General features: G+C 73.4%; 47 protein-coding genes and 1 pseudogene (1 of these 48 only partly in view). 10 read left to right on the top strand and 38 right to left on the bottom strand.

Annotated elements, in window-relative coordinates:
- Positions 1-1215, top strand: the 3' portion of a protein-coding gene (locus AMK13_RS00235) for an amino acid permease (RefSeq protein WP_074000682.1). Its footprint begins 213 nt before the window's first position; only the last 1215 of its 1428 coding nucleotides appear in the window; the start codon falls outside the window, past its left edge; the stop codon is at positions 1213-1215.
- A 56-nt stretch (positions 1216-1271) separates the two neighbouring features.
- Here AMK13_RS00235 and AMK13_RS00230 read toward each other — a convergent pair whose 3' ends face one another.
- The gene (locus AMK13_RS00230; RefSeq protein WP_074000681.1) at positions 1272-1904 is read right to left on the bottom strand and encodes a mycothiol-dependent nitroreductase Rv2466c family protein; all 633 of its coding nucleotides are present in this window, start codon (positions 1902-1904) and stop codon (positions 1272-1274) included.
- A gap of 226 nt (positions 1905-2130) precedes the next feature.
- Between AMK13_RS00230 and pepN the strand changes: the two genes are divergently transcribed.
- Positions 2131-4695 carry an aminopeptidase N gene (gene pepN, locus AMK13_RS00225; RefSeq protein ID WP_074000680.1) on the top strand — a complete coding sequence of 855 codons (2565 nt, stop codon included), beginning with the start codon at positions 2131-2133 and terminating at the stop codon, positions 4693-4695.
- A gap of 151 nt (positions 4696-4846) precedes the next feature.
- Here the strand turns inward: pepN and AMK13_RS00220 are convergent, their stop codons facing one another.
- The 14 genes from AMK13_RS00220 to AMK13_RS43265 all read right to left on the bottom strand — a co-directional run bounded on the left by AMK13_RS00220 (position 4847) and on the right by AMK13_RS43265 (position 18060).
- Positions 4847-5146 carry a putative quinol monooxygenase gene (locus AMK13_RS00220; RefSeq protein ID WP_049648963.1) on the bottom strand — a complete coding sequence of 100 codons (300 nt, stop codon included), beginning with the start codon at positions 5144-5146 and terminating at the stop codon, positions 4847-4849.
- On the bottom strand, positions 5146-6111 hold the full coding sequence (locus AMK13_RS00215) for an NAD-dependent epimerase/dehydratase family protein (RefSeq protein ID WP_049648964.1): 966 nt from the start codon (positions 6109-6111) through the stop codon (positions 5146-5148). Before AMK13_RS00215 ends, AMK13_RS00220 begins: the two co-directional genes overlap by 1 nt.
- A 69-nt stretch (positions 6112-6180) precedes the next feature.
- The gene (locus AMK13_RS00210) at positions 6181-7437 is read right to left on the bottom strand and encodes an MFS transporter (protein ID WP_074000679.1); all 1257 of its coding nucleotides are present in this window, start codon (positions 7435-7437) and stop codon (positions 6181-6183) included.
- Positions 7434-8783 (bottom strand): hydrolase, encoded by a 1350-nt coding sequence (locus AMK13_RS00205; RefSeq protein WP_107418631.1) that lies wholly within the window; start codon positions 8781-8783, stop codon positions 7434-7436. The genes AMK13_RS00210 and AMK13_RS00205 overlap by 4 nt, the downstream gene beginning before the upstream one ends.
- Complete coding sequence (locus AMK13_RS00200) at positions 8780-10033, bottom strand: ATP-grasp domain-containing protein (RefSeq protein WP_049648966.1); 1254 nt, start codon at positions 10031-10033, stop codon at positions 8780-8782. Before AMK13_RS00200 ends, AMK13_RS00205 begins: the two co-directional genes overlap by 4 nt.
- Before the next feature lie 77 nt (positions 10034-10110).
- Positions 10111-11061 carry a transketolase family protein gene (locus AMK13_RS00195; protein WP_074000678.1) on the bottom strand — a complete coding sequence of 317 codons (951 nt, stop codon included), beginning with the start codon at positions 11059-11061 and terminating at the stop codon, positions 10111-10113.
- Entirely contained in the window at positions 11058-11876 is an 819-nt protein-coding gene (locus AMK13_RS00190; RefSeq protein WP_049648968.1) for a transketolase, read from the bottom strand. The genes AMK13_RS00195 and AMK13_RS00190 overlap by 4 nt, the downstream gene beginning before the upstream one ends.
- Positions 11873-13726 (bottom strand): M20/M25/M40 family metallo-hydrolase, encoded by a 1854-nt coding sequence (locus AMK13_RS00185; protein ID WP_074000677.1) that lies wholly within the window; start codon positions 13724-13726, stop codon positions 11873-11875. Before AMK13_RS00185 ends, AMK13_RS00190 begins: the two co-directional genes overlap by 4 nt.
- Positions 13723-14775: an N-acetyl-gamma-glutamyl-phosphate reductase gene (gene argC, locus AMK13_RS00180; RefSeq protein WP_074000676.1), complete on the bottom strand. Its 1053-nt coding sequence runs from the start codon at positions 14773-14775 to the stop codon at positions 13723-13725. The genes AMK13_RS00185 and argC overlap by 4 nt, the downstream gene beginning before the upstream one ends.
- Positions 14768-16087, bottom strand: a complete 1320-nt coding sequence (locus tag AMK13_RS00175; RefSeq protein WP_074000675.1) for a DegT/DnrJ/EryC1/StrS aminotransferase family protein — start codon at positions 16085-16087, stop codon at positions 14768-14770. Before AMK13_RS00175 ends, argC begins: the two co-directional genes overlap by 8 nt.
- A complete protein-coding gene (locus AMK13_RS00170; RefSeq protein ID WP_049648972.1) occupies positions 16087-16716 on the bottom strand; it encodes a DegT/DnrJ/EryC1/StrS family aminotransferase in 630 nt (209 codons plus the stop codon). The genes AMK13_RS00175 and AMK13_RS00170 overlap by 1 nt, the downstream gene beginning before the upstream one ends.
- Before the next feature lie 14 nt (positions 16717-16730).
- Positions 16731-17600: a RimK family alpha-L-glutamate ligase gene (locus AMK13_RS00165; RefSeq protein ID WP_049648973.1), complete on the bottom strand. Its 870-nt coding sequence runs from the start codon at positions 17598-17600 to the stop codon at positions 16731-16733.
- Complete coding sequence (locus tag AMK13_RS00160; RefSeq protein WP_049648974.1) at positions 17597-17785, bottom strand: lysine biosynthesis protein LysW; 189 nt, start codon at positions 17783-17785, stop codon at positions 17597-17599. The genes AMK13_RS00165 and AMK13_RS00160 overlap by 4 nt, the downstream gene beginning before the upstream one ends.
- Before the next feature lie 116 nt (positions 17786-17901).
- Positions 17902-18060 (bottom strand): hypothetical protein, encoded by a 159-nt coding sequence (locus AMK13_RS43265; protein ID WP_158077651.1) that lies wholly within the window; start codon positions 18058-18060, stop codon positions 17902-17904.
- A 138-nt stretch (positions 18061-18198) separates the two neighbouring features.
- Here AMK13_RS43265 and AMK13_RS00155 point away from each other — a divergent pair, with 138 nt between their 5' ends.
- Entirely contained in the window at positions 18199-19245 is a 1047-nt protein-coding gene (locus AMK13_RS00155) for a LuxR C-terminal-related transcriptional regulator (RefSeq protein ID WP_074000674.1), read from the top strand.
- Positions 19246-19301: 56 nt separating this feature from the next.
- On the opposite strand, the gene AMK13_RS00150 is transcribed toward AMK13_RS00155, so the two are convergent.
- Positions 19302-20609, bottom strand: coding sequence for a glycoside hydrolase family 18 protein (locus AMK13_RS00150; RefSeq protein ID WP_074000673.1), 1308 nt, complete (start codon positions 20607-20609; stop codon positions 19302-19304).
- A gap of 192 nt (positions 20610-20801) precedes the next feature.
- Positions 20802-23447, bottom strand: coding sequence for an aconitate hydratase AcnA (gene acnA / locus AMK13_RS00145; protein WP_049648977.1), 2646 nt, complete (start codon positions 23445-23447; stop codon positions 20802-20804).
- A 571-nt stretch (positions 23448-24018) separates the two neighbouring features.
- Here acnA and AMK13_RS00140 point away from each other — a divergent pair.
- Positions 24019-24552, top strand: a complete 534-nt coding sequence (locus AMK13_RS00140; protein ID WP_074000672.1) for a hypothetical protein — start codon at positions 24019-24021, stop codon at positions 24550-24552.
- A gap of 68 nt (positions 24553-24620) precedes the next feature.
- On the opposite strand, the gene argF is transcribed toward AMK13_RS00140, so the two are convergent.
- From argF to AMK13_RS00125, 3 genes are all read right to left on the bottom strand, one after another.
- The gene (gene argF / locus AMK13_RS00135; protein WP_049648979.1) at positions 24621-25622 is read right to left on the bottom strand and encodes an ornithine carbamoyltransferase; all 1002 of its coding nucleotides are present in this window, start codon (positions 25620-25622) and stop codon (positions 24621-24623) included.
- Between the two features lie 181 nt (positions 25623-25803).
- Complete coding sequence (locus AMK13_RS00130; RefSeq protein WP_074000671.1) at positions 25804-28500, bottom strand: polynucleotide kinase-phosphatase; 2697 nt, start codon at positions 28498-28500, stop codon at positions 25804-25806.
- Positions 28497-30089, bottom strand: a complete 1593-nt coding sequence (locus tag AMK13_RS00125; protein ID WP_074000670.1) for a 3' terminal RNA ribose 2'-O-methyltransferase Hen1 — start codon at positions 30087-30089, stop codon at positions 28497-28499. Before AMK13_RS00125 ends, AMK13_RS00130 begins: the two co-directional genes overlap by 4 nt.
- 141 nt (positions 30090-30230) lie before the next feature.
- On the opposite strand from AMK13_RS00125, the gene dapD reads away from it, so the two are divergent.
- Positions 30231-31235: a 2,3,4,5-tetrahydropyridine-2,6-dicarboxylate N-succinyltransferase gene (gene dapD / locus AMK13_RS00120; RefSeq protein WP_049648981.1), complete on the top strand. Its 1005-nt coding sequence runs from the start codon at positions 30231-30233 to the stop codon at positions 31233-31235.
- Between the two features lie 167 nt (positions 31236-31402).
- Here the strand turns inward: dapD and AMK13_RS00115 are convergent, their stop codons facing one another.
- Together AMK13_RS00115 and helR are read right to left on the bottom strand one after the other, a co-directional pair.
- Positions 31403-31702: a DUF6087 family protein gene (locus tag AMK13_RS00115; RefSeq protein ID WP_063780004.1), complete on the bottom strand. Its 300-nt coding sequence runs from the start codon at positions 31700-31702 to the stop codon at positions 31403-31405.
- Positions 31703-31844: 142 nt separating this feature from the next.
- Positions 31845-34001 carry an RNA polymerase recycling motor ATPase HelR gene (gene helR, locus AMK13_RS00110; protein ID WP_074000669.1) on the bottom strand — a complete coding sequence of 719 codons (2157 nt, stop codon included), beginning with the start codon at positions 33999-34001 and terminating at the stop codon, positions 31845-31847.
- A 500-nt stretch (positions 34002-34501) separates the two neighbouring features.
- On the opposite strand from helR, the gene AMK13_RS43260 reads away from it, so the two are divergent.
- Positions 34502-34747, top strand: a complete 246-nt coding sequence (locus AMK13_RS43260) for a hypothetical protein (RefSeq protein ID WP_049648983.1) — start codon at positions 34502-34504, stop codon at positions 34745-34747.
- Here the strand turns inward: AMK13_RS43260 and AMK13_RS00100 are convergent.
- The 6 genes and pseudogenes from AMK13_RS00100 to AMK13_RS00075 form a co-directional block, all read right to left on the bottom strand.
- The gene (locus AMK13_RS00100) at positions 34684-35403 is read right to left on the bottom strand and encodes a DUF6099 family protein (protein ID WP_074000668.1); all 720 of its coding nucleotides are present in this window, start codon (positions 35401-35403) and stop codon (positions 34684-34686) included. The two genes, AMK13_RS43260 and AMK13_RS00100, sit on opposite strands and share 64 nt — an antisense overlap.
- Before the next feature lie 320 nt (positions 35404-35723).
- Positions 35724-36029 (bottom strand): annotated as a pseudogene (locus tag AMK13_RS00095) (nucleotide pyrophosphohydrolase); the annotation flags it as partial.
- Positions 36030-36061: 32 nt separating this feature from the next.
- Complete coding sequence (locus AMK13_RS00090) at positions 36062-37483, bottom strand: AAA family ATPase (RefSeq protein WP_074000667.1); 1422 nt, start codon at positions 37481-37483, stop codon at positions 36062-36064.
- 145 nt (positions 37484-37628) lie between these two features.
- Positions 37629-38468, bottom strand: coding sequence for a putative RNA methyltransferase (locus AMK13_RS00085; RefSeq protein ID WP_074000666.1), 840 nt, complete (start codon positions 38466-38468; stop codon positions 37629-37631).
- 101 nt (positions 38469-38569) lie between these two features.
- Positions 38570-39391: an ATP-grasp domain-containing protein gene (locus tag AMK13_RS00080; RefSeq protein WP_074000665.1), complete on the bottom strand. Its 822-nt coding sequence runs from the start codon at positions 39389-39391 to the stop codon at positions 38570-38572.
- On the bottom strand, positions 39388-40293 hold the full coding sequence (locus AMK13_RS00075) for an ATP-grasp domain-containing protein (RefSeq protein ID WP_049659122.1): 906 nt from the start codon (positions 40291-40293) through the stop codon (positions 39388-39390). Before AMK13_RS00075 ends, AMK13_RS00080 begins: the two co-directional genes overlap by 4 nt.
- Before the next feature lie 227 nt (positions 40294-40520).
- Here AMK13_RS00075 and AMK13_RS00070 point away from each other — a divergent pair, with 227 nt between their 5' ends.
- Complete coding sequence (locus AMK13_RS00070) at positions 40521-41396, top strand: GNAT family N-acetyltransferase (RefSeq protein WP_074000664.1); 876 nt, start codon at positions 40521-40523, stop codon at positions 41394-41396.
- 137 nt (positions 41397-41533) lie between these two features.
- Here AMK13_RS00070 and AMK13_RS00065 read toward each other — a convergent pair whose 3' ends face one another.
- The 4 genes from AMK13_RS00065 to AMK13_RS00050 form a co-directional block, all read right to left on the bottom strand.
- The gene (locus AMK13_RS00065) at positions 41534-41962 is read right to left on the bottom strand and encodes a fic family toxin-antitoxin system, toxin component (RefSeq protein ID WP_074000663.1); all 429 of its coding nucleotides are present in this window, start codon (positions 41960-41962) and stop codon (positions 41534-41536) included.
- Positions 41959-42195, bottom strand: coding sequence for a toxin-antitoxin system HicB family antitoxin (locus tag AMK13_RS00060; RefSeq protein WP_049659744.1), 237 nt, complete (start codon positions 42193-42195; stop codon positions 41959-41961). The genes AMK13_RS00065 and AMK13_RS00060 overlap by 4 nt, the downstream gene beginning before the upstream one ends.
- Positions 42196-42409: 214 nt before the next feature.
- Positions 42410-45052, bottom strand: coding sequence for a collagenase (locus AMK13_RS00055; RefSeq protein WP_074000662.1), 2643 nt, complete (start codon positions 45050-45052; stop codon positions 42410-42412).
- 157 nt (positions 45053-45209) lie between these two features.
- Positions 45210-46160: a LysR family transcriptional regulator gene (locus tag AMK13_RS00050; protein WP_074000661.1), complete on the bottom strand. Its 951-nt coding sequence runs from the start codon at positions 46158-46160 to the stop codon at positions 45210-45212.
- Positions 46161-46592: 432 nt separating this feature from the next.
- Here AMK13_RS00050 and AMK13_RS00045 point away from each other — a divergent pair, with 432 nt between their 5' ends.
- Positions 46593-46787 carry a hypothetical protein gene (locus AMK13_RS00045; protein WP_143204452.1) on the top strand — a complete coding sequence of 65 codons (195 nt, stop codon included), beginning with the start codon at positions 46593-46595 and terminating at the stop codon, positions 46785-46787.
- A 76-nt stretch (positions 46788-46863) separates the two neighbouring features.
- Here AMK13_RS00045 and AMK13_RS00040 read toward each other — a convergent pair whose 3' ends face one another.
- Entirely contained in the window at positions 46864-48213 is a 1350-nt protein-coding gene (locus AMK13_RS00040) for a class I SAM-dependent RNA methyltransferase (RefSeq protein ID WP_074001135.1), read from the bottom strand.
- A gap of 434 nt (positions 48214-48647) precedes the next feature.
- Positions 48648-50723: an APC family permease gene (locus AMK13_RS00035; RefSeq protein ID WP_049657522.1), complete on the bottom strand. Its 2076-nt coding sequence runs from the start codon at positions 50721-50723 to the stop codon at positions 48648-48650.
- A gap of 248 nt (positions 50724-50971) precedes the next feature.
- On the opposite strand from AMK13_RS00035, the gene AMK13_RS00030 reads away from it, so the two are divergent.
- A complete protein-coding gene (locus AMK13_RS00030) occupies positions 50972-51640 on the top strand; it encodes a potassium channel family protein (RefSeq protein ID WP_049657525.1) in 669 nt (222 codons plus the stop codon).
- Complete coding sequence (locus AMK13_RS00025) at positions 51640-52311, top strand: potassium channel family protein (RefSeq protein WP_049657526.1); 672 nt, start codon at positions 51640-51642, stop codon at positions 52309-52311. Before AMK13_RS00030 ends, AMK13_RS00025 begins: the two co-directional genes overlap by 1 nt.
- Before the next feature lie 83 nt (positions 52312-52394).
- Here the strand turns inward: AMK13_RS00025 and AMK13_RS00020 are convergent, their stop codons facing one another.
- The 4 genes from AMK13_RS00020 to AMK13_RS00005 all read right to left on the bottom strand — a co-directional run bounded on the left by AMK13_RS00020 (position 52395) and on the right by AMK13_RS00005 (position 57020).
- Positions 52395-53120: a DUF3159 domain-containing protein gene (locus AMK13_RS00020; protein WP_234348601.1), complete on the bottom strand. Its 726-nt coding sequence runs from the start codon at positions 53118-53120 to the stop codon at positions 52395-52397.
- Positions 53121-53122: 2 nt separating this feature from the next.
- Positions 53123-53530, bottom strand: a complete 408-nt coding sequence (locus AMK13_RS00015; protein WP_049657528.1) for an OB-fold nucleic acid binding domain-containing protein — start codon at positions 53528-53530, stop codon at positions 53123-53125.
- Positions 53531-53595: 65 nt separating this feature from the next.
- Positions 53596-54276: a response regulator gene (locus tag AMK13_RS00010; RefSeq protein WP_049657530.1), complete on the bottom strand. Its 681-nt coding sequence runs from the start codon at positions 54274-54276 to the stop codon at positions 53596-53598.
- 152 nt (positions 54277-54428) lie between these two features.
- Entirely contained in the window at positions 54429-57020 is a 2592-nt protein-coding gene (locus tag AMK13_RS00005; protein ID WP_079271805.1) for a sensor histidine kinase, read from the bottom strand.
- Between the last annotated feature and the right edge of the window lie 232 nt (positions 57021-57252).

The raw sequence follows: 57252 nt of genomic DNA, 5'->3' as shown, positions 1-57252 counted from the left end.
CTCTCCGGCCTCCTGGTCATGCTGATCATGCGGATGCTCGGTGAGATGTCCGCCGCCCGCCCCGCCTCCGGCTCGTTCTCGGTGCACGCCGAGAAGGAGATCGGCCCCTGGGCCGGGATCACGGCCGGCTGGATGTACTGGGTGATGCTCTGCTGCGGCGTCGCCGCCGAGGCCACCGCCGCCGGGAAGATCGTCAACGGCTGGATACCCGGCGTCTCCGCCTGGGTCTGGGTCGCCCTGTTCATGGCCTTCTTCTGCGCCAGCAACCTCACCGCGGTGAAGAACTTCGGCGAGTTCGAGTTCTGGTTCGCCGCCATCAAGATCACCGCGATCATCGCCTTCCTGGTCCTCGGCGGGCTCGGCATCGCCGGGGTGATCGGCCCCGGCGCCCCCGGCGCGCACAACCTCACCGGCGAGGGCGGCTTCCTGCCCAACGGCGTCAGCGGGCTGATCGTCGGCCTGCTCGCCTCGGTCTTCGCGTACGGCGGTCTGGAGACCGTGACCATCGCCGCCGCCGAGTCCGACGACCCCAAGAAGAACGTCGCCAACGCCGTGCGCACCGCGGTGTGGCGGATCGCGATCTTCTACATCGGCTCGATGGCCCTGGTGGTCACCCTGGTCTCCTGGAAGGACCCGAAGGTCGTCGCGGACGGCCCGTACGTCACCGTGCTGAGCCACCTCGGGGTGCCCGCCGCCGGACTGATCATGCAGGTGGTGGTGCTGGTCGCGCTGCTGTCCGCGATGAACGCCAACATCTACGGCGCCTCCCGGATGGCGTACTCGCTGGTCGGCCGCGGCCAGGGCCCCAAGGCGCTGGCCAAGGTCGGCGGCGGGGTGCCGCGCAGAGCCGTCCTGGCCTCCTGTCTGTTCGGCTTCGGCGCCGTGCTGGCCTCCAAGTTCTGGCCGGACACGGTGTTCACCTGGCTGATGAACACCACCGGCGTGGCGATCCTGGTGGTCTGGCTGTTCATCTGCGTGGTCCAGCTGCGGATGCGCCGCCGGCTGGAGCGCGAGGCCCCCGAGCTGCTCACCGTGAAGATGTGGGGCTACCCGTACCTGACCTGGATCGCGATGGCCGCCGTGGCCGGCATCCTCGCCCTGATGACCACCACCGAGGGCAACCGCCAGCAGCTGTACGCGGCCGGCGTGCTGGTCGCGGCGCTCACCGTCGCCGGGCTGCTCAAGCAGCGCCGGGACGCCGCCGCACTCCGCTGACCTCCCCGCGCACGCGGCAGGGCCCGGTACCGGGCCCTGCCGCGTGTCCGGCGCCGTTACTCGAAGGACGGGCCGGCCGTACGGGTGCGCTTGATCTCGTAGAAGCCCGGGGTGGAGGCCACCAGCAGGGTGCCGTCCCACAGCCGGGCCGCGGCCTCGCCCTTCGGGGCGGGGGTGACCACCGGGCCGAAGAAGGCCACCCGCTCGCCGTCCGCGCCCTCGACCGCGATCACCGGGGTGCCGACGTCCTCGCCGACCAGGGTGATGCCCTCCTGGTGCGAGGCGCGCAGGGCCTCGTCGTACGCGTCCGTGTCGGCCGCGGCGGCCAGCTCGGCGGGCAGGCCCGCGGCCACCAGGGCGGCCTCGACGGTCTCCCGGTTCTGCGGCAGGCCCTGGTTGTGGAAGCGCACGCCCAGCTCCGTGTAGAGCCGGCCGAGCACCTCCGGCCCGTGCTGCTCGGCGGCGGCGACGCAGACCCGCACCGCGCCCCAGGCGTTGTCCAGCAGCTCCCGGTAGTTCTCCGGGAGGTCCCGGTGCTCGTTGAGCACCGACAGGCTCATCACGTGCCAGCGCACGTCGACCGGACGCACCTGCTGGACCTCGATCAGCCAGCGGGAGGTCATCCACGCCCACGGACAGGCCGGGTCGAACCAGAAGTCGGCGGTCTTGCGCTCAGCGGCAGTCGTCACTGCGGGTGCCCTTCGTGAGGTGGTCCGGGACACGGAGGAGTTCCGCCCCGGGAACGCCAACACCCGCCCCGCACCGCTGATTCCGATGCGAACGCGGCGGCCTGTGCAATGGTACTGACGCCGCGGGGCGTGAAAGGATGACCCCGCGTGCGCGGGGCACACCCCGCGCCGAGACCGCACCACCCACAGGCGCACCACCGTGCGAGCCGGACAAAGGAGTACCGCCGTGCCGGGCAAGAACCTCAGCCGCGACGAGGCGCAGCAGCGGGCCAGCATCCTGGCCGTGGACGGCTACCAGGTCCGGCTGGACGTGACCTCGGCCCCGGACCGGGAGGCCGGCACCTTCCGCTCCACCACCACCGTCACCTTCCGCTGCTCCCAGCCCGGTGCGGACACCTTCCTCGACCTGCTCGCCCCCGCCGTCCGCTCGGTCACCCTCAACGGCCGCGCCCTCGACCCGGCCACCGCCTACGACGGCGCCCGGGTGCACGTCGACGGCCTGGCCGCCGAGAACGTGCTGACCGTCGAGGCGGACTGCGCCTACAGCCGCACCGGCGAGGGCCTGCACCGCTTCGTCGACCCGGTGGACGGCGAGACCTACCTCTACACCCACTACGAGCCGGCCGACGCCCGCCGGGTGTTCGCGAACTTCGAGCAGCCCGACCTGAAGGCCCCGTTCGCCTTCACCGTGACCGCCCCGGCCGCCTGGGACGTGCGCTCCAACGCCCCGCACGAGGACGTCACCGAGCAGGACGGCGCCCGCACCTGGGAGTTCGCGCCGACCAGGCCGATCTCCACCTACCTCACCGCCGTCGTCGCCGGCCCGTACCACGTCGCCCGCGACCACTACCGCCGCGAACTGGCCGACGGCACCGCGCTGGAGATCCCGCTCTCCGCGATGTGCCGCAAGTCGCTGGCCCCGTACTTCGACGCGGACGAGATCCTCGGCGTCACCAAGCTCGGACTCGACTTCTTCCACGAGCAGTTCGACTACCCGTACCCCTTCGGCAAGTACGACCAGGCCTTCGTCCCCGAGTACAACATCGGCGCGATGGAGAACCCCGGCTGCGTCACCTTCCGCGAGGAGTACGTCTTCCGCTCGAAGGTCACCGACGCCGCGTACGAGGCCCGGGCCAACGTCATCCTGCACGAGATGGCGCACATGTGGTTCGGCGACCTGGTCACCATGCGCTGGTGGGACGACCTGTGGCTGAAGGAGTCCTTCGCCGACTTCATGGGCTCCTACGGCCTGATCGGCGCCCGCACCCGCTACTCCTCGGCCTGGGTCACCTTCGCCAACCAGCGCAAGGCCTGGGCCTACCGGCAGGACCAGTTCCCCACCACCCACCCGATCACCGCGGACATCCGGGACCTGGAGGACGCCAAGCTCAACTTCGACGGCATCACCTACGCCAAGGGCGCCTCCGTCCTCAAGCAGCTGGTGGCGTACGTCGGTTCGGAGGCGTTCTTCGAGGGCGCCCGCCGCTACTTCAAGCGCCACGCCTTCGGCAACACCGAGCTGGGCGACCTGCTGGAGGTGCTGGAGGAGACCAGCGGCCGCGACCTCAAGGCCTGGGCCGCCGCCTGGCTGCAGACCTCCGGGGTCAACGCGCTCACCCCGCAGGTCACCACCGACGCCGAGGGCCGGATCACCGAGCTGGCCGTGCTCCAGGACGGCGACGTGCTGCGCCCGCACTGGATCGCGGTCGGCCTGTACGACCGGGACGCGGACGGCGCCCTGGTGCGCACCGGGCGGATCGAGCTGGACGTCACCGGCGCCCGGACCGTCGTCACCGAGGCCGCCGGCCTGCCCCGCCCGGCGCTGGTGCTGCTCAACGACGACGACCTGACCTACTGCAAGATCCGCTTCGACGAGGAGTCGCTGGAGAACCTGCGGGCCGGCCTCGGCGAGATCCGCGACGAGCTGGCCCGGGCGCTGACCTGGTCCGCGGTCTGGAACCTCACCCGGGACGGCCTGATGCCGGCCCGCGACTACGTCGCCCTGGTGCTGCGCTTCGCCGGCCAGGAGGGCAACATCGGCGTGCTCCAGTCGCTGCACGCCCAGGCCAAGACCGCCGTCGACCTGTACGCCGACCCGGCCTGGCGCGGCGAGGGCGGCCGGCTGCTCGCCGACGGCGCCCTGCGCGAGCTGCGCGAGGCCGTCCCCGGCAGCGACCACCAGCTGGCCTGGGCCCGCTTCCTCGCCCAGACCGCGGGCGGCGCCGAGCACCTCGGCCTGGTCCGCGGCCTGCTGTCCGGCAGCGCCCGGATCGACGGCCTGGAGGTCGACCAGGACCTGCGCTGGTCGCTGTGGCTGGCGCTGGCCGCGGCCGGCCAGGCCGCCGACGAGGAGCTCGACGCCGAGCTGGCCGCCGACAACACCGCGAGCGGCAAGCGGCACCACACCCAGTGCCTGGCCGCCCGGCCCACCGCGGAGGCCAAGGCCGCCGCCTGGTCGGCCGTCATCGACTCGGACGAGCTGCCGAGCGCCCTGGTCGAGGCCAACACCGGGGGCTTCTCGATCCCCTCCCAGCGCGACCTGACGGCCCTCTACGCGGCGCCGTACTTCAAGCTGCTGGAGCGGGTCTGGGCCGACCGGACCATCGAGATCGCGATCCGGATCGTCGGCGGCTTCTTCCCGCTCGCCCAGGCGTCCGAGCAGACCCTGGCCGAGGCCGACGGCTGGCTGGCCGGGCACCCGCAGGCCGCGCCGGCGCTGCGCCGCCTGGTGCTGGAGCGCCGGGACGACCTGGCCCGCGCGCTGCGGGCGCAGGCCTGCGACCGGATCTGACGGGCCGCCGTACGCCGCACCGACCGCGCCGCGACAGCCGTACGCGGTAGAGGCCGTGGGCCCCGGCCCGCTCCTGGAAACCAGGGGCGGGCCGGGGCCCACGGCCGTTCTCCGGCGCGGCCGGTGCACCCAGCCGGCGCTCAGCCGGTGCTCAGCCGGCGCTCACGGAGACCGGAACGCTGGGGTGCACCTCGCGCTCGACCCGCGGCAGGATGTCCGGGATGTAGACCTTCTGGATCGCGTCGCCGCCGTCGTGCGCCTCCCAGGCCTCCCGGGTCGCCCAGCGCTCCACCAGGACGAAGCGGCCCGGGTCGTCCTGCGAGTGGTACGCCTCCCAGCTGACGCAGCCGTCCTCGGCGAGGCACAGCGGCCGCATCCGGGCCAGGGCGTCGGCGACCGCCGGGACGCCGTCCGGCTCGGTGACCCTGACGATGACGATGAGGTCGAACATCACTGCTCCTTGGCGGTGGTGGGATCGGTGTCGGCGGCGGCGGCCCGGCCGAGCGCGGGCAGCCACTCGGCGATGGGGGTGAACCGGTAGCCGAGCGAGGCGGCCCGGTCGGCCGACATCGCGAAGTCGGCCGGGCAGGAGAACGGGGACAGGTCGGGGTCGCCCGCCGGGTCCTCCTTCTCGATGACCTGGGCCGTCAGCCCGGTCGCCCCCTCCACCGAGGCAACGACATCGTAGACGTCGGCGGTGTCCGGGGAGGCCACGTTGACCGCGCCGGTCACCTCGTTCACGGCCGCCCAGGCGAGGAAGCCGGCCGCGTCCTCGGCCCGCACCAGCGAGGTCCGGCCCGGCCCGGCGTGGGCCACGATCGGCCGCCCGTCCCGGATCCGGTCGACGTGGAAGCGGTAGCGGCCGGTGAAGTCGCCCTCCTCGGCCAGCACGTGGGCCACCCGGGCCAGCAGCACCGGTACCCGGGCGCGGTCGGTCACCGCGGCCTCGGCCTGGCGCTTGCCCTCGCCGTAGTTGGCCTCCAGGTAGTCGTCGTCCTGCCAGGGCAGGGTGAGGTCGTACGGGTAGCCGGCCGGGTCGAGCTCCTCCTCGCGGGCGAGCGCGCCGAACTCCGGTGCGGCGACCGGCCCGCGGAAGGTGTCCCGGTTGTAGACCTCGATGGTGCTGGTCAGCACCAGCTTCCCGGCCCGGTCCCCGAAGGCCTCGCAGGCCTCCACGGCGGCGTTGGGGGTGTAGCACATCTGGTGCACCACGGCGTCGAACCGCTCCCCGGCGACCGCCTCGGCCAGCTCGCCGGGACGGTTGACGTCCGCGCGCAGCCGCCGGACGGAGTCCCCGAACGGGTCCGGGGTCCGGCCGCGGGTGACGAGGGTGACGCGGTGGCCGGCCGCCAGCAGCCGGCGCACCAGCAGCTTGCCGAAGTAGCGGGTCCCGCCGATGACGCAAATGTCTGCCATCTGCTCTTTCCTGTCTCTTTCTCTCTCGTTCCGTCCGCGGCCCCGCGACGCGCGACCGCTCGGGTTCTGTCAGGCGGACGCGGCGCCCACGGCGTCCGAGGTGCCCGCCTCCGCCTCCTGGGCCGCCGCGGCCTCGGTGCCCTCCGCCCGGCCCACCAGGCAGACCACCGCGCAGCCGGCGGCCACCACCGCGTCGACGTACCAGTTCGCGCCCGGCACCCCGGCGGAGCGCGACAGGTCGAACAGCACACCGGCGAGCACCGAGCCGGCCATGTTCCCGGCGCTGCGGAAGAAGTGCATCGCCCCCATCGCCTTGGCGAGTTGGCGCTCGGGGACCTTGCGGGCGATCCACATGTCGAAGGACGGCACGAAGAGGATCTCGCCCAGCACCACCGTCAGCGCCCCGACCACCACCCAGGCCGCGCCGCGCCCCGCGCCGAGGGCGGTGAACGCCACCGTCATGCCGGTGAGGCCGATCGCCATCACCACGGCCGGGCTGAACCGGCCGATCAGGAACTTGAACACCGGGTACTGGAGCACCAGGATGCTCAGCCCGGTGATCCAGAACGGCGAGGACGGCGCCCACTGCGGCACGTACCGCTCCATGTGCAGCGGGATGCCGACGATGAAGCCGATCGACAGGAACCAGAACACCGCCGACAGCAGGAAGTAGCGGGTGGCGCCCCGGATGTCGATGCCCTTGAACACCGCGGTGGAGAACAGCGGCTTGCGGGCCGCCGCCCCGGCCCCGGGCTCCACCGGCGCCGGGGGCTGGAAGCCGTCCCGGGGGATGAAGGACGAGGCCGCCAGGCAGAACGCGAGGAAGATCGCGAACACCACCGAGAACAGGGTGCGCAGTTCGACGTCGGCGAGCACGGCGCCCAGCATGGCGCCGCCGAACACGCCCACCTGACCGGCCATCTGGAAGGTCGAGAAGGCCTTGGGGCGCTCGTCGTCGGGGTAGGAGGCGAGGACGTTCTTCAGGCCCGGGAAGGAGGTGCCGGAGCCGAAGCCGATGAAGAAGGCGAGCACGGCGTAGACCAGCACCCCGGTGCCGAAGCCCATCAGGCCCAGCGCCACCGCCTCCAGGGCGGTACCGAGGAAGACCGCACCGCGGATGCCGATGCGCAGCGCCACGCCCTCGTAGAAGAAGGTGGCGAGCAGCCGCCCGACGTACGTCATGGCCATCACGACGCCGGCCCAGAAGCCGCTGTCCACCCCGCCGAGCGAGGCCACCAGCACGGGGAACCAGATGTAGCTGCCGGTGTTGGCGAGCAGGATGCCGGCGTTGACGCCGATCAGCGCCCGCTTGCGGTCGACGGTCACAGGGCCGCCCCCTCCTTCGTGTCGTGCGTCGTCGTGCCGGCCGCCGCGGCGGCGCGGAGCCCGGCGATGGCCCGGGCGACCGCATCGCGGTCGATCGGTGTCCCCCGCACGACGGTGGCGGTGGGCAGCGCGGAGAGCGGCCGGCCCGGGGCGTGCAGGTTGTAGGTGGCCGGCGCCCCGACGCTGATCGGGTGGGCGGCGCCGGACTCGCCGCGCAGCTCGTCGAAGTAGCGCCGGCCGCCGACGGTGGCCTGGTGGCGCAGCGCGTCGGCGAGCGAGGGGTCGTCCCCGCGCAGCAGGTCGAGCTCGCCGAGCAGGGAGTAGCCGTGGTAGGCGCCGGTGTTGCCCGAGTCGGTGCCGACCAGCAGGTTGCCCTCGCGCAGCGCGGCCAGCGCGTTGCGGCGCATGTCGCCCAGCGCGCCGGTGCGGGTCTCCTGGAGGCCGTAGGTGATCCCGTACGGCTGCTCCAGGCCGCGGACGGCGTCCAGGTTGCGGACGTCCTGGGTCTCGGCGAAGCCCTCGCGGCCGTACGCGGCGAGGAAGTCGTCGGCCGTCATGACCATCGGGCGCAGCCCGGAGAGGGTGGAGACGAACCGGGCGCCGGCCAGGTCCTTCCACTCGGCGTCGCCGAGGGTGCGGTCGCGGACGGTGTGGGCGAAGAGCCGGAAGCCGCAGTCGTAGGCCCAGCGGGTCTCCTCCAGCGTGTTGCAGTCGATCACCGCGGTGATGCCGCGCTCGGCGGCGATCCGCGCGGTGAACCGCAGCACCCGCTCCGACAGCCGGGAGAAGCGCACCTTGGAGCCCGGCTGCTCGGTGCCGTCGGTGAACATGACCTTGAGGAAGGTCGCGCCGCGCTCGGCGTTGTTGCGCAGCGCCTGGTCGAGGTCGGCCTCGACCGCGAGCATGTACACCGGGGTCGGGAACTCCACGCCGTGGCCGGAGAGGCCCGCCGCGTTGGTCATCGCCGTCACCGCGTAGCCGCAGTGGACCAGTTCGGGGTACGGCAGGTCCGAAGCGGCCCGGCCGGCCTCCCAGGCGTCGGCCACCATCGGGTAGCCGAACATGTCCACCACGTGGGTGACGCCGTGGTAGAGGTACTGGAGGGCGATGATCCGCGGGTCCTCGGCGGTGTCGTCGAAGTTGGCGGGCAGGGCGATGTGGGCGTGGGTCTCGGTGTAGCCGGGCCACAGCTCCGGCTCGTCGCCGCGGCGGGTGCCCGAGGGCTCGATCCGGGTGAAGACCCCGTCCTCGACGGTCACGTCGAACAGCGCCTCGGCGTCCAGGGCGGGGACGGCCACGCCCGACAGTACGGCGGGCCGCCGCTGCTCGGGGGTGGCCGCGCTCACCGGGCCACCTCGACCGACAGGCGCAGGTCGATGCGGTCCAGGCCGTCCTGGCAGCGCTTGGCGGCCTCGTCCCGGTCGCCGCCGGTGAAGATGATGTGGCCGATCCAGTCGAAGTTGCTGCGGGACAGCCGGTTCACGGCCGTGCCGGGCTTCTTGTAGCCGAGGGCGCTGTGGAAGCCGGGCAGGTCGGTGAGGGCGTCGAAGCCGATCGCCTCGACCGTCCCGGCGACCGGGGAGCCGAACCAGTGGCCGCTGGCCGTGGTCTCGCGGGGGAAGGCCAGCTCGGGCCGCTCGCCGAGGGCCTGGCGGATGACCTCCAGGTACGGGTCCACGCCGGAGGTGATCTCCATCAGGGTCGGCACGATCCCGCCGGCCAGGCGGCCGTTGACCTCGCACAGCACCGGGCCGTCCGGGCCGAGCAGCCACTCGGTGTGGATGAAGCCGAAGTCCACGCCGAGCCCGTTCAGCACGGCGGTGGTGGCGGCGAACAGCTCCTCCTGGAGCGGGTGGCCGCTGAAGTAGGTGAGGCCCATCTCGATGAAGTACGGGAACCCGCTGAGCGAGCGGTCGGTCAGGCCGAGGTTGACCACCTCTCCCCCGGCGAGCACGCAGGACTCGACGGAGATCAGCTCGCCGGTGACGAACTCCTCGATGACGATCTCCGGGATGCGCACGACGCCGCGCCCGTAGTCGGCGACCTGGGCCAGCTCGGCGAGGTACTCGCGCAGGTCCGCCTCGTCCTTGAGGTGCAGGACGTGGAGGCTGGCGGTGCCGTCGGAGGGCTTGGCCACGCAGGGGAAGCCGACCTCGCGGACGGCGGCCTCCACCTCGGCCGGGTCGGTGGCCACCGCGAAGCGCGGCTGGCGGATGCCGGTGCCGGCCAGGGTGGTGCGGGTCAGGTGCTTGTGCCGGGCGTTGCGGGCGCCGTCGACGCTCATGCCGGGCAGGCCGAGCGCCTCGGCGACGGCGGCGGTGTGCACGGTGTGGTACTCGCTGTACGTGGTGACGCCGTGGATCGGCTTGGCCTCGTGCAGCCGCCGCGCCAGGTCGGTCAGCTCGTCGAGGGAGAAGGCCTGCTCGCTCTTGACGACCTGGCAGTTCGGGTGGGCGTAGGCGGCCTCGGTCAGCGGCGAGACGCTGAGGTAGAAGTCGGGGTCGACCGAGACCAGGGTGACGTCGTGGCCCAGTTCCAGGGCGTTCGCGATACCGGCGATCCCGTTCGGGTTGCACTCGATCATGAGGATGTGCATGGCTGTGCTCCTTGTCGGACTGTGGCGGATCAGGGGATGACGGGGGCGGGGGCGCGGCGGACGCGGGCCCCGGCGGCTCAGCGGACGCAGGCTCCGGAGGCGGCCGGCAGCCGGCCGGCGCCGCCGGCCCGGGCCACCGCGGCGAGCACGGCGGGCAGCGTGAGCCCGACCGCGGCCATGACCTCCTCGTGGTCGCCGCCGGTGGACGGCCAGGTCAGGTCCGCGCTCGCCGCGGTGACCTCGCACCCGGGCATCAGCAGCGCGAGGGCCTCGGCCGCCCCGCCCTGGGCGCGGTGCTCCTCGACCACGACGAACCGCCGGTGGCGGCGGGAGAGTTCGGCCGCGGCGCGGGCCAGGTTCGGGTGGTCCAGGTAGACCAGGTGGGCGTGGCCGGTGCCGGGGCGGGCCTCCCGCGCGGCCAGCGCCAGGCGGGTGCCCTCCTCGCCGACCGACACCAGGCAGACCTCGCCCGGCTCGGCCCGGGACTCCCAGGTGACCAGCGGCGCCCGCTCGCCCTCCCAGTTGAGCGAGCGGTACTGGGCGTTGCGCCCGGTGCGGATGTAGTGCGGCCGGCCGGAGCGCACGGCCTCGCGGACCACCGCACGCATCTCCGCCTCCCCGTAGGGGGCGGCGATGACCACGCCCGGGATGCTGCGCAGGACGGCGAGGTCCTCCAGGCAGTGGTGGGTGGTGCCGAACCAGGCGCCGGAGACGCCCGCGTACGGCGCCACCACGGTGACCCCGGCGTTCAGGTAGCCCAGCGTCAGCTTGAGGCTCTCCGCCGCGCGCAGCGCCGCGAAGGGCGCGAAGGTGCTGACGAAGGGCTTGTACCCGCCCGCGGCGAGGCCCGCCGCCATGTCGACCATGGCGCCCTCGGCGATGCCGAGGTTGAAGAAGCGGTCGGGGTGGGCCGCCTGGAACGGGTGGCCCTTGCCGCCGAGGTCCGCCTCCAGGCAGAGGATGGTGTCGTCCTCGGCGGCGAGCCCGGTCAGCTCGTCGCGGTAGGCGTCACGGCCCGAGAGGGTCATCGGATCGCTCGCTTCCACTTGGCGGCGCGCGTGGCGTCGATGGTCACGTAGTGGGAGCCGGCCTTGCCCTCCACGGCGGGCACGCCCTTCCCCTTGACGGTGTTCGCGATGACGGCCAGCGGCCTGCGGGCCCCGGCCCGGTCCCCGGCGAGCAGCCCGGTGAGCGCCGCCAGGTCGTGCCCGTCGGTCTCGGCGACCTCGAACCCGAAGGCGGCGAACCGCTCGGCGAGCCGGGGCAGCGGCGAGATGTCGGCCACCATGCCGTCGTTCTGGCCGCCGTTGCGGTCGACCACCAGCACGAAGTTGCCCAGCTCCTGGGCCACGGCGACCTGGCAGGTCTCCCAGACCAGGCCCTCCTGGAGCTCGCCGTCGCCGGCGACGGCGATGCCGAGTCCGCTCCGGCCGCCGATCCGGCGGGCCATCGCCCAGCCGGCGGCGTACGGGACGCCGTGGCCGAGGCTCCCGGTGGGGAAGCGCACGCCCGGGACCTTGGGGCCCGGGTGGCCGGTGAACGGCTCGCCCGCCAGGCCGTAGCGCGGTGTCGGGTCCTCCGGGAGGACGCCGCTGACGTGCAGGGCCGCGTAGAGCCCGGCGGCGGCGTGGCCCTTGCTGAGCACGACCTCCGTGCCGTCCCCGGCCGAGGCCCGGTGCAGCGCGGCGATCAGGATGTCCAGGACGGACAGGCTGCCGCCGAGGTGGCAGCCGCGCGGCCCGGCGGCCATGTCGACCACCAGCCGGCGGGCCCGTACGGCCCGGTCGGCCAGGGTGGCCAGCAGGTCGTCCCCGGTCTGCGGCGGGGCGAGCAGGGTGCTCATCGACGGCTCCCCTCGGGCAGGGCGAACCACCGGTTGACGGCGTCCGCGAGCAGCGAGCGGGCGGTGCGGTACTCCATGGCGCCGATCCGCTCCTCGTCGGTGTGGTCCAGCGAGGAGTCGCCGGGGCCGTACGCGACCATCGGCACGTCCCGCCAGGTGGTGGCCAGGGTGTTCATGTCCGAGGTGCCCTTCTTCACGACGAAGCGGGGCCGGACGCCGGTGTCCGCGAAGGCCCGGCTGAAGACCTTGACCAGGGAGCTGGAGCGGCCTCCGACGTACCCGGGGGTGGCCCGCAGCACCTCGATCTCCACCCCGGGCCGGACCTGGTCGAGCGCCGCTGAGCGCAGCGCGTCGAGGTCGGCCGTGGGCGGCACCCGGAAGTTGAGGATCCCGGTGGCGTGGTGGTGCTCGCGCCCGGTCCGGCTGCTGATCTCGATGACCGCGCTCAGCGCGTCGGTCGCGTGGGCCAGCACGGCCGTCCGGATGCCGCCGAGCGCCTCGATCAGCAGGTCGGGGGCGGAGACCGCGTCCTGTCCGGCCGAGTGGCCGCTGGACACCGAGGCGGTCACCTTGAGCTTGAAGAGCCCGAAGTAGCCGAGTGTCAGCTTCTCCGAGCCGCTGGGCTCGCCGATGACGACCGCGTCGGCCGGGTAGTGGTCGCGGACGTGGAACGCGCCCTTGGAGGAGGAGATCTCCTCCTCGACCGCGCCGACCACGCACAGCTGGCCGTCCTCAGGGATGTCCGCGTGCGCGAGCACCTCCAGGAAGTTGGCCAGGCAGCCCTTGGCGTCCACGCTGCCGCGGCCCCACAGTTCGCCCTCGCGCCACTCGGCCGGCCAGCGGTGCGGCACGGTGTCGAGGTGGCCGAGGAGGAGCAGCCGGCGGGGCCCGATGCCGCGGCTGGCGACGAGGTTGCCCGCCTCGTCGACGGCGGCGTCCATGCCGCGCTCGCGGCACCACTCGGCCAGCAGGGTGGCGAGTTCGGCCTCGTCACCGGAGACCGAGGGCACCGAGACCACCCGGGTCAGCAGGCTCAGGTCGGCGGAGGGCTCGCGCACCCGCCAGAACCTGGTCCAGTTGGCCGGCTCGGACATGGTGTGCGGCCCGGTGATGGCCACGTCGGCGCTGCCCTCCAGGGCGATCTCGGCCGCGCGGACCTTCTGCCGCATGCGCCCCGCGGCGTACCGCGCTCCGTCGCCCGGGTAGGCGTCGGCCAGCGTGGAGCGCGGGTCGTCCTTGTCCGTCAGCAGTCCGGCGGTGCCGGTGACCAGCCGCAGGTGGTCGGCGTCCAGCGCGTTGGCGAGGACCGCCGCGAGCACGTCGGCGTCCACGTTGAGCGGGGCGCCGCCGTCCGGGTCGGCGACCGGCGCGGACAGGCAGACCAGGTCGTACGTGTCGAGCAGGGCGTTCAGCCGGGCGGTGTCCACCTGGGCGGGCACGCCGGCCCGGTGGTCGCGGACCACGATCGGCCGGCCCTCGGCGGACAGCGCCTTGAGCGGGCGGTTGGCCCGGCCGGTCACCAGGGCGCCGCGCGCCGCGACGGCGGTGAAGACGCCGAGCCCGAGGGCCCGGGCCTCCCGCTCCACGGCGGGCAGGGTGACCCGCTCGTAGGCGTCGACCAGGTGGGTCATCTCCTCGGGCGGGCAGTAGCGCACCTCGTCGCCGTTGGCGAGCCGCAGCTGCGGCATCGGGCGGGCGATCGCGCGGTAGTGGGCCTCGATGCCGGTGGCACCGCCGGCGACCAGGAGCACCCGGGCGCCCCGGGCCACCAGGTCGGCCAGCTCCTTGTGGATCGTGCCGTGGTCGAGCGTGGCGCTGCCGACCTTGATCACGTACAGCGGACGGCTCACGGCGACACCGCCGTGGTGGGCAGTCCGGTCGTCTCGTCCAGGCCGGAGATCAGGTTCATCGCCTGGATCGCCTGGCCGGCCGCGCCCTTGATCAGGTTGTCCAGGGCCGCCACCGCGACGCACTGGTCGCCGCGCACCGCGACCGCCACCTCGGCGACGTTCGAGCCGACGACCGCCTTGAGCATCGGGAAGTCCTGCGCCGCCTTGGGGGCCGGCCGGACCCGGACGAAGGGCTTGCCGAGGTACGCCTTGGCGTAGGCCCGCTTGACGTCCAACGCCGTGACGCCGTCCCGCAGTTCGGTGTACGCGGTGACCATGATGCCGCGCGACACGTCCAGGCTGTGGGTGGAGAACCGCAGGTCCACGGCGGCGCCGGTGAGGTCGGCGATCGCCTGCTGGACCTCCGGGGCGTGCCGGTGCCCGTGCAGCTTGTGCACCCGGATGTTGCCGCTGCGCTCGGCGTGCGGCTCGCCGCCGCCGCGACCGCTCCCGGTGGAGCCGGTCTTGGCGTCGACCACGACCCGGTCGGTCGCGAGCGAGGCGGCGAACATCGGGTAGAGCGCGTAGATGGTGGTGACGGCCATGCAGCCGGGCAGGCTGATGAACCGCTCCTGCGGGACCTCGGGGCTCAACTCCGGTATGTAGTAGGCGAAATCCTCGCTCGGCGGGTTCGCGGCCGTCCTCGGGTAGTGGGTCCGGACGTCGTCGCCGTCGCGGAGCCGGAAGTCGCCGCCCAGGTTGAGCACCCGCTTGGCGTTGTCGGCGATCAGCGGCAGCTGCTCCGGCAGGGTGCCGGTCGGCAGGCAGCCGAAGGCGACGTCGACGGGGCCGGCCTCGGCGAGCTGCGCCAGCGGCCGGAGCGTCAGCGAGCCGGCCCTGGGGTGGTTGCGCAGCCACGGGTGGACGCTGCCGACCGTGGCACCGGCGTTGCGCTCCGCGGAGAGGAACGCGAGCTCCACCCCGGGGTGTTCGAGCAGCAGCCGGATGACCTCACCACCGGTGTAGCCGCTCGCGCCGATGACGGCGACGCGGATCTTCTGGTCAGCCAAGGCGGGCCGCCTTCTCCCACGGACGGCGGTGGTCGCCGCTCTCGACGAGCTTGCGGATGGCGTCCGGGCGCCGGGCGACCTTCCGGAAGGCGTCCGCGTAGCGCAGGATCCGCTCGTACTCGACCGGGGAGCGCAGCTCGCGGCAGAGCACCAGGGTGCTGTCGAGCATGCCCAGGGTGACCGGGAAGTCCTCCGGCCGGTGGTCGCGCACGGCGTCCGGGTTGAGCGAGAACGGGTAGCCGTTGCCGAAGCCGTCGCGGTGCCGGAACGGCAGGTGGCACGGGATCGGGGTGTTCTGCCACTCGCGGGCCGGCACGCCCTCGGCGACCAGCAGCTCGTGCACCGCCTCCTTGACGGCGTGCACCGGCAGGTCCTCCAGGCCGACGGCCTCCGGGTGCAGGGTGGTCCGGTACATGTTGTACGCGTGCACGTGCCCGTCCGGGACGTGCGGCGGCGTGAACAGGCCGGTCCCCGCCAGGGCCTCGCCGAGCAGGGCGGCGTTGCGGGCCCGGATCTCGTCGTAGTACGGCAGCCGGGCCAGCTGGCTGGTGCCGAAGGCGGCGGCCACCCAGGACATCCCGTAGTCGATGGCGTGGCGCTCCAGGTAGGCGACCGCCCGGCCGTACGCCTCCTCGGTGGCGTAGAAGGCGATGCCGCCCTCGCCGCCGAGCGGGAAGTTCTTGTCGGCCATCAGGCTCTGGCCGGCGGCGTCGCCGAAGGAGCCGGCCACCCGGTCGCCGATCTTCGCGGAGTGGGCGTGCGAGGCGTCCTCGACGAGGGCGATGCCGTGCTGGTCGGCCAGGGCGCGCAGGGCCGGCACGTCGGCGGGCAGGCCGTGGACGTGCACCGGCATGAGCGCCCTGGTCCGGGGGGTGATCGCGGCGGCCGCGGCCCGCGGGTCCATGCAGTAGGTGTCCGGGTCGATGTCGACGAACACCGGGATCGCGTGGGCGGCGACCACGGCCTGCGCGGTGGCGATGAAGGTGAACGCCGGGACGATCACCTCGTCACCGGGCTGCACGCCGGCGCCGACCAGGGCCATGTGCAGGCTGGAGGTGCCGCTGGCGGTGGGCAGGGCGTACTCGGCGCCGACGTAGGCGCGGTACGCCTCGGCGAAGTCGGCCACGACCTTGTCGGGCGACTGCCGCTGGGCGAGCATCAGGTTGAAGACGTCTTCCTTGGTGATGATCGGGAAGAGCGTGCGGCGCTGGGCCTTGGGGATCATCGCGCCGCCGCCGAGGGCGGCGAGCTCGTCGGCGAGGTCGGCTTCGGTGGGCAGGGGCAGGGGCGAGTTCGGGAAGTCGGTGATCATCAGCGTGCTCCGGAGCTTGCGGCGGCGGGGCGAGCCGCGTGGGTCAGGGCCATCCGTACGCAACCGGCCACCAGGGGGCTCAGCCGGTAGTTGAACTGCACCCCCGGCACCAGGTCCTCGTCGGCCTCCTGCTGGGTCCACATGGTGCGCAGGTCGTAGGCGCCGAAGATCTTCAGCCGCTCGGCCCGGGCCCAGAGCCGCTCGTCGTCGGTGAGCACGGCGGCGGCCGGGCCGAAGCCGAGCCCGCTCAGGTCCACCACCAGCGCGGGGGCGGTGGCTTCGGCGGTCAGCTCGTCCAGCCGGCCGGCGTTCTCGGGGGTCAGCGAGACCAGGTCGAAGGCGGCCGGGGCCTGCCCCTCGACGGTGACGCCGAGCCAGGCCAGGAAGGCCGTGGTGGCCTCGTCCGGCCCGGCCAGGGCGACGGTGTCGCCGTGGCCGATGCCCTGGCCGGCCAGGGCCGCGTGCAGGGCCCCGGTCCGGCTGTTCAGCAGGACGGCCTTGGCCCGGCCGGTCCGCTTGGTCAGCAGCCGCTCCAGGGCGGGCAGTTCACGGTCGCTCTTCTCGATGCTCATGACCACGCCCGAGGTGAGCACGCGGGCGAGCACCGTCGCGGTGTCGAACAGTTCCATGGTTCCTCTCCGGGTCACACGGCCGCGGCCGTCAGCTGCCCCGCCACGTAGGAGGCGAGGTGGCCGGCGACGTTCACTCCGTGCAGGGCGGAGGAGCGGGCGAATTCGGGGTTGGCGTTCACTTCCAGGACGAGCAGGTCACCGGTGGTCCGGTCCTCCACCAGGTCGACCCCGTAGAAGCCGGGGCCGAGCACGTCGACGATCTGGACGCAGAGCTTCTCCATCTCCGGGGTGATGTCGACGCGCCGCACCTCGGCGCCGAGGTGGGTGTTGGTGCGCCAGTCGTCCGAGACCCGTTGGATCGCCACGACCGGGGTGGTCCCGACGACGACCACGCGCAGGTCGTGGCCGGGCTTGTCGATGTACTCCTGCACGATGACGGGGAAGAGCTTCCCCGCGGCGTCGACGGACTCGCGCCCGGCGGCCCAGGCCTCCAGGCACGCGGCGTCCGCGAGCTTGGTGACACCGCGCCCCCAGGAGCCGCTGACCGGCTTGACCACCGCCGGCATGCCCAGCTCGGCGACGATCGCGCGCACCTGGTCGTAGCTGAAGGCGTGCCGGGTGTGCGGGTGGGGGATGCCGTGCCGGGCGAAGAGCAGGGCCTGCAGGCCCTTGTCGTTGCAGGTCTCGATGGTCGACGCCCGGTTGAGGGTGGTGATCCCGGCGTGTTCCAGGCGGCACGAGACGCTGATCGCGTCCCGGTGCGAGAGGTTGCGGATCAGGGCCAGGGCCGGCGGGTCGGTACGACCCGCCACCACGTCGGCCAGATCCTCCATGAGCAGTGGAGTCGCCGTCAGACCCTCCCCGCGCAACGCCCCGAGGAGGAGTTTCTCCTCGGGGCGCAGCATGGTGGCCGACAGCAGGACGCGGCCGGAGGAGGTCACTCGCCCCAGTCCTCTTCCACCTCGGGGGCCAGGTCGAGGCGGACGCCGGCCTCGGACTTCTCGACGACCTCGTGCTCCTGGCCGCAGGCCGCGCACTCGGTCACCTCGCCCCGCTCCCAGGCCTCGTCGACCTCGAAGTCGGTGTCGCACACCAGGCATTTCGGTACGGCAATCGCAGCGGTCATTTCTCTCTCCTTCTGAATGTCGGCGCGCCGATATCCGCGAAACGTGATTCGCAGCACTCCCGCAGGTCGGCGGATCGGCGCTACTGTCCAGGGGTGGCGGATTCCCACCCGGCCGATCAGGCCCAGCCGGGGTCGCCCGGCAGGAGCGCCACGTCGCTGGCGGCAGCGGTGGGGGCGCTGCTGGGGGCGTCCGGCGCGGCGGAAACGACGATCACCGCGACGGCGGCCATAACGAAGGACGCGAGGATTCGACCCGGGAACCGCATGATCTTCATTTCCACCCCTAGATAGACCTATCCGTTCGTGCTGGGGGGTTTCCCCGCACACAGAGAGAATGCCTGGGAATGGGTCCTTGCCAGAAGAGATCCGATGGCTCAGGATCGTGCACTGCAAGATTCCGAAGGGGGTGGCACATGTGCGACATATCGGACGTCAGTGGCCCGGAGGCCCACCCCGGGCCCTGTGACGAGGGGATCACGTTCTACCGCAAGGCCGTCCTGTTGGGGAGGGCCCCGACGGCGGAGCCGCCCGCCTGCCTGACCGAGCTGGGGCTGCTGACGGCGGCGCTGGGCGACCCCTCGGTCCTGGTGCCGGTCCCGCCCGAGGTCGCGACCACGGCGCTGCTGCACCCGATGGAGCAGCAGATCCTCGAACAGCAGCAGCAGGTGGCCGCGATCCGGACCGCCATGTCCCAGGTCGAGAGCGTCTACCGGACGCTGCGCCGGGAGGGCCGGGACAACGTCCAGCGGCTCAGCGGCGCGGCGGTCATCGCCGCCGCGGTGGCCGAGACGACCCAGGCGACCGAGCGGGAGCTGCTCACCGCGCACCCGGGCGGCAGCCGGCCGACCGACGTCCTCGCCAGATCGCTGGTCCTGGCCCTGGACGCGCAGAAGCGGGGCGTCCGCCAGCGCACGCTCTACCAGCACTCCGTCCGGGCGCACTACCCGACGCTGGACTACATCAAGGCCGTCACAGAGGCCGGCATCGAGGTGCGGACCGTCGACGAGGTCTTCGACCGGCTCATCATCTGCGACCGCTCGGTGGCGTTCATCCCCGACAAGGAGCTCGAACACCACAACCACGCGCTCAAGGTCACCGACCCCGGCGTGGTGCACTTCCTGGCCTCGGTCTTCGAGCACGCCTGGGAGCGGGCCGCGCCGGTCGTCTACGAGAGCGACCAGCAGCGCCCGCCGCTGCTCACCGACGAGACCCGGCTGCGGGTGCTCCAGCTCATGGTGGACGGCTACACGGACGCCGCGATCGCCAGCCGGCTCGGCATCAGCTCGCGGACCGTGGCGAGCCACCTCAAGCGGGTGTCGGAGATCCTCGGCAGCAACAGCCGGGCCCAGCTCGCCTACCTGACGGCGCAGAGCGGCATCCTGGACGGCTCCCCGCCGCCCGCCCGGCAGCCCCGGGGCCCGCACGAGCAGCCGGCCGGGCCGACCGGTCCCACGGCGTAGCAGGGCCCGCCGCGGGGGCGTCCGCGGCGGGCCCTGGGCACGGGGAGGGGGAGCGGTCAGTCGCGGCTCAGGCCGCGGTCCAGCGCGGCGATCGCGCTGCCCCGGGCGTCGTCGCCGTCCAGCGACCAGACCATCACCCCGGCCAGGTCGTTCCAGCGCGTGTACCGCGCCTTCTGGGTGAGCACCTCGGCGGTGTCGTAGCTGTAGAACGTGGTGCCGTCGTACTTCCAGGACGCGCCGTGGTCGCGGTCCAGGTAGACCTTGCCCGGCAGCGCGTTGATCTCCTGGTACGAGTGGTCGGGCGCGGACGCGGTGGCGCTCTGGAAGAGCCCGCCGCGCTTGCCGGGGGCGACGCCGGTCCAGCCGTGGCCGTACAGCGGGGCGCCGAGGACCAGCTGCTCGGCGGGCAGGCCGCGCTCCTGGTAGTGGTCGGCGGCCTGGTCGGCACTGCGCCGGCGCGGGTCCGGGTCGGCCGGGTCGGAGTACAGCGGGGCCTGGTGGTTGGCCGGCCCCTTGCCCTCCCACGGGCCGTGCAGGTCGTAGGTCATCAGGTTCAGCCAGTCCACCGACTCGCTCAGCTGCGGCAGTTCGAGCCGGTCGGCGACCGTCTCGTTGGCGGCCACGGCGGCGGTCAGCAGGTACTTCTTGCCCTTCCGGCCGCTCAGCGCGTCCAGCTGGTCGCGGAACTCCTGCATCAGCAGCGTGAAGTTGTGCCCGTCCTCGGGGCGGACCACGTTGCCCGCGTCCCCGCCGCCGCCCGGGTACTCCCAGTCGATGTCGATGCCGTCGAAGACGCCCGCGGCGGCGCCCTTGCCGCCCTCCGGGGAGTCCGCCAGGACCGGCAGGTCGCCCTTGACGTAGAGGTCGATGCAGGAGGAGACGAACTTCTTGCGGGCCTCGTCGGTGGCGGCCGCGTCGGAGAAGTACTTGGACCAGGACCAGCCGCCCAGCGAGATGACCGTGCGCAGCTGGGGGTTCTTCGCCTTGAGCTTGCGCAGCTGGTTGAGGTGGCCCTTCAGCTTCTGGCCCGGGGCGTCGGCCACGCCGTCCACCGACTCGGCGGCGGAGAAGGAGCGCTGGTAGTCGTTGCGGGCGTCGCCCTGGCCGGCCTCGTTGCTCTCGAAGCAGGTGCCCTCGGCGGAGACGTTGCCGAAGGCGTAGTTGATGACGGTGAGCCTGGCCGCCTGGCCGGACTCCTGGACCCTCTTCGCGGAGCTGTCGGCGCCCCACTGGGTGAAGTAGCCGACCCGTTGGCCCTTCAGCTTCGGGCCGTGCCGTCCGTCGGCGGCGTTGGCGGTGGCGGGGGCGGCGAGCAGCGCGGCGACGGTGGCGGCGGCGAGCAGGGCTGAGGCGCGAGTGGGCATACCGGACCTGTTCTCTGAAGCGGCGTCAAATGGTCTGGACCAGATGGCACAGAGGTTTAGTCCATCCGCCGTTCACCGCACAAGGGGGCGACCGCAACCGGCGCAGTATGCAAAAAGCTGGTGCGAGAAGCCGTCGCAAAAAAGAGGAGGCCGGACCGCGGGATGCGGTCCGGCCCCCTCAGAGGCTCATGCTCAGCCGATCAGCGAGCGCAGCACGTACTGCAGGATGCCGCCGTTGCGGTAGTAGTCCGCCTCACCGGGGGTGTCGATGCGGACGACCGCGTCGAACTCCTTGTCACCGGCCTTGACCTTGACGGTCTTCGGGGTGCGGCCCTCGTTGAGCTCGGTCACGCCGGTGAAGGAGAAGGTCTCCTCGCCGGTCAGGCCGAGGGACTCGGCGTTCTCGCCCTCCGGGAACTGCAGCGGCAGGACGCCCATGCCGATCAGGTTCGAGCGGTGGATGCGCTCGTACGACTCGGCGATGACGGCCTTGACGCCCAGCAGCGCGGTGCCCTTGGCGGCCCAGTCGCGGGACGAGCCGGAGCCGTACTCCTTGCCGGCCAGGACGACCAGCGGGACGCCGGCGGCCTGGTAGTTCTGCGAGGCGTCGTAGATGAACGACACCGGCGCGTCGGCCTGGGTGAAGTCGCGGGTGTAGCCGCCCTCGGTGCCCGGCGCGATCTGGTTGCGCAGGCGGATGTTGGCGAAGGTGCCGCGGATCATCACCTCGTGGTTGCCACGACGGGAACCGTAGGAGTTGAAGTCGCGCTTCTCGACACCGTTGGCGGTCAGGTACTGCGCCGCCGGGGTGCCCGGCTTGATGTTGCCGGCCGGGGAGATGTGGTCGGTGGTGACCGAGTCGCCCAGCTTGGCCAGGACGCGGGCGCCGGCGATGTCGGTCACCGGGCTCGGGGTCTTGGCCATGCCCTCGAAGTACGGGGGCTTGCGGACGTAGGTGGACTCGGCGTCCCACTCGAAGGTGTTGCCGGTCGGGACCGGGAGCGACTGCCAGCGGTGGTCGCCGGCGAAGACGTCCTGGTAGCCCTTGTCGAACATGGCCTCGTCGATGGAGCCGGCGACGGTGTCGGCGACCTCCTGCTCCGACGGCCAGATGTCGGCGAGGAACACGTCGTTGCCGTCGGCGTCCTGGCCCAGGGCGTCCCGGGTGATGTCGATGTTCATGTTGCCGGCGAGGGCGTAGGCGACCACCAGCGGCGGGGAGGCCAGGTAGTTCATCTTGACGTCCGGGTTGATCCGGCCCTCGAAGTTGCGGTTGCCGGAGAGCACCGACACGACCGCGAGGTCGGCCTCGTTGACGGCGGCCGAGACCTCCTCGGGCAGCGGGCCCGAGTTGCCGATGCAGGTGACGCAGCCGTAGCCGACCAGGTTGAAGCCCAGCTTCTCCATGTACGGGAGCAGGCCGGCCTTCTCGTAGTAGTCCATGACGACCTTGGAGCCCGGCGCCAGGGTGGTCTTGACCCAGGGCTTGACGTGCAGGCCCTTCTCCACGGCCTTCTTCGCCAGCAGGGCGGCGCCCAGCATGACGGAGGGGTTGGAGGTGTTGGTGCAGGAGGTGATCGAGGCGATCACGACCGCGCCGTTGTCGATCTCGTAGGACGAGCCGTCGGGGGCGGTGACGGCGGTCGGCTTCGAGGCCTCGGCGGAGTAGGTCGGCAGCGCCTCGGCGAACCGCTCGGCGGCCTCGGCCAGGATCACGCGGTCCTGCGGGCGCTTCGGGCCGGAGATCGACGGGACGACGGTGGAGACGTCCAGCTCGAGGTACTCGGAGTAGACCGGCTCGTGCGACGGGTTGTGCCAGAGACCCTGCTCCTTGGCGTACGCCTCGACCAGGGCGAGCTGCTGCTCGTCGCGGCCGGTGAGCTTCAGGTAGTTGATGGTCTCGGCGTCGATCGGGAAGATCGCGCAGGTCGAGCCGAACTCCGGCGACATGTTGCCGATGGTGGCGCGGTTGGCCAGCGGGATGGAGCCGATGCCGTCGCCGTAGAACTCGACGAACTTGCCGACCACACCGTGCTTGCGCAGCATCTCGGTGATGGTGAGCACCAGGTCGGTGGCGGTGGTGCCGGCCGGCAGCTCGCCGGTCAGCTTGAAGCCGACGACGCGCGGGATCAGCATGGAGACCGGCTGGCCGAGCATCGCGGCCTCGGCCTCGATGCCGCCGACGCCCCAGCCCAGCACTCCCAGGCCGTTGACCATGGTGGTGTGCGAGTCGGTGCCGACGCAGGTGTCCGGGTAGGCCTGGCCGCCGCGGACCATGACGGTGCGGGCCAGGTGCTCGATGTTCACCTGGTGGACGATGCCGGTGCCCGGCGGGACGACCTTGAACTCGTCGAAGGCGGTCTGGCCCCAGCGCAGGAACTGGTAGCGCTCCTTGTTGCGGCCGTACTCGATCTCGACGTTCTGGGTGAACGCGTCCTTGGTGCCGAACTTGTCGGCGATGACCGAGTGGTCGATGACCAGCTCGGCCGGGGCCAGCGGGTTGATCTTGGCCGGGTCGCCGCCCAGCTCCTTGACGGCCTCACGCATGGTGGCGAGGTCGACCACGCACGGCACACCGGTGAAGTCCTGCATGATCACGCGGGCCGGGGTGAACTGGATCTCCTGGCTCGGCTGGGCGTTCTCGTCCCAGTTGCCGAGGGCGCGGATGTGGTCGGCGGTGATGTTCGCGCCGTCCTCCGTGCGGAGCAGGTTCTCCAGCAGCACCTTGAGGCTGTACGGCAGCCGAGCGGAACCCTCGACGGCGGAGAGCTTGAAGATCTCGTACGACTCGTCGCCCACCTGCAGCGAGCTGCGGGCGTCGAAGCTGTTCGCGGACACGACTGACTCCTTCTGGGTGCTTCGTGCGGTATCCGGCCGTCACGCGGTGGTAAGGTCAGCCTTACTTAGGCTTGCCTTGCCCGCATCGCCGGCGAGCGCCTCTCGGCAAGTATCTTGATGTCGAGATATATCCTAGGCGGCAGTTATCTCGATGTCGAGATAAACCATAGTGCATGCCTCGGCACACCGATCGTCCGGGCCGCACCGCTCGCGCTCCGGCCTCTTCGGCCGGACCGCACCGGCCACGACGGCGGCCGCCGCCAGCGGCACCACCACTAGCTCACCACCGGAACCGCCGGTCGGCGAGGGGGCGGCGTCGGCTGGCGGGGCCGTCCGCACTCTTTCCCCTCTGTTCGCGCCCGGTTCGCGTCCGGACCCGGTTCACCCCCGCGCCCGGGCCCGGGCGGGTGTGGCGGCTCGCCCGCACGGGGTCCGGTGCGGGGTCCGGTCGGGGTCCGGCGCGGGCCGTCCGCCTGACGTGCCGGGGTCCCGGGAGCCCGGAGCGGTGTCCTCCGGGCCGGGGCGCCGTTAGCAGGGGGACCCGTCGCCCCGCCCCCGGAAGGCCCGACCGATGACCGCTCCGCTCGCCGCCGCCCTGCTGCCGCTGGCCCTGCTCGCCCCCGCCGCCTCACCGGTCTCGGTCGTCGAGGCCGACTTCGACCCGGCCACCGCCTTCGTCCCCCCGGCGGCGATCAGCTACGCGAGCGACCTGGTGCCGTACGGCGCCCACGTCCGGATCGTCACCGACCGCTCGGCACCCGGGCGGACGGTGCTCACCCTGAAGGCCTCCGGACTCGCCCCCGACCACGAGTTCCCCGCACACCTGCACACCGGCCGCTGCGGGGCCGACCCGGCCTCCTCGGGGCCGCACTACCAGGACGACGTCGACCCGGTGCAGCCGTCCACCGACCCGGCGTACGCCAACGAGCGCAACGAGCTGCGGCTGGCGCTGCGCACCGACGGGCGGGGCCGGGGCAGCGCCACCACCGTGGTGGGCTGGCAGCCGCGACCGGGCGAGGCGCGCTCGCTGGTGCTGCACGCGGGCACCCCGGCCGGCCCGCACGCGGCGGGCGACCGGGTGGCCTGCGTGAGGCTGGACGGCTGAGCCGCGCGGCCGCCGGGGCGGGCGCCCAAGAGCGGGCACTCATGAGCGGGCACCCAGGAGCCGGTGCCTCAGGAGCCGAGGGTGGCGACCAGCACCGCCTTGATGGTGTGCAGCCGGTTCTCGGCCTGGTCGAACACGATGGAGTGGGCCGACTCGAACAGCTCGTCGGTGCACTCCAGCTCGGTCATGCCGGTCGCCTCGTGCATCTGCCGCCCGACCGCCGTGCCGAGGTCGTGGAAGGCCGGCAGGCAGTGCAGGAACTTCACGTCCGGGTTGCCGGTGGCCCGGACGGTGTCCATGGAGACCTGGTACGGCTTGAGCAGCTCGATCCGCTCGGCCCAGACCTCCTTGGGCTCGCCCATCGAGACCCAGACGTCGGTGTAGAGGAAGTCGGCGCCGGCCACGCCCTCGGCCACGTCCTCGGTCAGGGTGATCCGGGCGCCGGTCGTCCCGGCCAGGGCCTTCGCCGACTCCTGCACCTCCTCGGTCGGCCAGAGCGCGCGCGGGGCGACGATCCGGATGTCCATGCCGAGCAGGGCACCGGTGATCAGCAGCGAGTTGCCCATGTTGGAGCGGGCGTCGCCGAGGTAGGCGAGCGCGACCTCCGGGAGCGGCTTGGCGGTGTGCTCGGTGACGGTGAGCACGTCGGCCAGCATCTGGGTGGGGTGCCACTCGTCGGTCAGGCCGTTCCAGACCGGGACGCCGGCGAACTCGGCCAGCTCCTCGACGATCTCCTGGCCGTGGCCGCGGTACTCGATGCCGTCGAACATCCGGCCGAGCACCCGGGCGGTGTCCTTGACGGACTCCTTGTGGCCGATCTGCGAGCCCGCCGGGTCCAGGTAGGTGGTGGTGGCGCCCTGGTCGTGGGCGGCGACCTCGAAGGCGCAGCGGGTGCGGGTGGAGGTCTTCTCGAAGATCAGCGCGATGTTCTTGCCGCGCAGCCGGGGCTGCTCGGTGCCCGCGTACTTCGCCGCCTTGAGCGTGGCGGCGAGGTCCACCAGGAAGCGGAACTCCTGGGGCGTGAAGTCGAGCTCCTTGAGGAAGTGCCTGTTCCGGAGGTTGAAGGCCATGCCGGGCTCCTGGGGTGACGGGACTGACGGACTACGGAAAGCGGCAAGTCTATACGATACTCGGAATTTATATACGGAGGCTGGGCGGAGGAGGGGAGCCCACGGGGGCTCCGTCGGTTCCGTGGGCCCCCTCCTCGTGGGCTCCGTGGGCTCCCCTCCTCCGCCTCCGCCTCCGCCTCCGTCACAGCCGCGGGTCGACCGGCTCCGACTCCAGCGCGAGCACCGCGAAGACCGGCTCGTGCACCCGCCACAGCGGCTCCCCCGCCGCCAGCCGGTCCAGCGCCTCCAGGCCCAGCGCGTACTCGCGCAGCGCCAGCGAGCGCTTGTGGCCCAGCGCGCGCAGGCGCAGCCGGTCGAGGTGCTCGGTGTAGTCCGGTCCGTAGACGATCCGCAGGTACTCCCGGCCGCGCACCTTCACCCCGGGCTGCACCAGGCCGCCCGGCCGGCCCTTGCCGCGCGCCGTGCGCACCGGCGAGACCAGCGGCTTGACCACCATGCCCTCGCCTCCCGCCTCGGTCAGCTCCTCCCACCAGGCGGTGGCGGCGGCCATCGAGGCCTCGTCCTCGGTGTCCACCAGGATCCGGCGGGTGCGCTGGAGCAGGGGCCCCTCGCGGCGCTCCGGGTCCTCCGTGCCGGTCCCCTCGGCCGGGCCGGCGGTGTCGGTCCCGTCGATCCCGTCGGTCTCGTCGGCGGCGGCCAGGCGGTCGATCCAGGCCAGGTGTTCGTCGTGCGGGCGCACCGCGAGGTTCGCCCCCTCGGCCGCGAGCAGCTGGAACGGCGCGAGCCGGATGCCCGACAGGCCCTCGGTCGGCCAGCAGTAGCGCCGGTACGCCTCGGTGAACGCCCGCGCGTCGGCCGCGCGCTGCCGCTGGCGGTCGGTCAGCCGGGCCAGGTCCAGGCCGCGCCCGGCCGCCCGCTCCAGCGCGGACAGCACCTCCGGCAGGGCGGCGCCCGCCGCCGCGCCGACCGCCGCGTACTGGCGGCGCAGCAGCTCCACCGCCTTCAGCGACCAGGGCATCAGCTCGGCATCCAGCAGCAGCCAGTCGGTGGCCAGCTCCTCGAACAGCCCGGCGCGCTCGGCGGCCGCCCGGACCCGGTCGAGCACGGCGCCGGTCAACTCCTCGTCGGCGAGGAAGGCGCGGCCGGTCCGGGTCCAGATCGCGCCGGGGCCGGCCACGCCGAAACGGCGCTCCAGCGCGGCCCCGTCCCGGGCCACCAGCAGCACCGCGCGCGAGCCCATGTGCTTCTCCTCGCAGACCAGGTGCCGCACGCCGTCCGCCCGGTAGCCGAGGAAGGCCTCCTCCGGGTGCTCCAGGTAGCCGTCCCGGCGGGACGTGGCGCTCGGTGCCATGGTCGGCGGCAGGTAGGCGAGCAGCCGCGGGTCCAGCGCGAAGCGGCTCATCACCTCCAGCGCGGCGGCCGCGTTCTCCTCCCGGACGGCCACCCGCCCGTGCAGCCCGGTCTCGACGGTCCGGCGCCCGGCCACGTCGCCGAGGTCCAGCGGACGGCCCTCGCGGGCGCCCGGCGCGTCGGTGATCAGCGGGCGCACCGGGGCGTACCACTCGCGCTCGGCCTCGACGCCCACCAGCTCGCGCTCCGGATAGCGCAGCGCGGTCAGGCTGCCGCCGAAGACGCAGCCGGTGTCCAGGCAGACGGTGTTGTTGACGAAGCTCGCGGCCGGCACCGGGGTGTGGCCGTAGACCACCAGCGCCCGGCCCCGGTACTCCTCCGCCCACGGGTAGCGCACCGGCAGGCCGTACTCGTCGGTCTCGCCGGTGGTCTCCCCGTACAGCGCGTGCGAGCGGACCCGGCCGGAGTTGCGGCCGTGGTACCGCTCCGGCAGGCCTGCGTGGCAGACCACCAGGGCGCCGCCGTCCAGCAGGTAGTGGCTGACCAGGCCGCGCATGAACGCTCGGACCTCGGCCCGGAACTCCTCGCTCTCCCCCGCCAGCTGGTCCAGCGACTCCTGGAGGCCGTAGGCGACGTTGACCTTCTTGCCGTCCATCGCCCGGCCGAGCTTGTTCTCGTGGTTGCCCGGCACGCAGAGCGCGTGGCCGGCCGCCACCATGCCCATCACCAGGCGCAGCACGCCCGGGGTGTCGGGGCCGCGGTCGACCAGGTCGCCGACGAAGACGGCGGTGCGGCCCGCCGGGTGCGCGGCGTCCACCGGGCGGCCCCCGGCGTCCCGGGTCAGGGTGTAGCCGAGCCGGGTCAGCAGGGTCTCCAGCTCGGAGCGGCAGCCGTGGATGTCGCCGACGATGTCGAACGGGCCGGTGAGGTGGCGCAGGTCGTTGTAGCGCTTCTCCAGCTCGATCCCGGCGGCCGCCACCTCGGCCTCGCCGCGCAGGACGTGCACCTTGCGGAAGCCCTCGCGCTCCAGCCCCCGGAGGGAGCGGCGCAGCTCCCGGTGCTGGCGGGGGACCACATGGGCCGGCAGCTGCCGGTCCGGGCGGGAGCGGTTGCGCTCGGCGCACACCCCCGGCGGGACGTCCAGGACGATCGCGATCGGCAGCACGTCGTGCTCGCGGGCGATCTCGACCAGCCGGCGGCGGGCCTCGGGCTGGACGTTGGTGGCGTCCACGACGGTCAGCCGGCCGGCCGCCAGGCGCTTGCCGACGATGTAGTACAGGACGTCGAAGGCCTCGGCGGAGGCGGACTGGTCGTTCTCGTCGTCGGCGACCAGGCCGCGGCAGAAGTCGGAGGAGACCACCTGGGTGGGCAGGAAGTGGCGGCGGGCGAAGGTGGACTTGCCCGCGCCGCTGGTGCCGACCAGGACGACGAGGGAGACGTCGGTGACGGGGAGGCGGCGGGGGGCGGTGCTCTCCGCGCGGTCCTGGTCCCGGCTCTCGCCGGGGGTGTCGGTCGGGTCATCGGTCATCGGGGCTCGCCTCCTTCGGGCGTCGCGGTCGTGATGGGCACGGTGGTCGCGGTGGGTGCCGGGGTCGTGGTGGATCCCGGGGTCGTGGTGGTCACGGGCGTCGGCGTCGTGGTGAACAGGGCCAGCTGGGTCGGGGCGCCGACCTCCTCGTCCTCCGGGCCGACCGGGCGCAGCTCCACGGTGTAGCCGTACGCGGCCGCGACCTTCCCGGCCCAGGCGCGGAACTCGGCCCGGGACCACTCGAAGCGGTGGTCGGCGTGCCGGACGGCGCCCGCCGGCTGGCTCTCCCAGCGGACGTTGTACTCCGCGTTCGGCGTGGTGACCACGACCGCCCTCGGCCGGGCGGCGCCGAACACCGCGTACTCCAGCGCGGGCAGCCGCGGCAGGTCCAGGTGCTCGATCACCTCGCACAGCACCGCCGCGTCGAAGCCCTTGAGCCGGGCGTCGGTGTAGGTGAGCGCTCCCTGCGCCAGCGTCACCCGGGCCGCCTGACGCTCCGGCATCCGCTCCAGGCCCAGCCTGCGCCCCGCCGACCGCAGCGCCCGGGCGGAGACGTCCACGCCGAGGATTCCGGTGAACCGGGCGTCCTTGAGCAGTTCTCCGATCAACTCGCCCTGGCCGCAGCCGAGATCGGCGACGCGGGCGGCACCGGTCTCGCGCAGCGCGGCGAGGATCGCGGTGCGGCGCTGCTCGGCGAGCGAGGGCCGCCGGGGCTCCGGCTCGTCCCGCACCTCCTCCTCGGACCGGTCGTCGACCGCGTTGTCGATCTCCTCGACCTCGCGGTCGTCGGCCTCCGCCAGCCGGGCCAGCTCCAGGCGCTCCATCGCGGCGCGGGTCAGCGACCAGCGCCGGGCCAGGTAGCGGCGGGTGATCAGGGCGCGCTCGGGGTGGGCCGCCAGCCAGCCCTGACCGGCCGCGAGCAGCTTGTCCACCTCGTCCGGGGCGACCCAGTAGTGCTTGGCGCCGTCCAGCACCGGCAGCAGCACGTACAGCTGCTGGAGCGCGTCGGCGAGCCGGACCGTCCCGGAGGAGAGCGCGATCCGGACGTAGCGGGACTCGCCCCACTCGGGGAACGACTCGTCCAGCGGGACCGCCGTCGCCTCGACCCGCCAGCCCAGCGGCTCGAACAGCCGGACCACCAGGGCCGGGCCGCCGCCCCCGCCCGCACCACCCGCACCGTTCGCGGGCACGGCGGGCAGCTCGATCCGCAGCGAGCGGGCCCGCCCGGGCAGTTCGGGCCGGGCCGGGCAGTCGCCCTTCATCGCGGACCGGAACACCGTCCGCAGCGCCACCGCGAGCAGCGAGGAGGCGGCGTACGGGCGGTCGTTGACGTACTGGGCGAGCGCGAAGTCGGGCGAGCCGCCGCGCCCCCTGCCGTCGCCCCGGCCCTTGCGGACCAGCGCGATCGGGTCGACGTCCAGCAGCAGCGCCGCCGTGCAGACCTCGTCCCCCGCCTCGGGGTAGAAGACGTGGGCCTCACCGTGCGACGTGGTGAACCGCTGGACCTTGTCGGGGTGCTTGTGCAGCAGGAACCCGAGGTCCGTGGCCGGGTCCTCGGCGCTGCCGGTGGTGGAGATCGACATGAACACCCGCTGAAGTATTGCCCAGCGCCCGAACGCCGGGCACCGGGTTTTCCCGCCCCGCGGGCCGCCGACCGGCGCGTTCGCCGGGCGCGTCCGCCCGGTGGGCGTGTTCGGCACCGGGGCCCCGCATTGGTTAACGTGCACGGTGTGACTGCTGAATCCACCTCGCTCGAATCCACCTCCCCGGCGAACGGCGCCGTGGCCACCGGTCTGGCCACCATCGCCGCCGACGGCACCGTCCTCGACACCTGGTTCCCCGCCCCCGTGCTGGCCGCCGAGCCCGGCCCGGCCGGCACCGTCCGTCTGACCGCCGAGCAGGCCGAGGCCGAGCTCGGCGCCGGCGCGGCCGAGGCGCTGCGCGTCGACGCCCGCCGCGGCGTCGAGGTGGTCGCCGTGCGCACCACCATCGCCTCGCTGGACGAGAAGCCGCTCGACACCCACGACGTGTACCTGCGCCTGCACCTGCTCAGCCACCGCCTGGTCAAGCCGCACGGCCAGAACCTGGACGGCGTCTTCGGCCTGCTGGCCAACGTCGCCTGGACCAGCATCGGCCCCGTCCCGGTGGACAAGGTCGAGCAGGCCCGGCTCGCCGTGCGCGCCCAGGGCGGCCAGCTGGCCGTCTACGGGATCGACAAGTTCCCGCGGATGACCGACTACGTCGCCCCGACCGGTGTGCGCATCGCCCACGCCGACCGCGTCCGGCTCGGCGCCCACCTGGCCGTCGGCACCACCGTGATGCACGAGGGCTTCGTCAACTTCAACGCCGGCACGCTGGGCACCTCCATGGTCGAGGGCCGGATCAGCGCGGGCGTCGTCGTCGGCGACCACAGCGACATCGGCGGCGGCGCCTCGATCATGGGCACCCTGTCCGGCGGCGGCAAGCAGGTCGTCTCGGTCGGCGAGCGCTGCCTGCTCGGCGCCAACGCGGGCATCGGCATCTCGCTCGGCAGCGACTGCGTGGTCGAGGCCGGCCTGTACGTGACCGCCGGCACCCGGGTCACCACCCCGGACGGCACGGTGGCCAAGGCCGTCGAGCTGTCCGGCCAGGACAACCTGCTGTTCCGTCGCAACTCGCAGAGCGGCGCGGTCGAGGTCATCGCCCGCTCCGGCTCCTGGGGCGGCCTGAACGCCGACCTGCACGCCCACAACTGACCTTCGGTCGGAGGTCGTTGGGGTCCGGCGCCCGGGTGGCGCCGGACCCCGCCCGCTTCTCGGGGGCCGGTCACTTCTCGGGGGCCGGTCACTTCTCGGGGGCCGGTTACCGCCCGGGGTCCCGTTACGGCCCGGCATCCGGGTCGCGGCCCGGGCCCGCGCGGGCCTCAGGGCTTGCGGTGGCGCCCCGGTGCCTTCCCCGGCCGCCGCGCCTGGCGCCCGGGCCGCGGCGCTCCCGCGCCCTCGGCCCCGTACAGGATCCGCTGGGCGGTGGCGTAGTCCTCGGCCACCGTCTCCGGCAGCCACTGGTAGCCGTCCCAGCGCACGATCAGCCTCGGTTCGCCCGGCAGCACATGGGCGCCCCGCTGCCGCCCGACCGTGAGCCGTACGACCCGCAACTGCCCGACCGGCCGCAGCCGTTGCTCCCGCCTGGCCGCCCACGACGCCAGCGGTTCCTCCTCGTCCATCGCCCCAGTCTGGCCTCCCGACGCCGTCACCCGACACCTGCGTCACCCGACCGGGCGACGCGCGTTCCAGCCCCTCCGCTCCCTCCGTCCGCACCCCGCTCCCTTCGCCGTCTCTTCGCCGTCTCTTCCGACGCTTGACGCTTCACACGCTCCTGAGGACCACCAGCCGCTGGGTGGCCCTGGTCATCGCGACGTAGCGGTCGACCGCCCCCTCGACACCCCCGCCGAACGCCTCCGGGTCGACCAGCACGACCAGGTCGAACTCCAGCCCCTTGGACAGCTCCGGGGTCAGCGACCGGACCCGCGGCCGCGCCTCGAAGCCGGGGGCGCCGATCACACAGGCGACCCCCTCGGCGTGCTCGGCGAGCCAGCCGTCCAGGACGGCGTCCAGCTCCGCCACCCACCCGTGCACAACCGGGATGCCGCTGCTGCGGACGGAGGTCGGCACGTTGGCGTCCGGCAGCGCGGCCCGGATCGCGGGCTCGGCCTCGGCCATGACCTCCTCCGGCGTCCGGTAGTTGATGCTCAGCGAGGCCACCGTGCTCCGGTCGAGCCCGATCCGCTCCAGCCGCTCCTGCCAGGACTCCGTGAACCCGTGCCTGGCCTGCGCCCGGTCCCCGACGATGGTGAAGCTCCGGGACGGGCAGCGCAGCAGCAGCATCTGCCACTCCGCGTCGGTCAGCTCCTGGGCCTCGTCCACCACGATGTGTGCGAACGGCCCGGCGAGCGGCTCCGGGTCGGCACCGGGCAGGGCCGTCTCGTCGACCAGGGTGTCCTGGAGGTCGCGCCCGCGCAGCATCGTCACCGCGCCCTCGCCGTCGTCGTCGGCCTGCAGCAGGTCGCCGATGACGTCGGCCATCCGCGCGCGCTCGGCGGCGGCCGCGGCCTCCCGACGGCGCCGGCGCCGGTCCGCCTCCGGATCGCCGAGCCGCTGCCGGGCCGCGTCCAGCAGCGGCAGGTCGGACACCGTCCAGGCCTGGGGCGCGTCCTTGCGCTGGAGCCTGCGGACCTCCTCGGGGGCGAGCCAGGGCGCGCACATCCGCAGGTAGGCGGGCACCGACCAGAGGTCGCCGACCAGGTCGGCCGCGTCGATCAGCGGCCAGGCCCGGTTGAGCGTCTCGGCCAGCTCCCGGTCCTGCCGCAGCGACCGGCCGAACAGCTCGGGCGAGGCCCCCGCGTCCTCGTCCAGCTTGTCCATCAGGATCGTGGCCAGCTCCTCCCAGATCTGCTCGCGGGCCTCGTTGTGCGGGGTGCCCGGGTCCGGCGCGTCGAACGCGTCGGACCAGTCCTCGGCGCTCAGCCAGAGGTCGGCCCAGTGGGTGGTGACCTCCATCCCCTCGGCGGGCGGCTCCTCGTAGAACCGGACGGCCTTCTCGATCGCCCCCACCATGTCGGCCGAGGACTTCAGACGGGCCGTCTCGGGGTCGCTCTCGGACCCGGCCTTCGCCCCCTCGGCGACGAGGTCCCGCACGGTGCAGGTGCGCACCCCCTCCTCACCGAGGCTGGGCAGGACGTCGGCGACGTAGGCCAGGTAGGGCTGGTGCGGGCCGACGAACAGCACGCCGCCGCGCCGGTGGCCGAGCCGGGGGTCGGAGTAGAGCAGGTACGCGGAGCGGTGCAGCGCGACGACCGTCTTCCCGGTGCCCGGGCCGCCGTCCACCACCAGGGCGCCCCGGGACCCCGCCCGGATGATCGCGTCCTGGTCGGCCTGGATGGTGGCCAGCACGTCCCGCATCCGGGCCGACCGGTTGCCGCCCAGGCTCGCGATGAACGCGGACTGGTCGTCCAGCGCGGCGTGCCCCTCCAGGGCCTCGGCGCTGAACACCTCGTCCCAGTAGTCGCCGATCCGGCCGCCGGTCCAGCGGTACCGGCGCCGGCTCACCAGGCCCATCGGGTCGGCGTGGGTGGCCCCGAAGAACGGCTCGGCCGCGGGCGAGCGCCAGTCGACCAGCAGTCGGCGCCCCCCACTGTCGGTGAGGCCGAGCCGCCCGATGTACACCGGCTCCGGGTCGTCCGCGTGGACGACCCGCCCGAGGCACAGGTCCAGGCCGAAGCGGCGCAGGGCGCGCAGCCGACCGGTCAGCTTGTGCACCTCGATGTCCCGGTCCATCGCCTCCCGGCCGAGGCCGCCCGGCGCGCGGCGCAGCGCGTCGAGGCGGTCGGACAGCTCCGCGATCGACTGCTCCAGGCTCTCCGCGACGGCCGCGAAGTGCCGCTCGTCCTCACCGATCAGCGCCGGGTCGGCCTTGGCGACGAGGCGGGCGGGCAGGTCGAACGCGCTGGTGGTGCGGCTGTTCATGGCATCAGCTCCGATCTGAGGCCTGCGATTGTGCGCCACCACGGGGGCCTTGCCGCAAGACCCCCCATGCGCTATACGTTGAGAGTGGCAAGGGGTGGGTTCTCCCCCGGCCAGTCTCCGGTTCGTCTCCTGCTCGTCTCCGAATCATCCCCGGCTCCTTTCCGGGCGCGCTCGACCGCGCCGCGCTCCGCATCGCCGCTCACGCCCCCGCTCCGCGCCGCCCGGTCCACCCGCACCGTCCGCGCCGCTCAGGCTCCCCGGGCCGCGCCGCGCCTAGCCGAGGCGGCGCCGCGACGGCAACCCCGGCTCACCCGGGAGGCTTACCGCACAGCGGAGTTGGACCGCATCGGGTGGTGTCCGGGTGACGGCATCCGGACCGGTTCGTTGGGTGCTACGGCGGGGGTGGGTGCCCCGGTAGCGGGCACTGCCGCCTCCCGCCGTGCGGTCCGAGCCACCGTCGGCCGCCCTACACCGCACCACCGATCCGAAGAGGTCCCGCAATGTCCGAACCATCTGCCACGCCGCAGTTCCCGAGCAGCCCGACGGGCTCGGCCGACGGCACCTCGGCCGGACCCGCCACCCCCAAGAGCCTGCTGGAGCAGATGCAGGAACTGCTCGCCTCCGTCAGCGCGGACCTCGCCGAACTCCAGGGCTCCGTCCCCGGGGGCGCCGACTCCACCGCCTATCCGACCGGCACGGACACCTCCGGTGCGTCCGAGGCCTCGGACGCACCGGGCGCCCGGTAGCCGACCACCCGGTCCTCCTCGGCCGGCCCGCCCGCACCGGGCGGGCCGCCGCCGGAGGGCGGGCTGCCGCTCGCCGCACCGCCACCGTCACCGCCCGGCGGACCGGTCTCGCCCGGAGGGCCGAGCCGGACCACCAGTAACGGCGCCCCGCCACCCGCCCGCTCGCGTTCCCGCTCCGCACCGCCGAGCGCGGCGGGCTCCGCCGCCCCGGCCCGGAGCGCCGCCGCACGCAGCCGTACCGTCAGGTCCTTGCACTCCGAGACCGCGTCCACACCGTCGATGCACGTCCAGTAGAGGCTCTCGGTGTCCGCCCCGCAGGCCAGCACCACCAGCGTCTCGCCGACCTCCTGGAGCAGCCCGTCCAGCGCCCCCAGGGCCGGCGCCAAGTCCCCCAGGTCGGTGAGCCGCGCGGCCCGGCCGCCGCTCACCAGGGCGGCCCGGACGACGGAGCGGTCCAGGCAGACCGCCGCGTGCGCCCCGGCCTCGGACAGCTGCTGCCCCAGCCCGGTGAGATCCTCGTCCTCCGACTCCGCCAGCCTGGCGCCCACCGCCTCGGTGAGCAGCGCGGCCTGCCGCGCCTCGGCCAGCACGTCCGGTACGTGCCTGGCCTCGGCCAGGGCGTACCGGGCCGTCTTGATCAGTCGCAGCGCCTCCATGGCCACCGCTCCTCCCGCTCGCTGTCGCCGTCGACCCGGGCCGCCGGGAGGGGCGGTCCGCGTGGTGACGGCTGGTCACGGCGAAAGCGTGCGAGGAAGTGCGCGAGCGCGCATCCACGTTGTCAGAAGCTGTGGACAAGTCCGGGGTTGTGGATAACTTTCGTCCCTCACACGGGTTGGTCGTCCACGTCCGGGTTGACGGAGGTCGCCCTCTCGGGCGCGCGGGCCACACTCCCGGCGGCCTCGACCGCCCCTGGGTCGGCACCGCCCGCCCCCTGGTCGGCGTCGGACGCGTCCTGGCCGGCGGCGCCCGCGTCCGTCGGCACCGGGAAGCGGAGCTCGTTCCGCTCGATCTTGGCCGCCAGGGCCTCCAGCGGATCCACCCCGACCGCCGTGCAGAACTGCAGCAGGTACGCCAGCACGTCCGCGACCTCGTCGTGCACCCGGTGCGCGCGCTCCGGGTCGGACATCACCGCGGCCGCCTGCTCAGGCGTCAGCCACTGGAAGATCTCCAGCAGCTCCCCCGCCTCCACGCTCAGCGCCGCCGCCAGGTTCTTCGGGGTGTGGAAGGGCTCCCACCGCCGGGCCGACGCGAAGTCCACCAACCGCCGCCGCAGGACATCCACCGTGGGCTCTGCCGGCCCCGTCACTCGTTCGCTCACCCCTCCAGGTCTACCGCATCCCGGCCCGCCGCCCCACCGCCCACCGAGGACACCCCGCCGCCCCCCGCGAATCCGGCCGCCCCCGCCGGCTCCTCCGACCCGCCCCCGCCCGCTTCCGCCTCCAAGCCGACCGCTTCCCCGGCCGCCTCCCCGTCCACCGCACCAGCCGCGCCCCCGGCCGCCTCCCCGCGCCCGCCCTGGAGCGGCACCCGCGCCGTCTCCGGCCGCAGCACCGTGAACCCCGAGTCCGGGTCCCGCCGGCACTCGACCAGCACCACCCCGCCCCCGGGCCCGCAACCCAGCACCTCCCGCGCCGCCGCCGGCTCCTGCAGGGCCGCGACCACCCGCAGCTGGCTGCGCTCCGCCATCTCCCGCGCCAGCCGCAGCAGCGTGCCGGTCTGCTCGGCGGAGAGCCCCGCCCCCAGGTCCTCGGCCAGCACGGTGAGCTGCCGGTGCGCCCAGGGCACCTCGGCGGCCACGTCGAGGTCGAGCACCCCGGCCCCGGTCAGCAGCACCGCGGCGAAGGCGAGGTGGCGCAGCATGCCGTCGGAGGCCTGGTCGGCCCCGGTGCGTCCGAGGACGCCCTCGTCGAAGACGGCGAGGACCCGCTTGACGCCCGCGCTCTCGCGCTCGGCCAGGGTGAGCCCGAGCAGCGGGTGCGGAGCGGCGGCCTGCACGGCGCGCAGCAGCTGCCCGTACCGGCGCGGGCACTCGTTGCTCAGCCGGGCGACGACGGCGGAGATGTTGGCGGCGTTGCTGCGCAGCCGGGCCTGTGGGTCGGCCCGGGCCCAGCCTCGCATCAGCGCGGGGACGGGGTGCAGCGGGAAGACCTCGCGCAGCGCGGTGAGCAGGTCCTCGGTGGCGGCGAGGACGAGGCACTCCCCGGCCGAGGAGCCCGCGACCCGCAGCGGCAGCTGTGCGGTGATCATCGTGCCGCTGGGGAACGGTGCCCGGATGTCGCCCTGGCGGGTGTCGTTGTGCCAGCAGACGTTGACCCGCCGGTTGCGGACGTCCTGCTCGCCGGTGTCCATCAGGGTCCGGCCGTCGAGGGTGAGCGACTCCCGGGCGATCCGGACCGGGCCGTCGGTGCGGACCACCACGTCGAGCCGGATCAGGCCGTGCGGCGAGCGGACGGTGCAGCCGAGGTTGATCGCGTGCCGCCCGTGCGGGACGCACCCGTCGAGGCCGCCGCGGACGGGTGCGGCGAGCGGGCCGGTGCGCTCGGGCAGTCCGTCCAGCGAGTCGGCGATCTCCTCGCCGAGGGCGAGCCGGGACAGCACGGCCAACGCGTCGAGGGCGTTGGACTTGCCGACGCCGGCGGGCCCGTGCAGCACGGTGAGGGGCGCGAGCGGCAGCACCGCGCGCCGGTAGGACTTGAACGAGGTGAGTCGGAGCTCCTCGACGGTGGGTCGCGGCACGGGCGGCCGGTCGGGCCCCGGGGCGCCCGGTCGGAGGTGGGACGGCCCTGCGGGCACGGTGGCGTCGCGGTTCACCTGTCGGACGTTAGCCGCAGGCCGACCGGCAGAAACGTGCCTGCGCGGCAGATTCATCCCAACGTGGGGCTCAGCGCCGGTACGCGGCCACCGTCACCGAGGCCGTCACCTCGACCGGCTCCGGCAGTTCCGCGAGCGCGGCGGCGAGCCGTTCCGGGTCGGTGTGCCAGGCGCTCGGCCCCATGCCGACGACGGTGCGCACGTCCTGCGGGCCGAGCCGCAGGGTGAACTCGACCTCGCGCCGCCCGGCGGGCTCCAGGTACGGCCCGAGCTTCTCGTCGATCCGCCGCTGCTTCTCCTCGTCCACCGACAACAGCCCCAGCGCGCCGACGAGTTCACGCAGGTGGCGGGCGGTCGGCGAGACCAGCAGCAGGGTGCCGCCGGGGCGCAGCACCCGGCGGATCTCCGGCCCGTTGCGCGGTGCGAAGACGTTGAGCATCAGCTCGGCCGAGGCGTCCCGCAGCGGCAGCGGGCGCCAGGCGTCGCACACCACGGCGCCGATCCGGGGGTGCGCCTTGGCGGCCCGGCGCAGCGCGAACTTGGAGATGTCCAGGGCCGCGCCGACCGTACCGGGCAGGGCGTCCAGGACGTGCGCCAGGTAGTGGCCGGTGCCGGCGCCGAGGTCGGCGACCAGGCCGTCGGAGGCACCGGCGACGGCGGCGGCGGCGGCCTCCGCCAGCGCCTCGGCGATCGGCCGGTAGTGCCCGGCGGCGAGGAAGTCCGCGCGGGCCGCGACCATCTCGGCGGTGTCCCCGGTGCCGGTGTGGGCGTCGCCGGCGAGGAGGCTGACGTAGCCCTGCTTGGCGAGGTCGAAGCTGTGCCCGGCCGGGCAGCGCAGGCTGCGGTCGTGCCGGGTGAGGGCCTGCGCGCAGTGCGGGCAGGCCAGGTAGCGCTCGATGTCCTGGAGCAAGGTTTCGTCTTCTCTCGCCGTACGCCCCGGCCGGTCGGGGCGCCAGCCAGCCTAACGACCCCGGCGGGCCGGACGCCCCAGGCCATCGGCCCGGGTCGGCTCTACCCCGCGTCCCTCCCGAGCCCGAGCCCCGCGAGCGAGCGCCCCCGCCCCCGCTCCGCCCCGACCCGCAGCGCCAGCGCCACGAGCGCCTCCGGCGCGCCGGCCCGGCCCCGGACCCCCGGGAAGGCGTTGACGTCCACGATGACCGGCTCGGCGGGCCCGTCGAGCAGGTCGACCCCGTACACGTCGAGCCCGAACACCTCGCCCACGCGCAGCGCGAGCGCCGCCCGCCCGGCGGACGGCTCCCAGTCCTCCGCCCGCCCCGACTTCCCCGTGCCGGTGGCGAGTTCGGACTGCCGCCGGGCCGCGAACACCTGTCCGTCGACGACCCACAGCTTCTGGTCCCAGCCGGTCCCCGGGACGAACGGCTGGGTGACGACCGGCTCCCCGGGCCAGCGCTCGGCGAGTTCGCGCAGCCGGGCCGGCCCGTCCACCCGGGCGACCAGGTCGTGCCGCCTGCTGTGCCGGCTCTTGACCACGAACGGGTAGGCCGGGTCGGCGAGTTCACCCAGCAGGCCGACCGCGTCGGTGGCCGCGAAGGGCAGCCCGGCGGCGCGGGCGAGCTCGGCCATCCGCACCCGGTCCTGGCACAGCCCGGTGGCCGCCGCCGAGTTGACCACCGGCGCGCCCCGCCGCTCCAACTCCCCCGCCAGCGCCAGTGCCTGCGGCGTACGGGCCTTGAGCAGGTAGACGTCCGCGAGCCCGGCCACGGGCCCCGCGGGCGGGACGGCCGCGACCTCGTGCCCCCGGCGCACCAGCAGTTCGGCGGCGGCCGCCAGCACCGGGTGCCCCGGGTCGCCGGTGATCAGCCCGACCTTCACAGCAACTCCCCCTCACCGAAGCCCCGTTGGCCGTACGGGTCGCCGCCCGCCGGCACCAGTTCGGCGGGCCCGGCGGGCAGCGACACGGCCGTGCCGCTGCGCGCGAGCCGCAGCACCGCCCGGGCGACCCGGGCCACCGCGTCCGGCACCTGCCGGAAGCTCGGGAAGTCGTTGACGTCCACCACCACCGGCCCGTCCGGCCCCAGCAGCACGTCCACCCCGTACAGGTCCAGCCCGAACACCTCGCCGACCTGCGCCACGATCCGCGCGACGCTCCCCGGCAGCGGCACCTGCCGCTCGCGCACGCCCTGCCCGGGGTGCAGCGGGGAGGAACGTTCCGTCGCGAAGAGCTCGCCGTCGACGCAGTACACCTTGAGGTCGGTCCCGGAGTTGGGTACGTACGGCTGCGCGATCAGCAGCCCCTCCCCCGCCAGTTCCGGACCCACCTCCAGCAGCTGCTCGGGGCTGCGCACCAGCCGCACGGCGCGCCCGGAGCTGCCGTCGGCGGGCTTGACCACCAGCGGGTACTCGGCGGCCGGGATCTCCGCCAGCCGCTCCCAGCGCGCGGCCGCGTACGTCACCGGGACGGGCAGGCCGCGGGTGCGGCCGATGACCGCGGCGAGCGCCTTGTCCCGGACCCCCCGGATCGAGCGCACGTCGTTCACCGTGGTGAGGCCGACGGCAGCGGCCGACTCCAGCAGGGTCAGCCCGGGGCCGCCGGACACGGTCTTGAGCACCCAGGCGTCGTGGCTGCCGGCCCGGACCTCCTCGGAGATCGCCAGCAGCGAGTCCCCGGGGCGCAGCACGTCCACCCGGTGCCCCCACGCGGTGAGTTGGCGTGCCACGTCGAGCGGCATGCCGTCGTGCCGGTAGTGTTCCTCCACCAGAAAGCAGAGCCTCATCGGCCTGTCTTCCCCCTTGCCTCGCCTCGTGCAGACGTCCGCCGTCCCCCTCGGCAGAGCTGTAAAGGCTTCAGCATGCACGCCGCGGCCGCACAAGATCGCTGCGGGCGGGTAAGCGTTCGGCAACAATCGGCCCCCGGAACGGCGACGCGCGGGCGGCGCCGAGCCCGGAGGAGCCGCGGCCCGCCCCGACAAACCGGTGGCGCCCCTCCCCCGCCCCTGCTTGGATGCACGCCGTGACCCCTGATGATCATGCCCACGACCGCCCCCTGCTCGACGAGATCGAGCGCTACTACGACGCCGTGCCCCGCAGCGCCGCCCGCACCGAGGACTTCGGGCCGCTGACCCTGTTCCTCCGCGACGGGGCCGGCTGGCCCTACTACGCCCGCCCGACCCTCGGCCACACCGGCCCCGCCGCCACCGCCGAGGACGTCCGCCGGGTGCTGGAGCGGCAGCGGGAGGCGGGCGCGCCGGAGGCCTTCGAGTGGGTGGCCGAGCAGAACCCGGAGCTGCGCGCGGCGGTCGAGGCTGCGGGCCTGACGGTGCACGAGCACCCGCTGCTGGTGCTGGGCCCGCAGGACGAGGCGGCCCCGGCGCCCGAGCTGCCGGAACGGGTGGAGGTCCGGGTGCTGGCACCGGACGCCCCGGAGCTGGCGGCCGCCGTCGCCGTCCCGCACCTGGCCTTCGCCGAGCCGGGCACCGCCGTCGGCCCGGCCGGCGCGGCCGAACTCGCCGAGCGCGCGGCGACGTTGGCGGCCGACGGCACGGCGGAGCGGATCGCCCGGCGGATCGCCACCGGCACCACCGTGCTGGCCGCGGCCGTCGAGGACGGCACGGTCCTGTGCGCGGGCCAGCACAACCCGGTGGGCCCGGTCACCGAGGTGGCCGGGGTGGGCACGCTCCCGTCCGCGCGCCGTCGCGGGCTGGGCCTGGCGGTCACCGCGGCCCTGGTCGAGCACGCCCGGGCGAACGGGGTGCGGACGGTGTTCCTGTCCGCCGCCGACGAGGACGTCGCCCGGATCTACCGCCGGGCCGGCTTCCGCACCTTCGCGACGGCCCTGATCGCGGAGCCCGCCGCCCAGCAGGAGCCCGCCGCCCAGTAGGAGCCCCCGCCCGGCAGGCGCCTGCCACGCGGCAGGAAACCTCCGCCCGGCAGGAGCCCCCCGCGTAACGGGCCGCCCACCGGCCCCGGCCCGGAAGGCTCCGGAAGGAACGGGAACAGGACCGGGGACGGCGCCGGTCAGTCGTCGTCCTCGTCCTCGTCGTCCGCCCCGCTGACCTCCTCCCCCTCCGCCTCGTCCACCACCCAGGCCGCGAGCCGCTCGGCGACGCCCGACACCCCGAGCCGCCCCTCGCGGATGGCCCGGGAGAGGCTGCGCACCTCGCGGGCGGTGGTGGCGACGGTGCAGCCGCTGGCGACGAGGTAGGCGTAGGCGACGGCGGTCGCGAAGAGTTCGTTGGTCTTCTCCAGTGCCGGCACCCGGATCAGCTGGTGCATCAGCGCGGCGGCGCGGTCCTGTGGTTCGGGGTAGACCGAGATGTCGAATATCTCGGCCTGGTGGCGGGTGACCGCCGCGAGCAGCGAGCCGTAGTCGGTGACCTGCGGATCACCGGGCGTGTACTGCTCGGCGGTCATGAGCAGCCACGAGAGGTCGACCTCCAGCTTCAACGGCGCACGTCCTGGAGGTCGCCGGGCTCCCCGAACTCGGCGAGGAAGGCCGACTCGTACTCCTTCATGAACTGCGCGGCCGCGTCCACGAAGGCCCGCCCTGACTCGCCCATGTCCTGTTGGACCAGGCGCTCGATGTACTGGTTCATGGAGATCCCCTGCTGCTCCGCCCGTTCCCGGGCCATCTCGGCGGTCGTGGCGTCGACCCGCACGTTCAGCTGCTTCTTACCCATGCCGTTCAAGCTAGCGCTCAAGTGCTAGCACAACAAGGGCGTGCGCACACCGCCCGCACACCTGCCGCACGCCCCCGCGCAACCCGGCCGTCACCGTGGCGCCGGACGGCAGCCACCGGAACGCCGGACGGGCCGCCGCCGAGGCGCCGGAACGCCGGACGGCCGGGCCCGCGGCTGGCTGCCACGGACCCGGCCCGCGCCGGAAGGGGGCGGATCAGAACTGGGTACTGACGGTCACCCCGCTGAAGTCGCTCTTCGCGTAGAGGCTCACGTAGCGGTAGCCCGCCGTCGGGTTGGTCACCGTGATGCTCTGGGTGGTGCCCGCGTTGGTGGAGGCGGCGGTGTAGGCGCTCGGCGAGGCCCAGGTGCTGTCGCTGTAGTACAGGTACGCGGTGCCGGTGCCCCCGGAGGTGGTGATCTTCAGGGTGCTGGTGCCGGCCGGCAGGTAGACGTACAGGTAGTCCAGGTTGCCGGCGGTGGCCGACAGGTTGGCGCGCGAGCAGTTCTTGCCGAGCGCGTCGGTGCGCGGGTCGGTGCAGGCCGGCGGGGTGGTCGGGCCACCGCCGCCGCCCGTGGTCACGGCGACGGAGGCCGGGGTGCTGGCGGTCCTGCCGGTGTCGTCGGTGACGGTCAGCGCGACGGTGTAGGTGCCGGCGGCCGCGTAGGTGTGGGTCGGGTTCTGCTGGTCGGAGGAGCTGCCGTCGCCGAAGGTCCAGTGCCAGGCGGTGAGCCGGCCGGCGCCGGTCTGGACGGACTTGTCGGTCAGCGTGACGGTCGCGCCGGAGACCGACTGGCCGAACAGCGCGGTCGGGCCGGCCGCGAGGCAGGCGCCGCCGGCGCAGGTGTCGAGCCAGGCGTCGAAGTCGGCGTCGTAGCGAGTGCCGATGCCGTTGTAGACCGCGTAGCCGCCCTGGTAGTCGCCGGTGCGGAAGTGGGCGAGCATGGCGTCGATGTCCGCCGGGTGCTTCTCGAACATGTACCGGACGGCCAGGTAGCCCCACGGGTAGGTGCGCACGGTGTCCGAGTTGCCGTACGTGTTCTGGAAGAGGGTGCTCAGCTTGTAGGTGTGCTTGGCGGCCTCGGCCATCGCCTGGGTGTCGGTGGTGCCGCGGTAGGCGTAGGACTCGTACTCGGCGACGCCCTCGATCCACCAGATGTCCGGGACGGAGATCTCGGTGGAGAAGTTGCCCTTGAGGTCGTAGATGTTGTCCAGGTAGTGGGTGTACTCGTGGTTGAGGTTCCACACGTTGGCGGTGAAGCCGTCGTTCCACGACTTCTGGTACATCACGCACACGGCCCGGTTGTTCGGGTCGGTCGGGTCCATGACGGTCTGTCCGCCGTTGTCGGTGGAGTTGTTGAAGATCGCCCAGGAGTAGGTCAGGTAGTCCGCCTGGTTGGCGAAGACCGCGAGGGTGAGCTCCTTGTCGTACTGACCGGGGATCGGACCGTTGTCCTTCACCAGCTTGTGGAAGAAGGTGTCCTCGCCGCGCAGGCTGGCGCAGACCGCGGCCAGGTCGGCGGGCGACAGGACCTCGGTCTGGATGGTGCGGTTGTCGCACACCAGCTGGTTCGGCAGCACCGCGGCGGTCAGCTTCGCCGGCAGGTCGCAGATGCCGTAGTACGAGCACTGGCCGGGGTCGAAGCTGTTGGCCTGGTAGGCGGTGTGGACGTACAGCGGGCCGGTGGCGCCGGTGATCTGCGCGCCGTCGAGGACCGCCTTGACCTTGCCCTTGACCGCAGCCTCGACCACCGGGCCGTCGCCGGCCATCCGGCCGAGGTCGTTGCCCGCGTTGACGTCCAGGTAGGCGTTGGCCGTGCCGAGCAGGTCCTTGTGGTTCAGCGCGAAGTCGCCGAGGGTGGCGCCGATGCTCGGGTCGGCGCCGACCGCGCTGACGAAGTCGGGGTTCCAGTTGCCCCGCCACAGCGGCGCGGAGAGCACCGCGTTGACCGCCTTGAGCATCTTCGGGAAGGCGTTGTACGAGTTGTCGTACGCCGTCAGCACCTGCTTGTAGACGCCCAGGTAGCTGCCCTGGAGGTTGGCGCTGTCGGTGAGCACCAGCACCTCGTTGAGCACGGCGCCGTTGGCGTCGCTGACGTCGGTGCGGTGCGGGGCGGCGAAGAACGCGTCGAGGGCGGCCTTGGAGCCGCTGGTCAGGGCCGCGCCGTACGGGCCCACCGCGTCCGCGTTGTTCGACTGCACGAACCAGCCGGCCCGCTGGAAGAGCACGAGCTGCAGGATGGCGGTCGAGTTGTCGCCGGTGTAGCCGGCCGCCATGGTCCGGAAGGCGTCGGCGACGGTGAGCATCTTCGATTCCTTGAAGATGCCGCCCGCGTCGGTGCCGGTGACGTTGAACAGCGTGTTGACGCAGTCCGTGGTCGAGCCCTCGATGAAGGAGACCAGGTCGGCGCCGCTGCGGCTGCCGAAGTCGGCCGGGGTGCAGCTCTGCGCGGCGGCCGCTCCGGCGGCGCCGCGGGCGGCGAGGGCCGGCTTGGCCGGGGGCGCCTTCGGCTCGGCCGGGCGCGGCGCGGTCTGCACGACGGTGTCGGCCGGCTGGCCCATCACGACCTGGCCGAGCAGCGCCGGGGGCAGCGGCTTGGCGACGGGGGCGAGGTCCTCGGCGGCACGGGCCTGGGCGGCCGGGTCGACGGTGAGGAAGGCGCCGAGCGGCTTCGGCTGGACGGAGCCCGGGTCGGCCGTCGGAGCACCGGCCGCGGGCCGGGCGGGAGCGGCGGAAGCACCGGAGGCGGCCGAGGCGGCGGAGGCGGCTGACGCCGTGGCCGGCAGCAGCGTGGCGGCGGCGCAGCAGCCGGCCACGAGGCCGGCCAGCAGGGTGGGGAGGGGTATCCGTGGGCGCACTGGTGGGGTCCTTCTCCTGTGGGGGAGGCGCTGGGAGGACTGCCGAGACGTTGGGGGAACGCGTCATGATCCTGCCAGCGACGGAAGGTCAGAACAATGTCACAGGTCATATGACATTTCCCGGCCTGGGCATAACACGGACCCCCGCCCGCTGCCGCTACGACCGGTACGTCCGCGCGGCCCACGCCTGGAAACTCGGCGCGGCCGCGATCAGGTCCCGGTACGCCGCGGCGGCCGCCCCGAACAGCGTCTCCACCACCTCCCCGCCCACCCCGGCCGGCCGCCAGACCAGCAGCTGCCGGACCCAGATCGGCGTCCCCGCCAGCGGCTTGACCACCACGTCCGCGAGCGGCCGGGTGGTGGCCTGGACGACGGAGATGCCGAGCCCGGCGGCGATCATCTCCTGGAGCTCCAGCCGGCCGCCGAGGAACTCGTGGACGGTCGCCGGGGCGAACCCCGCCGCGGCGCAGGCCCCGTGGAAGACGCCGTGCCAGCCGGCCCCGTCGTCGGGGGTCAGGAACCACTCCTCCTCCGCGAGGTCCGCCAGGGCCACCTCGGTGCGGTGCCGCAGCCGGTGGCCGGCCGGCAGCGCGACGAAGACCGGCTCGGTGACGATGCCGCGGTGCGCGACGGACGGCGAGTGGCACAGCTCCCGGCCCGGGTAGTCCACGGCCACCGCGACGTCCGCCTCGCCCCGCTCCAGCAGCTCGACGATGTCCGAGGAGCGGTAGACCGACGTCACGGTGAAGCGCTGCCCGGGCCGCTGGTGCCGGGCCCTGGTGACCAGCCCGGGCAGGATCGGGGCGTTGGTGGCCGCCAGCCGCAGCTCGCGCGGGGCGGGCCCGGCCGAAGCCTCCGCACGGCGGCCCAGGCAGTCGGCGCGGGTGAGCAGTTCCCGGGCGGCGGCCAGCACCTCCACCCCGAAGCCGGTCGGCGCGACACCGGCGGCGGTGCGTTCGAACAGCGGGGCGCCCAGGTGGCGTTCGATCCGGCGCAGCTGGGTGCTGGTCGCCGGCTGCGAGGCGCCGAGCAGGGCGGCGGCCCGGCCGACGCTCCCGGTGTCGGCGATGGCGCACACCACGCGCAGGTGCCGCAGCTCCAACTCCATGACGCTCCCCCTCACGCATCGGCCGGCCCCGGCCGACGGCGCGGGGCGGCTGCCGCCAAGGGCGGTGCAACAGCACACATCACATGTCAGCTGCTCACCTTCGCCCCGGCGATTTGCCTCGTCAAGCCCCCTCCCGGGACCCGACGGCACTCCGCGCACCATCTTTTACCCGCGCATTGCCGACGCCTGACCTTCCGCCCTGCTCCGGTCGCGTCCACACCTGTCCTCCGCCCCGCTCCGGACCCGCCCGCACCTGCCCTCCGCCCCGGCCCGGTCGCGCCCACACCTGCCCTCCGCCCCGCTCCGGACCCCGCCCACCACCGCCGTGCCGCCACCAGGCGGAGCGGGACTTGAAGACCGACCCACCGTCCGGGACGCTGAAACCCCCCTGCGTTCCCCCGAGCGGGCACCGACCGGTGCGGAGGCCGACCGATGACAGCCATGTTCGATCAGGAGCTGCGCGAGCAGCTCGCCCAGGCCCGCCGGGACCTCGCGGCGGCCCGGGCCGAAGGGGACGCCGACGGCGTCCAGGCGTACGAGGGCCGGGTCGCCTCGCTCCTGCGGCTCGCCGCCCAGCACGGCATCGACCTCCCGCACAGCGTCGACGAGGAGGAGCACAACGAGTAGCCGGCCCCCGGACGCGGCGGAGGCGGCCACCCCGAACGGGTGACCGCCTCCTGCCGTGCCTTCCCGGCGCCCGGGATCACTCCCCGGTCGGCTCCAGGATCGCCACGCACTCGAAGTGGTGCGTCATCGGGAACAGGTCGAAGGCCCGCAGCGACACCGGCCGGTAGCCGCCCTCGCGGAAGAACTTCAGGTCCCGGGCGAGCGCGGCCGGGTCGCAGGCCACGTACGCGATCCGGCGCGCCTCCAGGCCGACCAGGTGGGCGACGGTCTCGCGGCCGGCGCCCGAGCGCGGCGGGTCCAGCACGATCAGGTCGGTGGCGGTGATGCCGGTGCGCGGCAGCAGCGTCTCGACCCGGTCGCACTCGATCTGAACGTTGTCCAGCGCGGCCAGGTTGTGGCGGGCGTCGACCACGGCCTGCTTGGCGGACTCGATGCCGAGCACCGCGCCGTCCTCGCCGACCCGGTCGGCCAGCGCGCCCGCGAACAGGCCGACTCCGCAGTACAGGTCGAGCGCGCTCTCGCCCCACTGCGGGTCCAGCCCGTCCAGCACCGCGTCGACCAGGGTGTCCGGCGCCTCCGGGTGGATCTGCCAGAAGCCGCCGTCGCTGATCCGCCAGGTCCGCCCGGCGGCCCGCTCACGGACGAAGCCGCGCCCGTGCACCTTGTGCACGTCGCCCTGCTCGTCCACCCGGGCGATCGACACCGGCTTGTCCAGCTCGACCAGCGGCAGCTGGGCACCGTCGCGCGGGGTGAGCACCACCTGGCGGTCGGAGGAGCCGGTCGCGGCGATCACCTCGACGCTCGCCACGCCCGGCCAGTCCCGGGTCTCGACGCCCAGCTCGGTGACGCCCTCGGCGGCGATCAGGCAGCGGTCCACCGGCTGCACCTCGTGCGAGCGGTACTTGCGCAGGCCGACCTTCCCGGTCTCGGCGTCCACCGTGTACTGCACCCGGGTGCGCCAGGCCGGCACCTGCCCGGCCGGCAGCTTGCCGCCGACCGGCTCGACGCTGCCGTCCCAGCCGGCCTCGGCCGGGGTGAGCCCGGCCAGCTTGGCCAGCTGCTCGGTCAGCACCGCCGCCTTGAGCTTGCGCTGCCCGCCGGGGGTGACGTGCTGCCAGTCGCAGCCGCCGCACTTGCCCGGACCGGCGAACGGGCACGGCGCCTCGATCCGGTCCTTGGAGGGCTCCAGCACCTCCACCGCGTCGGCCCGCAGGAACCGCGAGGTGGTGGTCCCGTCGGTCACCAGCGCGACGACCCTCTCACCGGGCAGCGCGTGCCGCACGAACAGCACCCGGCCCTCGTGCCGGGCCACGCAGTGCCCGCCGCCGTGCGCGACCGGGCCGACCTCGACCTCGTAGCGCTGCCCGACCAGCGGCTCCCCGGACGGCGCCTCGGGCCGCGAGGGCCGCGCGGCGGCGGTGCGCAGCGCCTTGGGCGGCCGCACCGCCTGCTTGCGCGGCGCCTTCCGGTCGGCCCCGGCGGCGCCCTTCGGCGCACCCTGACCGGCGCCCTGGCCGGCGTCCTTGCCCGCACCCTTGGGCGCGTCCTTGCCGGATCCCTTGGCGGAGCCCTTGGCCGCGGCACCCTTCGCCGCGGAGCCCTTGGCCGCAGCGCCCTTGCCCGCGGCACCCTTCGCCGCAGCGCCCTTCCCGGCCACCGGCTCGGCGGGCCCCCGGTCCTCCCGCTCGCCCGGGACGAACGGCGCGGTGCTCGCGGTGAGGCCGTCGCGGTCGGTGGCCTCCGGACGGGACGGCCGGCCCCAACGCGGCCGGGAGACCTGACCGGGCTTGGAGCCGCCCCGGCGGGCGCCCTTGCCGGAGGCGCCGGAGGAGCCCGAGGAACGGGGCGGAGTGTTGCGGGTCACTGGGAGGAGTCCTTGCTGCGGTCGGGGCTGTCACCGGCGTTCGTACCGGTGGAGACGGAATCCTTCGACTTTACGGCCTTCGGCGCCCGAGGCTCGCCACGCCGGACGGCGCCCGGCGCCGACCAGGCCTTCTGCGGCTTGCGCCGCTCGGAGGACTCCAGTTGCCACGGTACCGAGGTGACCATCACACCGGGCTTGAACAGCAGCCGCCCCTTGAGCCGCAGCGCGCTCTGGTTGTGCAGCAGGTGCTCGTACCAGTGGCCGACCACGTACTCCGGGATGTAGACCGAGACCACGTCCCGCGGGCTGCTGCGCCGCAGGTTCTTCACGTAGTCCAGGACCGGCCCGGTGATCTCGCGGTACGGCGAGTCCAGCACCTTGAGCGGCACCTCGATGCCGCGCTCGTCCCACTCCCGCCGCAGCGCCGCCGTGTCCGCCGGGTCGACGTTGACCGTGACCGCCTCCAGCGTGTGGGCCCGGGCCAGCCGGGCGTACGCCAGGGCGCGCAGCGCCGGCTTGTGCAGCTTGGAGACCAGCACGATGGCGTGCACCCGGGTGGGCAGCACCACGTCGTCCGGCTCCTCGGCGGCGATGAGCTCGTCTGAGACCCGGTCGTAGTGGCGCCGGATGCCCTTCATCATCACGAACAGCACGGCCATCGCGGCGATCGCGATCCAGGCGTGGCCGATCTTGGTGACCAGTACGACGATCAGCACGGCCATGGTCATCACCAGGCCGAAGGCGTTGATCGCCCGGCTGCGCTGCATGTGGCGGCGCTTGGCCGGGTCGGTCTCGGTGCGCAGCAGCCGGGTCCAGTGCCGGATCATGCCGGACTGGCTCATGTTGAAGGCGACGAAGACGCCGACGATGTAGAGCTGGATCAGCCGGGTCGGGTCGGCGTCGAAGGCGAGGATCAGCAGGATCGCGGCGATCGCCAGCAGGATGATGCCGTTGGAGAAGGCCAGCCGGTCGCCGCGGGTGTGCAGCTGGCGCGGCAGGTAGCGGTCCTGGGCGAGGATCGAGCCGAGCACCGGGAAGCCGTTGAAGGCGGTGTTGGCGGCGAGCACCAGGATCAGGCCGGTGACGCCGGCGACGAAGTAGAAGCCGGGCGTGAAGTTGTTGAACACGGCCTCGCTGATCTGCGCCAGCGCGGTCTTCTGGTGGTAGCCGGGCGAGGAGCCGACGAGCTGCTCGGCCGGGTTCTCGGCCATCTGGACACCGGTCAGCCGGGCCAGCCAGATGATGCCCATGAACATCACGACGGCGATGCTCGCCATCATCAGCAGCGTGGTGGCGGCGTTCTTGCTCTTCGGCTTGCGGAAGGCCGGCACGCCGTTGGAGATCGCCTCCACACCGGTCAGCGCGGCACAGCCGGAGGAGAAGGACTTCAGCAGCAGGAACACCATCGCGAAGCCGGTCAGCGAGTCGTTGCCGGGGGTGGCGGCGAGGTGGAACCCGGAGCTCTCCGCGGGCATGTCCTGGCCGAGCGCGAAGTGCCGGAAGACGCCGTAGCCGACCATCCCGATCACGCCGACCATGAAGGCGTAGGTGGGAACGGCAAAGGCGCTTCCGGACTCGCGCACACCGCGCAGGTTCATGCCCATCAGCAGGACGACCACGACCACCGACAGGACCGCCTCGTGACCGCGCAGCGAGGGCACCGCGGAGACGACGTTGGCGACGCCCGAGGTGGTCGACACGGCCACGGTGAGCACGTAGTCGACCATCAGCGCGCTGGCGACCACCAGACCGGCGGCCGGCCCGTGGTTGACGGTCGCGACCTCGTAGTCGCCGCCGCCGCTGGGGTAGGCGTGGACGTTCTGCCGGTACGAGGCGACCACGGCGAGCATCACGATCGCCACGACGACGCCGATCTGCCAGGAGAAGTGGATCGCCGAGGCGCCCGCGATGGAGAGGGTGAGCAGGATCTCCTCGGGGGCGTACGCGACCGAGGAGAGCGCGTCCGAGGCGAACACGGGCAGCGCGAGCCGCTTGGGCAGAAGCGTCTCGCCCAGCTTGTCGCTGCGTAGGGCGCGCCCGATCAGGATGCGTTTCGGAAGGTCAGTCGGCATAGGCACGTTAAGGAATCGTAGGGGCTCCCCGGTCAAGGCTCCGCCGTTTGTCCCCCCCTTCGTCGCGACTGCGTTCGGTGGACCGGCTAGCGTGTCGGATACGAGTCGGCGGGCAACACTCTGGTTGTCGAGCGTTGCCGGGTCGGCGCCCCCACGAGGAACCTCGTCCCGGACGACCGGGCGGGAAACGGAGCTGAACGGTGTTTGCGCAGGTCAAGACCCCTTCGGGACGGGTGAGGTAAGCGCCGGTGCACATCGTCATCATGGGCTGCGGCCGCGTGGGCTCCGCCCTCGCCAGAGCCCTGGAGAAACAGGGCCACTCGGTGGCCGTGGTCGACCAGGACCCGACCGCGTTCCGTCGGCTGGGCGCCGGCTTCAACGGGCGCCGGGTGACCGGCGTCGGCTTCGACCAGGACACCCTGCGCGAGGCGGGCATCGAGGAGGCCGGCGCCTTCGCCGCGGTCTCCAGCGGTGACAACTCCAACATCATCGCCGCGCGGGTGGCCCGGGAGAACTTCGGCGTCGAGAACGTCGCCGCCCGGATCTACGACCCCCGCCGCGCCGAGGTGTACCAGCGCCTGGGCATCCCCACCGTGGCGACGGTCCGCTGGACCGCCGACCAGATGCTGCGCCGGCTGCTGCCGAGCGGCGCCGAGCCGCTGTGGCAGGACCCGAGCGGTGGCGTCCAGCTCGCCGAGGTCGCGTACGACCCGCGCTGGATCGGCCACCGGATCGGCGAGCTGGAGGAGGCCTCCGGCACCCGGGTGGCGTTCGTCACCCGGCTCGGCGAGGGGGTGCTCCCCTCGCCGCAGATGGTGGTGCAGGAGGGCGACCTGGTGCACGTGATGCTGCGCCGGGCCGACCTGACGGCCGTCGAGGCCGCGTTCGCGCAGGGGCCGAAGGAGGAGGGTCACTGATGCGGGTCGCCATTGCCGGGGCCGGAGCCGTGGGCCGCTCGATCGCGGGCGAGCTGCTGGAGAACGGCCACGAGGTCCTGCTGATAGACAAGAACCCGAACTCCATCTCGGTGGAGCGGGTCCCGATGGCGGAGTGGCTGCTGGCCGACGCCTGCGAGATCACCTCGCTGGACGAGGCCGCGCTCCAGCGCTGCCACGTGGTGATCGCCGCGACCGGTGACGACAAGGTCAACCTGGTCGTCTCGCTGCTCGCCAAGACCGAGTACGCGGTGCCGCGGGTGGTCGCCCGGGTGAACAACCCCAAGAACGAGTGGCTCTTCAACGAGTCCTGGGGCGTGGACGTCGCCGTCTCCACCCCGCGGCTGATGTCCGCGCTGGTCGAGGAGGCGGTCAGCGTCGGCGACCTGGTCCGCCTGATGCGCTTCAGCCAGGGCAACGCCAACCTGGTCGAGCTGACCCTGGCCTCCGACACCGAGCTGGTCGGCACCCGGGTCGGCGACGTGGCCTGGCCGCAGGACACCGCGCTGGTGACCATCATCCGCGAGGGCCGGGTGCTGGTGCCGGGCAAGGACGACACCCTGGAGGGCGGCGACGAACTGCTCTTCGTCGCCGCGCAGGAGCGCGAGGAGGAGCTGGAAGAGCTCCTCTCGGCCATCTCGGGCGCCCAGTAGCCCCGGAGCGCGCGACACGGAGAAGGGCCCGCACCCCTCGGGGTACGGGCCCTTCTCCGTCGTTCGGGACGGGCGGGAGGCGGCTACTTCGCCGGCTCCTCCTCCTCGTCCAGCTGCGCCTTGATCGGCGGCGGCGCCTTCAGCAGGATCTGCCAGGTCACGTACATCGCCAGCAGCAGCGGCGGGATGCCGAGGGCGACCTTCAGCCAGCCCAGCAGGTTGACGTTGTGGGTGAAGTACAGCGGGAAGAGGATCACCGGCTTGGCGCCCATGATCAGCACCCAGGCCCAGGTCGCCTTGGTGTAGGCGGCCAGCCGGCCCGGGTTCTCCTTGCGCCAGGTGAACATCTCCCCGGTGATCGGGCCGAGCATCACCCCGATCATCGGCCAGCGTGCCAGGGCGGAGGTCGCCAGGGCGACGCAGTAGCCGACGTTCCAGAGCAGGCCGGGCAGGTAGAAGTCCTCGGCCTTGCCGCTCTTCATCGAGATCCAGGCGCCGAGCGCGACCCCGAACACCCCGCTGAAGGCGTGCTGGATGGTCTGCCGCTTCGCCAGCCGGGCCACCACGAACAGGGCGCTCAGGCCCAGCGCGGCCCAGGCCGAGGTGCTGACCTGGTGGGTCAGGTTGTACGTGACGATGAAGACCAGGCCGGGCAGCGTCATGTCGATCATGCCGCGCACGCCGCCGAAGGCCTGGAGCACGGTGTCGGCCGCCTCCTTGGAGGCGGCCCTGCGGGCGGCCTCCGCGTCCGCGGGGTCGACCGCCAGGTCGAGCTGGGCGGCGGCCTCGCCGCCGGGCTGGTTGCTCACGCTCATTCGCTCCCGTGTCCGACCGGACGCAGCTCATAGCGGGGGTTGAACAGCACGCGGCGCCCGCGTGCGTGACTGATCCGGCCGCTGGCGACCAGCCGGCGGCCGGGCTCTATCCCGGCGATCGAGCGGCGGCCGAGCCAGACCACGTCCAGCGCCTCGGTACCGTCGAAGAGTTCGGCCTCCAGGGCGGGCACCCCCGCCCTCGGGCGGAGCGTCACCGTGCGCAGCGTGCCCGCGACGGTGACCAGCTCGCGGTCCCCGCAACCGGCGATCGGCGTGCAGCCGGACTCCGCGGCGATCTCCTGACGCAGCTCCTCGGCGTCCAGTTCCTCGGCCGAGGAGGTCAGCCGGCTGAGCATGCGGCGGAACCGCCCCTGCGGCGGGCCGCTGCTGTTGTCACCACTCATGTCGGAAGGGTACCGGGTTCCGGCCCCCCGGCGGCAGGCCGCGCGACCGCCGGGGGCGGTCGCGGTCAGCTCTCGAAGCGGTACCCCATGCCCGGTTCGGTGATGAAGTGGCGCGGGTGCGAGGGGTCGCGCTCCAGCTTGCGGCGCAGCTGGGCGAGGTAGACCCGCAGGTAGTTGGTCTCGGTGCGGTAGGCCGGGCCCCAGACCTCCTGGAGCAGCTGGGTCTGGCTGACCAGCCGCCCGGCGTTGCGGACCAGTACCTCCAGCAGGTGCCACTCGGTCGGCGTGAGGCGTACGTCGGCGCCGTCCCGGTTGACCTTCTTGGCCGCGAGGTCGACGGTGAAGGACTCGGTGACGACCAGCGAGTCGGCCTCCCCGGCCACCGGCTCGGCCCGCCGCACGGCGGCCCGCATCCGGGCGAGCAGCTCGTCCATGCCGAACGGCTTGGTGACGTAGTCGTCGGCGCCCGCGTCCAGCGCCTCGACCTTCTCGTCCGAGGCGTGCCGGGCCGACAGCACGATGATCGGCACCCGGGTCCAGCCGCGCAGGCCGCGGATCACCTCGACCCCGTCCATGTCGGGCAGGCCCAGGTCGAGGACGACCACGTCCGGATGGCGGGCCGCGGCCAGCTCCAGGGCGCTCGCGCCGTCATGGGCCGCGTCCACCTCGTACTTGCGGGCCTTGAGGTTGATCACCAGCGCGCGGACGATCTGCGGTTCGTCGTCCACGACGAGGACCCGGGTCATTTACGGGCTCCGCCTTTCAGGGCTGTCTGACTTACGGACTGGGGACTGCTCTACGACGTTCGGTGCGACGTGCGACGTGCTGTGCGGCGTACGGCCCGGGAGGCGCGCCGGCCCCCGGAGGAGCGACGGCCCGGCCGGTGCGCCGCCGGTTCTCAGGTGATCAGGTCCGGGAGCGGGCCGCCACCCTCGCCGCCCCGCTCCCCCGGTTCGGGCGGCCGTTCGACCACGGGCAGGCTGACGACCATGGTGAGTCCGCCGCCCGGGGTGTCCTCGGCGGTGACGGTACCGTCCATCGCCTCGACGAAGCCGCGCGCCACCGCGAGTCCGAGGCCCACCCCGGCTCCGCGCGGCGCGTCCCCGTAGCGCTGGAACGGCGCGAAGATCCGCTCCTTGGCGTCCTCGGGCACCCCGGGGCCGCGGTCCACGATCCGCAGCTCGACCCGGGCCGGCCGCCCCGGCTGCCGCAGCTCGTCGGCCTTGACCAACACCCTGACCCCGTCCGGGCTGTACTTGACGGCGTTCTCCACCAGGTTGGCCAGCGAGCGCTCCAGCAGCCCGCCGTCGGCCCGGACCATCGGCAGCGTCTCCGGGACCTCCAGCCGGACGGACTCCAGCGGCACCCCGCCGAGCGCGAACGGCACCACCTCGTCCAGGTCGGTCTCCTGGATCAGCGGGGTGACGGTCCCGGTCTGCAGGCGGCTCATGTCGAGCAGGTTGTTGATCAGGTGGTCCAGCCGGTCGGCCCCGGCCTCGATGCCGGCCAGCAGCTCGGCCTCGTCCTCCGGGGCCCAGTCGACGTCGGCCGAGCGCAGCGAGCTCACCGAGGCCTTGATGCCCGCCAACGGGGTGCGCAGGTCGTGCGAGACGGCGGCCAGCAGAGCCGTCCGGATCCGGTTGCCCTCGGCCTCCCGGCGGGCCTCGGCGGCCTCCCGGGCCAGCCGGCGGCGTTCCAGCACCACGGCGGCCTGGGCGGCGAACGCGCCGAGCAGGCGCCGGTCCGCCCCGGGCAGCACCCGGCCGCGCAGCACCAGCGCCAGGCTGTCGCCGACCGGGACGTCCACGTCGGCCTCCTCCGGCCGCTCCGGCGGGCGCGGGCCGGCGGTCGCCACCGGCGCCCAGGCGGAGAGCGGGTCCGGCCGTTCCAGCAGCGCGGCGCTCTCCTGCCCGAAGGTCTCCCGGACCTGCTCCATCAGCGCGGTCAGCACCCCGTCGCCGTTGGGCGCGCCGCGCAGTACCGTGCCGGCCAGCGCGCTGAGCGTCTGCGCCTCGGTCTGGCTGCGGGCGGCCTGCTGGGTGCGCCGGGCCGCGAGGTCCACCACCGACGCCACCGATATGCCGACGATGGTGAATATCGCCACCGCCATGATGTTCTGCGGCTCGTTGATGGTGAAGGTGTGCAGCGGCGGGGTGAAGTAGTAGTTCAGGACCGAGGAGGCGACCAGCGCCGAGCCGATCGCCGGCAGCAGCCCGCCGACCAGCGCCGCGCACACCGTCAGCGACAGGAACAGCAGCATGTCGGTGGAGAGCCCCAGCCCGCCGATCGCGGTCAGCACGATCGCCAGCAGCGGCGGCCCGACCAGTCCGATCAGCCAGCCGCCGACCGTCCGGGTACGGCCCAGGTCGGTGATCCGGCGGACCGGTATCTTGCCGCGCCGCCCGTGCCCGGCGTGCTCGTGGGTGACCATGTGGACGTCGATGTCCCCGGCCTCCCGGGTCACGATGGTGCCGACGCCCGGCCCGTACAGGTACTGCCAGCCGGGCCGCCGGCTGGTGCCCAGCACGATCTGGGTGGCGTTCACGCCCCGGGCGAAGTCCAGCAGCCCGCCGGCCGGGTCGTCGCCGAGGACGGCGTGGAAGGAGCCGCCGAGGCTCTCCACCAGCGCGCGCTGCTCGATCAGCGTCTGCGGCGAGCCTGAGCCCACCAGCCCGTCCGAGCGGGAGATGTGCACGGCGAGCAGCTCGCCGCCGGAGACCCTGGCGGCGATCCGGGCCGCCCGGCGGATCAGCGTCGCCCCCTCGGGCCCGCCGGTCAGGCCCACCACGATCCGCTCCCTGGCCTGCCAGGTGCCCTCGATGCCCTGCTCGGCCCGGTACTTCTGGAGGTACTCGTCCACCCGGTCCGCGGTCCACAGCAGCGCCAGCTCGCGCAGCGCGGTCAGGTTGCCCGGGCGGAAGTAGTTGGCGAGGGCGGCGTCGATCTTCTCCGGCGCGTACACGTTGCCGTGCGCCAGCCGGCGCCGCAGCGCCTGCGGGGACATGTCCACCAGCTCGATCTGGTCCGCCCGCCGGACCACCTCGTCCGGGACGGCCTCGCGCTGGCGCACCCCGGTGATGCCCTCGACGGCGTCGCCCAGCGACTCCAGGTGCTGCACGTTGACGGTGGAGATCACGTCGATCCCGGCCGCCAGCAGCTCCTCGACGTCCTGCCAGCGCTTCTCGTTGCGGCAGCCGGGGACGTTGGTGTGGGCCAGCTCGTCCACCAGGGCCACCTGCGGGCGGCGCTCCAGGACGGCGTCCAGGTCCATCTCGGAGAACCGGGCACCGCGGTGCACCACCTGCTGCCGCAGCACGACCTCCAGCCCCGCGACCATGTCCGCGGTCCGCCGGCGGCCGTGGTCCTCCACGAACGCGACCACCACGTCCGTGCCCCGCTCCTGCCGCCGGTGCGCCTCGGCGAGCATGGCGTACGTCTTGCCGACCCCGGGGGCCGCCCCGAGGTAGATGCGCAGCCTGCCTCGTCCCATGAGCACCATTCTTGATCCGACCCGGCCCGGAGAACACCCCCGGACACCTGTTCCCCCTGCCTTCGAGACTACGGCGTGCGACGCGATTTTCCGCTGATCAGTGCGCTGATCAGGCGGTTTTAGCGGCATATTGACGGTGGACCAGCCACTCGGCGGGGGTCGTTCGGGAGGGATCCGGAGGGGTCGGGGTGCGGTGGCGTCCGACATCGGCCCGGAAATGCGAAGAACCCCC

The sequence above is a fragment of the Streptomyces sp. CB02056 genome, from assembly GCF_001905545.1.
Lineage (GTDB): Bacteria > Actinomycetota > Actinomycetes > Streptomycetales > Streptomycetaceae > Kitasatospora.
This window is presented reverse-complemented; position numbering and strand designations above follow the sequence as displayed.

What these genes read in the sequence shown, in the direction of transcription:
- AMK13_RS00220 (WP_049648963.1), bottom strand. Translation starts at nt 5,146, where the DNA reads ATGTTCGACCTCATCGTCATCGTCAGGGTCACCGAGCCGGACGGCGTC.
- AMK13_RS00215 (WP_049648964.1), bottom strand. Translation starts at nt 6,111, where the DNA reads ATGGCAGACATTTGCGTCATCGGCGGGACCCGCTACTTCGGCAAGCTG.
- AMK13_RS00200 (WP_049648966.1), bottom strand. Translation starts at nt 10,033, where the DNA reads ATGCACATCCTCATGATCGAGTGCAACCCGAACGGGATCGCCGGTATC.
- AMK13_RS00195 (WP_074000678.1), bottom strand. Translation starts at nt 11,061, where the DNA reads ATGACCCTCTCGGGCCGTGACGCCTACCGCGACGAGCTGACCGGGCTC.
- AMK13_RS00190 (WP_049648968.1), bottom strand. Translation starts at nt 11,876, where the DNA reads ATGAGCACCCTGCTCGCCCCGCCGCAGACCGGGGACGACCTGCTGGCC.
- AMK13_RS00175 (WP_074000675.1), bottom strand. Translation starts at nt 16,087, where the DNA reads ATGATCACCGACTTCCCGAACTCGCCCCTGCCCCTGCCCACCGAAGCC.
- AMK13_RS00170 (WP_049648972.1), bottom strand. Translation starts at nt 16,716, where the DNA reads ATGGAACTGTTCGACACCGCGACGGTGCTCGCCCGCGTGCTCACCTCG.
- AMK13_RS00160 (WP_049648974.1), bottom strand. Translation starts at nt 17,785, where the DNA reads ATGACCGCTGCGATTGCCGTACCGAAATGCCTGGTGTGCGACACCGAC.
- AMK13_RS43265 (WP_158077651.1), bottom strand. Translation starts at nt 18,060, where the DNA reads ATGAAGATCATGCGGTTCCCGGGTCGAATCCTCGCGTCCTTCGTTATG.
- AMK13_RS00155 (WP_074000674.1), top strand. Translation starts at nt 18,199, where the DNA reads ATGTGCGACATATCGGACGTCAGTGGCCCGGAGGCCCACCCCGGGCCC.
- AMK13_RS00150 (WP_074000673.1), bottom strand. Translation starts at nt 20,609, where the DNA reads ATGCCCACTCGCGCCTCAGCCCTGCTCGCCGCCGCCACCGTCGCCGCG.
- AMK13_RS00140 (WP_074000672.1), top strand. Translation starts at nt 24,019, where the DNA reads ATGACCGCTCCGCTCGCCGCCGCCCTGCTGCCGCTGGCCCTGCTCGCC.
- argF (WP_049648979.1), bottom strand. Translation starts at nt 25,622, where the DNA reads ATGGCCTTCAACCTCCGGAACAGGCACTTCCTCAAGGAGCTCGACTTC.
- AMK13_RS00130 (WP_074000671.1), bottom strand. Translation starts at nt 28,500, where the DNA reads ATGACCGATGACCCGACCGACACCCCCGGCGAGAGCCGGGACCAGGAC.
- AMK13_RS00115 (WP_063780004.1), bottom strand. Translation starts at nt 31,702, where the DNA reads ATGGACGAGGAGGAACCGCTGGCGTCGTGGGCGGCCAGGCGGGAGCAA.
- helR (WP_074000669.1), bottom strand. Translation starts at nt 34,001, where the DNA reads ATGAACAGCCGCACCACCAGCGCGTTCGACCTGCCCGCCCGCCTCGTC.
- AMK13_RS43260 (WP_049648983.1), top strand. Translation starts at nt 34,502, where the DNA reads ATGTCCGAACCATCTGCCACGCCGCAGTTCCCGAGCAGCCCGACGGGC.
- AMK13_RS00100 (WP_074000668.1), bottom strand. Translation starts at nt 35,403, where the DNA reads ATGGAGGCGCTGCGACTGATCAAGACGGCCCGGTACGCCCTGGCCGAG.
- AMK13_RS00075 (WP_049659122.1), bottom strand. Translation starts at nt 40,293, where the DNA reads ATGAGGCTCTGCTTTCTGGTGGAGGAACACTACCGGCACGACGGCATG.
- AMK13_RS00070 (WP_074000664.1), top strand. Translation starts at nt 40,521, where the DNA reads ATGCACGCCGTGACCCCTGATGATCATGCCCACGACCGCCCCCTGCTC.
- AMK13_RS00060 (WP_049659744.1), bottom strand. Translation starts at nt 42,195, where the DNA reads ATGGGTAAGAAGCAGCTGAACGTGCGGGTCGACGCCACGACCGCCGAG.
- AMK13_RS00050 (WP_074000661.1), bottom strand. Translation starts at nt 46,160, where the DNA reads ATGGAGTTGGAGCTGCGGCACCTGCGCGTGGTGTGCGCCATCGCCGAC.
- AMK13_RS00045 (WP_143204452.1), top strand. Translation starts at nt 46,593, where the DNA reads ATGACAGCCATGTTCGATCAGGAGCTGCGCGAGCAGCTCGCCCAGGCC.
- AMK13_RS00035 (WP_049657522.1), bottom strand. Translation starts at nt 50,723, where the DNA reads ATGCCGACTGACCTTCCGAAACGCATCCTGATCGGGCGCGCCCTACGC.
- AMK13_RS00025 (WP_049657526.1), top strand. Translation starts at nt 51,640, where the DNA reads ATGCGGGTCGCCATTGCCGGGGCCGGAGCCGTGGGCCGCTCGATCGCG.
- AMK13_RS00015 (WP_049657528.1), bottom strand. Translation starts at nt 53,530, where the DNA reads ATGAGTGGTGACAACAGCAGCGGCCCGCCGCAGGGGCGGTTCCGCCGC.
- AMK13_RS00010 (WP_049657530.1), bottom strand. Translation starts at nt 54,276, where the DNA reads ATGACCCGGGTCCTCGTCGTGGACGACGAACCGCAGATCGTCCGCGCG.
- AMK13_RS00005 (WP_079271805.1), bottom strand. Translation starts at nt 57,020, where the DNA reads ATGGGACGAGGCAGGCTGCGCATCTACCTCGGGGCGGCCCCCGGGGTC.